The sequence below is a fragment of the Dethiosulfovibrio faecalis genome (assembly GCF_021568795.1).
Lineage (GTDB): Bacteria > Synergistota > Synergistia > Synergistales > Dethiosulfovibrionaceae > Dethiosulfovibrio > Dethiosulfovibrio faecalis.
In genome coordinates, this window is the sequence record NZ_JAKGUE010000001.1 from 1 (window position 1) to 55,691 (window position 55,691).

Annotated in this window: 68 protein-coding genes, 2 tRNA genes, 1 other RNA gene, 1 pseudogene and 1 riboswitch (1 of these 73 running past the window's edge); of the genes and pseudogenes, 59 read left to right on the forward strand and 13 right to left on the reverse strand. The window is 54.1% G+C overall.

Annotation, left to right across the window (positions count from 1 at the left end; genetic code table 11):
* Positions 1-695 precede the first annotated feature (695 nt).
* From L2W58_RS00005 to L2W58_RS00025, 5 genes are all read right to left on the reverse strand, one after another.
* Positions 696-2,651, reverse strand: coding sequence for a hypothetical protein (locus tag L2W58_RS00005; RefSeq protein ID WP_236100881.1), 1,956 nt, complete (start codon positions 2,649-2,651; stop codon positions 696-698).
* Positions 2,638-2,814 (reverse strand): ImmA/IrrE family metallo-endopeptidase, encoded by a 177-nt coding sequence (locus tag L2W58_RS00010; RefSeq protein WP_236100882.1) that lies wholly within the window; start codon positions 2,812-2,814, stop codon positions 2,638-2,640. The genes L2W58_RS00005 and L2W58_RS00010 overlap by 14 nt, the downstream gene beginning before the upstream one ends.
* Before the next feature lie 25 nt (positions 2,815-2,839).
* Complete coding sequence (locus L2W58_RS00015) at positions 2,840-4,336, reverse strand: SNIPE associated domain-containing protein (protein WP_236100883.1); 1,497 nt, start codon at positions 4,334-4,336, stop codon at positions 2,840-2,842.
* 82 nt (positions 4,337-4,418) lie between these two features.
* Complete coding sequence (locus tag L2W58_RS00020) at positions 4,419-4,880, reverse strand: ImmA/IrrE family metallo-endopeptidase (RefSeq protein ID WP_236100884.1); 462 nt, start codon at positions 4,878-4,880, stop codon at positions 4,419-4,421.
* A 49-nt stretch (positions 4,881-4,929) separates the two neighbouring features.
* Positions 4,930-5,565: a helix-turn-helix domain-containing protein gene (locus tag L2W58_RS00025; protein WP_236100886.1), complete on the reverse strand. Its 636-nt coding sequence runs from the start codon at positions 5,563-5,565 to the stop codon at positions 4,930-4,932.
* A gap of 159 nt (positions 5,566-5,724) precedes the next feature.
* Between L2W58_RS00025 and L2W58_RS00030 the strand changes: the two are divergent.
* The 16 genes and pseudogenes from L2W58_RS00030 to L2W58_RS00105 all read left to right on the forward strand — a co-directional run.
* Positions 5,725-5,907, forward strand: a pseudogene (locus tag L2W58_RS00030) (helix-turn-helix domain-containing protein); the annotation flags it as partial.
* Between the two features lie 138 nt (positions 5,908-6,045).
* Positions 6,046-6,183 (forward strand): hypothetical protein, encoded by a 138-nt coding sequence (locus L2W58_RS00035; RefSeq protein WP_236101349.1) that lies wholly within the window; start codon positions 6,046-6,048, stop codon positions 6,181-6,183.
* Entirely contained in the window at positions 6,170-6,730 is a 561-nt protein-coding gene (locus L2W58_RS00040) for a hypothetical protein (protein WP_236100887.1), read from the forward strand. The genes L2W58_RS00035 and L2W58_RS00040 overlap by 14 nt, the downstream gene beginning before the upstream one ends.
* A gap of 175 nt (positions 6,731-6,905) precedes the next feature.
* A complete protein-coding gene (locus L2W58_RS00045; protein ID WP_236100889.1) occupies positions 6,906-7,160 on the forward strand; it encodes a hypothetical protein in 255 nt (84 codons plus the stop codon).
* A complete protein-coding gene (locus tag L2W58_RS00050; RefSeq protein WP_236100891.1) occupies positions 7,161-7,457 on the forward strand; it encodes a helix-turn-helix domain-containing protein in 297 nt (98 codons plus the stop codon). It abuts the gene before it with no gap.
* Positions 7,458-7,469: 12 nt separating this feature from the next.
* Positions 7,470-7,796, forward strand: a complete 327-nt coding sequence (locus L2W58_RS00055) for a hypothetical protein (RefSeq protein ID WP_236100892.1) — start codon at positions 7,470-7,472, stop codon at positions 7,794-7,796.
* Positions 7,797-7,988, forward strand: a complete 192-nt coding sequence (locus tag L2W58_RS00060) for a hypothetical protein (RefSeq protein ID WP_236100893.1) — start codon at positions 7,797-7,799, stop codon at positions 7,986-7,988.
* A gap of 2 nt (positions 7,989-7,990) precedes the next feature.
* The gene (locus L2W58_RS00065; protein ID WP_236100894.1) at positions 7,991-8,239 is read left to right on the forward strand and encodes a hypothetical protein; all 249 of its coding nucleotides are present in this window, start codon (positions 7,991-7,993) and stop codon (positions 8,237-8,239) included.
* Positions 8,239-8,463: a hypothetical protein gene (locus L2W58_RS00070; protein WP_236100895.1), complete on the forward strand. Its 225-nt coding sequence runs from the start codon at positions 8,239-8,241 to the stop codon at positions 8,461-8,463. Before L2W58_RS00065 ends, L2W58_RS00070 begins: the two co-directional genes overlap by 1 nt.
* 81 nt (positions 8,464-8,544) lie before the next feature.
* Entirely contained in the window at positions 8,545-8,832 is a 288-nt protein-coding gene (locus L2W58_RS00075) for a hypothetical protein (protein WP_236100896.1), read from the forward strand.
* Positions 8,833-8,836: 4 nt separating this feature from the next.
* Entirely contained in the window at positions 8,837-9,703 is an 867-nt protein-coding gene (locus L2W58_RS00080; RefSeq protein WP_236100897.1) for a helix-turn-helix domain-containing protein, read from the forward strand.
* Positions 9,700-10,134: a hypothetical protein gene (locus tag L2W58_RS00085; RefSeq protein ID WP_236100898.1), complete on the forward strand. Its 435-nt coding sequence runs from the start codon at positions 9,700-9,702 to the stop codon at positions 10,132-10,134. Before L2W58_RS00080 ends, L2W58_RS00085 begins: the two co-directional genes overlap by 4 nt.
* Before the next feature lie 22 nt (positions 10,135-10,156).
* On the forward strand, positions 10,157-10,381 hold the full coding sequence (locus L2W58_RS00090) for a hypothetical protein (protein WP_236100899.1): 225 nt from the start codon (positions 10,157-10,159) through the stop codon (positions 10,379-10,381).
* Positions 10,382-10,399: 18 nt separating this feature from the next.
* Positions 10,400-11,110 (forward strand): DUF2786 domain-containing protein, encoded by a 711-nt coding sequence (locus tag L2W58_RS00095; RefSeq protein ID WP_236100901.1) that lies wholly within the window; start codon positions 10,400-10,402, stop codon positions 11,108-11,110.
* Positions 11,110-11,277, forward strand: coding sequence for a hypothetical protein (locus tag L2W58_RS00100; protein ID WP_236100902.1), 168 nt, complete (start codon positions 11,110-11,112; stop codon positions 11,275-11,277). Before L2W58_RS00095 ends, L2W58_RS00100 begins: the two co-directional genes overlap by 1 nt.
* A 16-nt stretch (positions 11,278-11,293) precedes the next feature.
* Positions 11,294-11,794 (forward strand): hypothetical protein, encoded by a 501-nt coding sequence (locus L2W58_RS00105; RefSeq protein WP_005659056.1) that lies wholly within the window; start codon positions 11,294-11,296, stop codon positions 11,792-11,794.
* A 168-nt stretch (positions 11,795-11,962) separates the two neighbouring features.
* Here the strand turns inward: L2W58_RS00105 and L2W58_RS00110 are convergent, their stop codons facing one another.
* Positions 11,963-12,235: a type II toxin-antitoxin system RelE/ParE family toxin gene (locus tag L2W58_RS00110; RefSeq protein ID WP_236100904.1), complete on the reverse strand. Its 273-nt coding sequence runs from the start codon at positions 12,233-12,235 to the stop codon at positions 11,963-11,965.
* Complete coding sequence (locus tag L2W58_RS00115; protein WP_236100906.1) at positions 12,235-12,495, reverse strand: type II toxin-antitoxin system RelB/DinJ family antitoxin; 261 nt, start codon at positions 12,493-12,495, stop codon at positions 12,235-12,237. Before L2W58_RS00115 ends, L2W58_RS00110 begins: the two co-directional genes overlap by 1 nt.
* Positions 12,496-12,661: 166 nt before the next feature.
* On the opposite strand from L2W58_RS00115, the gene L2W58_RS00120 reads away from it, so the two are divergent.
* From L2W58_RS00120 to L2W58_RS00185, 14 genes are all read left to right on the forward strand, one after another.
* Entirely contained in the window at positions 12,662-12,862 is a 201-nt protein-coding gene (locus tag L2W58_RS00120; RefSeq protein WP_236100907.1) for a hypothetical protein, read from the forward strand.
* A gap of 13 nt (positions 12,863-12,875) precedes the next feature.
* Positions 12,876-13,538 carry a tyrosine-type recombinase/integrase gene (locus L2W58_RS00125; protein WP_236100909.1) on the forward strand — a complete coding sequence of 221 codons (663 nt, stop codon included), beginning with the start codon at positions 12,876-12,878 and terminating at the stop codon, positions 13,536-13,538.
* A gap of 573 nt (positions 13,539-14,111) precedes the next feature.
* Positions 14,112-14,642, forward strand: coding sequence for a hypothetical protein (locus tag L2W58_RS00130; RefSeq protein WP_236100910.1), 531 nt, complete (start codon positions 14,112-14,114; stop codon positions 14,640-14,642).
* A 2-nt stretch (positions 14,643-14,644) separates the two neighbouring features.
* Entirely contained in the window at positions 14,645-16,519 is a 1,875-nt protein-coding gene (locus L2W58_RS00135) for a terminase gpA endonuclease subunit (protein WP_236101332.1), read from the forward strand.
* A 4-nt stretch (positions 16,520-16,523) separates the two neighbouring features.
* Positions 16,524-16,715 carry a hypothetical protein gene (locus L2W58_RS00140; protein WP_236100912.1) on the forward strand — a complete coding sequence of 64 codons (192 nt, stop codon included), beginning with the start codon at positions 16,524-16,526 and terminating at the stop codon, positions 16,713-16,715.
* Positions 16,699-18,249, forward strand: coding sequence for a phage portal protein (locus L2W58_RS00145; RefSeq protein ID WP_236100913.1), 1,551 nt, complete (start codon positions 16,699-16,701; stop codon positions 18,247-18,249). The genes L2W58_RS00140 and L2W58_RS00145 overlap by 17 nt, the downstream gene beginning before the upstream one ends.
* A gap of 4 nt (positions 18,250-18,253) precedes the next feature.
* The gene (locus L2W58_RS00150; protein WP_236100914.1) at positions 18,254-20,308 is read left to right on the forward strand and encodes a prohead protease/major capsid protein fusion protein; all 2,055 of its coding nucleotides are present in this window, start codon (positions 18,254-18,256) and stop codon (positions 20,306-20,308) included.
* A gap of 34 nt (positions 20,309-20,342) precedes the next feature.
* Positions 20,343-20,666, forward strand: coding sequence for a DUF2190 family protein (locus tag L2W58_RS00155; RefSeq protein ID WP_005659043.1), 324 nt, complete (start codon positions 20,343-20,345; stop codon positions 20,664-20,666).
* Positions 20,666-20,983, forward strand: a complete 318-nt coding sequence (locus L2W58_RS00160; RefSeq protein ID WP_005659042.1) for a head-tail joining protein — start codon at positions 20,666-20,668, stop codon at positions 20,981-20,983. The genes L2W58_RS00155 and L2W58_RS00160 overlap by 1 nt, the downstream gene beginning before the upstream one ends.
* A gap of 15 nt (positions 20,984-20,998) precedes the next feature.
* Entirely contained in the window at positions 20,999-21,637 is a 639-nt protein-coding gene (locus tag L2W58_RS00165) for a hypothetical protein (protein ID WP_236100916.1), read from the forward strand.
* 4 nt (positions 21,638-21,641) lie between these two features.
* Positions 21,642-22,079, forward strand: coding sequence for a hypothetical protein (locus L2W58_RS00170; RefSeq protein WP_236100918.1), 438 nt, complete (start codon positions 21,642-21,644; stop codon positions 22,077-22,079).
* 16 nt (positions 22,080-22,095) lie between these two features.
* Positions 22,096-22,866: a hypothetical protein gene (locus tag L2W58_RS00175; protein ID WP_236100920.1), complete on the forward strand. Its 771-nt coding sequence runs from the start codon at positions 22,096-22,098 to the stop codon at positions 22,864-22,866.
* Positions 22,866-23,423 (forward strand): hypothetical protein, encoded by a 558-nt coding sequence (locus L2W58_RS00180; protein WP_236101333.1) that lies wholly within the window; start codon positions 22,866-22,868, stop codon positions 23,421-23,423. The genes L2W58_RS00175 and L2W58_RS00180 overlap by 1 nt, the downstream gene beginning before the upstream one ends.
* Before the next feature lie 247 nt (positions 23,424-23,670).
* On the forward strand, positions 23,671-24,123 hold the full coding sequence (locus L2W58_RS00185) for a hypothetical protein (RefSeq protein ID WP_236100921.1): 453 nt from the start codon (positions 23,671-23,673) through the stop codon (positions 24,121-24,123).
* A 94-nt stretch (positions 24,124-24,217) separates the two neighbouring features.
* Here the strand turns inward: L2W58_RS00185 and L2W58_RS00190 are convergent, their stop codons facing one another.
* Positions 24,218-24,391: a hypothetical protein gene (locus L2W58_RS00190; RefSeq protein ID WP_236100923.1), complete on the reverse strand. Its 174-nt coding sequence runs from the start codon at positions 24,389-24,391 to the stop codon at positions 24,218-24,220.
* Between the two features lie 537 nt (positions 24,392-24,928).
* Here L2W58_RS00190 and L2W58_RS00195 point away from each other — a divergent pair.
* The 13 genes from L2W58_RS00195 (at position 24,929) to L2W58_RS00255 (ending at position 39,443) form a co-directional block, all read left to right on the forward strand.
* Complete coding sequence (locus tag L2W58_RS00195) at positions 24,929-25,903, forward strand: BRO-N domain-containing protein (protein WP_236100925.1); 975 nt, start codon at positions 24,929-24,931, stop codon at positions 25,901-25,903.
* 71 nt (positions 25,904-25,974) lie between these two features.
* Positions 25,975-28,602 (forward strand): phage tail tape measure protein, encoded by a 2,628-nt coding sequence (locus L2W58_RS00200; protein WP_236100926.1) that lies wholly within the window; start codon positions 25,975-25,977, stop codon positions 28,600-28,602.
* Between the two features lie 13 nt (positions 28,603-28,615).
* A complete protein-coding gene (locus tag L2W58_RS00205; RefSeq protein WP_236100927.1) occupies positions 28,616-28,978 on the forward strand; it encodes a hypothetical protein in 363 nt (120 codons plus the stop codon).
* Positions 28,979-28,981: 3 nt separating this feature from the next.
* Positions 28,982-29,758 carry a hypothetical protein gene (locus L2W58_RS00210; protein ID WP_236100929.1) on the forward strand — a complete coding sequence of 259 codons (777 nt, stop codon included), beginning with the start codon at positions 28,982-28,984 and terminating at the stop codon, positions 29,756-29,758.
* Positions 29,758-32,232, forward strand: coding sequence for a hypothetical protein (locus L2W58_RS00215; protein WP_236100930.1), 2,475 nt, complete (start codon positions 29,758-29,760; stop codon positions 32,230-32,232). Before L2W58_RS00210 ends, L2W58_RS00215 begins: the two co-directional genes overlap by 1 nt.
* A complete protein-coding gene (locus L2W58_RS00220; RefSeq protein WP_236100931.1) occupies positions 32,229-35,048 on the forward strand; it encodes a hypothetical protein in 2,820 nt (939 codons plus the stop codon). The genes L2W58_RS00215 and L2W58_RS00220 overlap by 4 nt, the downstream gene beginning before the upstream one ends.
* Complete coding sequence (locus tag L2W58_RS00225) at positions 35,018-36,076, forward strand: hypothetical protein (RefSeq protein ID WP_236100932.1); 1,059 nt, start codon at positions 35,018-35,020, stop codon at positions 36,074-36,076. The genes L2W58_RS00220 and L2W58_RS00225 overlap by 31 nt, the downstream gene beginning before the upstream one ends.
* 60 nt (positions 36,077-36,136) lie before the next feature.
* Complete coding sequence (locus tag L2W58_RS00230; protein WP_420827979.1) at positions 36,137-37,393, forward strand: hypothetical protein; 1,257 nt, start codon at positions 36,137-36,139, stop codon at positions 37,391-37,393.
* 82 nt (positions 37,394-37,475) lie between these two features.
* The gene (locus L2W58_RS00235) at positions 37,476-37,805 is read left to right on the forward strand and encodes a hypothetical protein (protein ID WP_236100934.1); all 330 of its coding nucleotides are present in this window, start codon (positions 37,476-37,478) and stop codon (positions 37,803-37,805) included.
* On the forward strand, positions 37,805-37,990 hold the full coding sequence (locus L2W58_RS00240; RefSeq protein ID WP_236100935.1) for a hypothetical protein: 186 nt from the start codon (positions 37,805-37,807) through the stop codon (positions 37,988-37,990). Before L2W58_RS00235 ends, L2W58_RS00240 begins: the two co-directional genes overlap by 1 nt.
* A gap of 73 nt (positions 37,991-38,063) precedes the next feature.
* Positions 38,064-38,516 carry a hypothetical protein gene (locus tag L2W58_RS00245; RefSeq protein ID WP_236100936.1) on the forward strand — a complete coding sequence of 151 codons (453 nt, stop codon included), beginning with the start codon at positions 38,064-38,066 and terminating at the stop codon, positions 38,514-38,516.
* Positions 38,513-39,115 (forward strand): glycoside hydrolase family 108 protein, encoded by a 603-nt coding sequence (locus L2W58_RS00250; RefSeq protein ID WP_236100937.1) that lies wholly within the window; start codon positions 38,513-38,515, stop codon positions 39,113-39,115. Before L2W58_RS00245 ends, L2W58_RS00250 begins: the two co-directional genes overlap by 4 nt.
* Before the next feature lie 13 nt (positions 39,116-39,128).
* Positions 39,129-39,443 carry a phage holin family protein gene (locus tag L2W58_RS00255; protein ID WP_236100938.1) on the forward strand — a complete coding sequence of 105 codons (315 nt, stop codon included), beginning with the start codon at positions 39,129-39,131 and terminating at the stop codon, positions 39,441-39,443.
* Between the two features lie 72 nt (positions 39,444-39,515).
* Here L2W58_RS00255 and L2W58_RS00260 read toward each other — a convergent pair whose 3' ends face one another.
* From L2W58_RS00260 to L2W58_RS00275, 4 genes are all read right to left on the reverse strand, one after another.
* The gene (locus L2W58_RS00260; RefSeq protein ID WP_236100940.1) at positions 39,516-40,649 is read right to left on the reverse strand and encodes a tyrosine-type recombinase/integrase; all 1,134 of its coding nucleotides are present in this window, start codon (positions 40,647-40,649) and stop codon (positions 39,516-39,518) included.
* Positions 40,650-40,877: 228 nt separating this feature from the next.
* Positions 40,878-40,968 (reverse strand) — tRNA-Ser (locus L2W58_RS00265).
* A 55-nt stretch (positions 40,969-41,023) separates the two neighbouring features.
* Positions 41,024-41,494, reverse strand: coding sequence for a tRNA adenosine(34) deaminase TadA (gene tadA, locus L2W58_RS00270; protein WP_236100941.1), 471 nt, complete (start codon positions 41,492-41,494; stop codon positions 41,024-41,026).
* A 14-nt stretch (positions 41,495-41,508) separates the two neighbouring features.
* A complete protein-coding gene (locus L2W58_RS00275; RefSeq protein WP_236100942.1) occupies positions 41,509-42,591 on the reverse strand; it encodes an outer membrane protein assembly factor BamB family protein in 1,083 nt (360 codons plus the stop codon).
* An 87-nt stretch (positions 42,592-42,678) separates the two neighbouring features.
* Between L2W58_RS00275 and L2W58_RS00280 the strand changes: the two genes are divergently transcribed.
* The 14 genes from L2W58_RS00280 (at position 42,679) to ffs (ending at position 53,704) form a co-directional block, all read left to right on the forward strand.
* Positions 42,679-43,695, forward strand: a complete 1,017-nt coding sequence (locus L2W58_RS00280; RefSeq protein WP_236100943.1) for a hypothetical protein — start codon at positions 42,679-42,681, stop codon at positions 43,693-43,695.
* Entirely contained in the window at positions 43,682-44,389 is a 708-nt protein-coding gene (locus tag L2W58_RS00285) for a PDZ domain-containing protein (protein WP_236100945.1), read from the forward strand. Before L2W58_RS00280 ends, L2W58_RS00285 begins: the two co-directional genes overlap by 14 nt.
* The gene (locus L2W58_RS00290) at positions 44,389-45,087 is read left to right on the forward strand and encodes a hypothetical protein (RefSeq protein ID WP_236100946.1); all 699 of its coding nucleotides are present in this window, start codon (positions 44,389-44,391) and stop codon (positions 45,085-45,087) included. The genes L2W58_RS00285 and L2W58_RS00290 overlap by 1 nt, the downstream gene beginning before the upstream one ends.
* 12 nt (positions 45,088-45,099) lie before the next feature.
* Positions 45,100-45,456, forward strand: a complete 357-nt coding sequence (locus tag L2W58_RS00295) for a hypothetical protein (protein ID WP_236100948.1) — start codon at positions 45,100-45,102, stop codon at positions 45,454-45,456.
* A gap of 98 nt (positions 45,457-45,554) precedes the next feature.
* The gene (locus L2W58_RS00300; RefSeq protein WP_236100949.1) at positions 45,555-46,583 is read left to right on the forward strand and encodes a GGDEF domain-containing response regulator; all 1,029 of its coding nucleotides are present in this window, start codon (positions 45,555-45,557) and stop codon (positions 46,581-46,583) included.
* Between the two features lie 36 nt (positions 46,584-46,619).
* Positions 46,620-46,707: transfer RNA gene (locus L2W58_RS00305), tRNA-Ser, on the forward strand.
* 118 nt (positions 46,708-46,825) lie between these two features.
* Positions 46,826-47,908: an FtsH protease activity modulator HflK gene (gene hflK / locus L2W58_RS00310; protein WP_236100951.1), complete on the forward strand. Its 1,083-nt coding sequence runs from the start codon at positions 46,826-46,828 to the stop codon at positions 47,906-47,908.
* 12 nt (positions 47,909-47,920) lie between these two features.
* Positions 47,921-48,778: a protease modulator HflC gene (gene hflC / locus L2W58_RS00315; RefSeq protein ID WP_236100952.1), complete on the forward strand. Its 858-nt coding sequence runs from the start codon at positions 47,921-47,923 to the stop codon at positions 48,776-48,778.
* Between the two features lie 20 nt (positions 48,779-48,798).
* Positions 48,799-48,936, forward strand: a riboswitch (cobalamin riboswitch).
* A gap of 176 nt (positions 48,937-49,112) precedes the next feature.
* Positions 49,113-49,913: a sirohydrochlorin cobaltochelatase gene (locus tag L2W58_RS00320; RefSeq protein ID WP_236100953.1), complete on the forward strand. Its 801-nt coding sequence runs from the start codon at positions 49,113-49,115 to the stop codon at positions 49,911-49,913.
* Positions 49,914-50,006: 93 nt separating this feature from the next.
* Complete coding sequence (locus L2W58_RS00325) at positions 50,007-50,996, forward strand: FecCD family ABC transporter permease (protein ID WP_236100954.1); 990 nt, start codon at positions 50,007-50,009, stop codon at positions 50,994-50,996.
* Positions 50,993-51,760: an ABC transporter ATP-binding protein gene (locus tag L2W58_RS00330; protein WP_236100955.1), complete on the forward strand. Its 768-nt coding sequence runs from the start codon at positions 50,993-50,995 to the stop codon at positions 51,758-51,760. The genes L2W58_RS00325 and L2W58_RS00330 overlap by 4 nt, the downstream gene beginning before the upstream one ends.
* On the forward strand, positions 51,739-52,641 hold the full coding sequence (locus L2W58_RS00335) for an ABC transporter substrate-binding protein (RefSeq protein WP_236100956.1): 903 nt from the start codon (positions 51,739-51,741) through the stop codon (positions 52,639-52,641). The genes L2W58_RS00330 and L2W58_RS00335 overlap by 22 nt, the downstream gene beginning before the upstream one ends.
* Positions 52,642-52,674: 33 nt before the next feature.
* Complete coding sequence (locus tag L2W58_RS00340) at positions 52,675-53,553, forward strand: hypothetical protein (protein ID WP_236100957.1); 879 nt, start codon at positions 52,675-52,677, stop codon at positions 53,551-53,553.
* A 52-nt stretch (positions 53,554-53,605) separates the two neighbouring features.
* Positions 53,606-53,704, forward strand: an RNA gene (gene ffs, locus L2W58_RS00345) — signal recognition particle sRNA small type.
* A gap of 15 nt (positions 53,705-53,719) precedes the next feature.
* Here the strand turns inward: ffs and L2W58_RS00350 are convergent.
* A complete protein-coding gene (locus L2W58_RS00350; RefSeq protein WP_236100958.1) occupies positions 53,720-54,013 on the reverse strand; it encodes a metal-sensitive transcriptional regulator in 294 nt (97 codons plus the stop codon).
* Positions 54,014-54,266: 253 nt separating this feature from the next.
* Between L2W58_RS00350 and rpsB the strand changes: the two genes are divergently transcribed.
* Both rpsB and tsf read left to right on the forward strand, forming a co-directional pair.
* Positions 54,267-55,064: a 30S ribosomal protein S2 gene (gene rpsB / locus L2W58_RS00355; RefSeq protein ID WP_236100959.1), complete on the forward strand. Its 798-nt coding sequence runs from the start codon at positions 54,267-54,269 to the stop codon at positions 55,062-55,064.
* A 60-nt stretch (positions 55,065-55,124) separates the two neighbouring features.
* Positions 55,125-55,691, forward strand: partial view of a translation elongation factor Ts gene (gene tsf / locus L2W58_RS00360; RefSeq protein ID WP_236100961.1) — the 5' portion only. The gene runs 27 nt beyond the window's last position; 567 of the gene's 594 nt are visible here — the first part of the coding sequence; the start codon lies at positions 55,125-55,127; its stop codon lies beyond the right edge, outside the window.

Below are 55,691 nucleotides of genomic sequence, written 5' to 3' on the forward strand. Positions count from 1 at the left end.
CATTATGTCCCCCTCTTTCTGAGACCTATGATACAGCAGCCTGTTCTTGACCTTAACCTAGCAACTTACTCGGTGGTCCATTTTTCCGGGTCCACTATACCCTTCCCAAAAAAGGAAGGGCTCTTTGATATATTTAGTTAAAAAGTGGCGGAGGAGGTGTCTGTAGAACCGAATAAAAAGAAATCAGCTATTGCAAGGCTTTGCAGGTTTAACATAAACGAAGAGGTACGGTGATCGTTACGGTTTTTTCTCCGCTTGTCCTTTTCCTTCGGAGCATTACCCCCTGAAATGCGGCTTTTCGAAACTGATCCGTAAAACGGTTTGTAGCCCCTCCAGAACGCACTTTCGATGTAAAAGGCAATCTCCCCCCAGGTAGAGAAAGAAATGCCTCTGATGGCCGTCCTGAAGGCCAGAGACGAAGAAAAGAAACAGGCACGCATTCGATACAACATCTGGCGAGCCGAAAGAAATAAGGCTTTACGAAAACTCATTTCTAAGGTGATCTGAAAGTCTTTTTAGAACTCATTTTCAATGTTAAGCGCATGGAATTGCTTAACAAAGAAAGAAAAAACTCCTTTTTGGAGATCAACTATCATGGATATTGGGTTAATGGGCAAGAATGTCATTCGAACGGATTTATACGATAATATTTAGCTATAAAAATTGTAAATTGACTAAAGTTATTTTTTTGTTTTTTAGATCTCTATCTTTTGATTTCTTTTTAATATTTTTGCCCTGTAGTTTTGTTTGATTTTTTTAGGATAAAATAAAAAAAGTTTTTTTAAATCTATCTTGAATAACTTGACGCAATAACGAGCGCAATAAGCTAGCATTGCGATAATTCCTGGGAGAATGTAACTGTTTATCTTGTTTATGCAAAAAAGAATGTCTAGTATTTTTTTGTAAAATGTAACTGTTGTTAAAATCAACAGTACTAAAATAGGTATAATTAGCTTTAGAATGAGACCTATAGTAGCTTCTCTTTTTGCCTCTTTTTTCTCTTGTTCTCTTATAAAATTCATCATGGCTTTGTTTTTATATTTATATGGATTTACGACTTCATCTTTTTTTAGTACTTCGTCAGTTATTAGGTCCTCTTGTCCTGCAGAAACATCATTTAAACGCTCAAGAGTTTCGTAAGTTTTTAGTAGCCCGTATGATTCTTCGGTAATCAAGCCTTTTGATTGCAGGTTTTGTGCTTGTTCGAATACTTTTTTGATGAATTTATCATCAGGTTTTGTAATAGAAGAAGCAAGGGCCAAGATTTGTTCTTGGGGAAGATGGGGTTTTTCTAGTGGTATTTTTACCCAAGCTATGTTGATTAAGTCAAAATACGTTATTGCAGGTGGTATCGATTTTTCTGACTTTTGTTCTATGTCTATTTGATAAATTTTTGCTGCTTTTACTAGTGCATGATTTTGAGTAACGAAGATGCATTTACATTCAGATATTTTGTCTCTGTATGTGTCTTTTCTTTCTGAAAAAATGCATCTAATAGAGTTTATGTCATTTAGTAAGGCTTTTGGGTTTTTGTATTTTATAAATCTTTCAATTATTTCTTGTAATTCAGGCTCATTTATCTGGTATTTTGTATCTTTGTAACTTGGAGTTTGTACTATGCCCATGTAGTTTGATAGTGTTGTGGTTAGTTCCTTTGATTTTAAAATTAAATCAGATTTCTCTAGCTTTTGTTTTTTTGCTTCCCAGATAATACTTCCTTCAGCCTTAGGGTTATTGATATTTTTAGCGGCTGTCTCTATAGTAATTTGAGCCTCTTCGATGGAATGAGAAAAGCATTTTATGTTGCCGTTTAATTTTTTTATTAAACTAAAAAGAGTTTTCATGGATTCTTCTTCTAATGACCCCTCTAGTCCTATTGTTTTAAAAAGCAATGGCGTATCTACGTAAAAAGTAACATTTTTAAAGTTATTTTTTACGTTTTCCTTGTTTAGATCGTTGCAAAACATACTATTTGCAAAAATATTAGCTGTAACTAGTAAGGAAAAATATTCGAATAGTTCAATGTTGTGCAGGAGTTTATTTTTAATAAAAGAGCTTACTATTTTTATTTTTATATTCTTTTCATCTTTTACATCTGGAAGTATCGTTGTATTTGTGGAGTCTGAAATCAAACCCATGCAGGGAACTGAAAATTTTGATATGAATAGTATTAGAGCGTCAAGGGCTTCCTGTTTTGTTAGTGTTATTAGTGTGTTTGAGCTTGTTTTTGTGAACTCATGAAGTTCTGTTGTAAGTTGTTTTATTTTTATAGTGTTATTGCCTATCTCTTTTTTGAGATCGTGATCTGGGAATTGAATTAAAAAAACATATTTTTTGTTTTTTCGTTTTATTTTTTTTGATTTTATCATTCCCGAAATAGAGAGCTTTACCACTGGAGGAGGAATAAGTAGGGAGAATTTTTTATTTATTGCTTCAGAAGCTTCGTTCTCATCAAAAGGGACATTATAATCATCTATGCTATTTGTTATGAGTTCTCCTATATATTCGTATGAATTGAGCCCCTTGTCAATTTGAGTTTTTAAAATAGCTAGACTGACAAGCGAATTATCAAGGTCATTCATGTCTAAGGTCATCTCCGTTCTTTGTCTATACTTTCTTTTTGTCCCCTCTATTATCCTATCTCCTTGCATCCTCCAGCCGTATCTGCATAGCCAGAGGGCTGACTCCGAATATCTGCGCCAGTTGCTTTGTGTCGTGCTTGTAGTGGATCGATTGAAGAGCCGTCTTGGACATAAGGAGTTCCGCCGCGAAGACGTTGGCCGCCTGTTCCGTTCTTGGCCCCCACGATTTCACAGGGGTCGATGCCTTGCCTTTTTTCCTAATCCGCTGCGACAGCTTCCTCTTCTGTTTCTGCGCCTCCTTCCTCTAGCTCTTCAATCTCATCGTCGTTCAGGTCGATGAAGTCCTCCAGGGTCAGCTCCCGATTCAGCCAATCCTCTTTTGCTTGTGGATCTTCCTTTATCAGGCGGTCGATGGCCTGGCTTTCCTGATACTCTTTGGCCTCTGCCGCTATAGTCCACTTCGTCTCTACGCCTATCTCGTCAACTTGCCTGCGGATCTCCTGAAGAGAGGCTCTAAAGAACTCCTTGCGCCGGTTGACCTTATTGACCTGGGCCAGCGCGAAATGACGGTGTAGGGCATTCTCGAGTGAGGGAGCATCCTCGCTCCAGATCATGGCGTGTACATCGAACTCGAAGGGTACGCTTGCGTCGCCTAACTCCTTGATGCGGTCGAGGGGCTCCAAACGTCGAGTCATACCGATCTTGTAAACGTCCTCTCCGAAGGATCCGATATTGGAAATAACATAGACATGGCCGCGTTTAGTCTGCTGTGCCATGGAGATTGCCCTTTGGTTTCTCTCCTCCGCCTCCTTTACCTTTTGTTCCATCTCGGCAAGGCGATCTTCGTACATGGCCTTCTGTTCCTCGCTGGCATCCTCGTATTCCTTGCGAACCTTCGCCATAGCTTCCTGAAGGATTTTCTCTTCTTTTTTGGCTTCCTTGATTGCCTTTTCTATCTCCCTTTGCGCTCGTGCCTCTTCACGCATCTGGGTTTTTATCTGGCGTTGTTCCTCTTTTTCCTGGGCGCGTAACTCCATGACTACGACCATGAGACGTAACTCCTCCAGGCGCAGCGCCAAGTAGTTTTCATCGATATGGGAACTGGAAAATTTTGAGCCGTTGTAGTTCAGCAGGTTATAGACATCTATGATCTCCTGGTGGAGCTTGCCATAGTTGTCCTGCTTGACTCTGGTGAGGATGGATTCCACCTTGCCGTTGAACGCCTCCGTTATCAAATTGATAGCGGCGTCTTTTTTATCCTGGTCTTTCAAAGTGGATTTGGCCGAGCGACGGTCTTTTACGGCCCTACGGATAGCCTTACGGATGTCTTTCAGTCCTTCGGCGGTCTTCTTGTACCCGTATTCTTCCGCCAGCTCGTCTACGAGGGAACTTCGGGGAATAATGTATCTGTCCCCATAGCCTTCGATATGGTTCTTGATGGCTGTGAGGGTGTTTTTATAAGATTTTATCTCGCGCTGAACCTCCAGGCTTTTTTCTTTAAGCCTGGAAAGTTCTTCGTTGACATCGCGAATTGGACGGTACTTAATAAGAGTCTGATTCTCTTCGTAAAGTTTGACGTTTTCAGACAGGACTTTCTTTCGCTCTTCCTGACCTTCCTTGTATTCCTTGATGTGTTGAGCTTGGATGATTTTCAATGTTTCAATGGTCTTATTGGCCTTCTCAAGTTTTTGGTTGGCCTCCTTGAAACTTGATTGGAAGGTGATAGTTCCTAAAAAGAAGATAAGCAGTAACACGATATAAAAGATAGTCACCGGCAATACACGCCCTTTCTACGTGCAATGCCCCTCCAGGGGAACCCCATTCCCCCTATTGTTTCTACCTCCCAATTTCCTCCAGCCGTATCTGCATAGCCAGAGGGCTGACTCCGAATATCTGCGCCAGTTGCTTTGTGTCGTGCTTGTAGTGGATCGATTGAAGAGCTGTCTTGGGCATTAGGAGTTCTGCCGCGAAGACGTTGGCCGCCTGTTCCTCTCGAGGAAGCCATGATTCCGGAGAGTCCAGGGAAAAGGCGGCTGGGTGGCCGAGGACATAGTGTCCCAGTTCGTGAGCCACGGTGAAGCGGCGGCGTTCGTAGGGTAGGGCGGTGGAGACAAGGATAATCTTTCGGTCTCCGTGGATGAAGAGGGTGCCGTCGATGTGTCTGGCTTTACTGTGGCAGATTTCGATCCCCAGCTTCCGACAGAGCTTGCTCAGCCGAATGGGGATCATCCGTTCCATTCCGTATTTGCCTAGCAGGGTTCGGGCCATGACCCGGATCCTGGTTCCGTTGTTTGTCATTCAATCCTCCTGCGCTTGGTCTTTGGAATTTGCCTCTATCGCCTCCCTATCAGTACTCATCCGTATGGTCCTCCAGCGTGATCTTGCCCAGTGCCGCTTTGAAGAGCGTTGCCAGGAACTCCCGGTCTTCCGGGGCCAGCCTGGTGACGTTCTTGGCCACGTGGCGGAACTTCAGGACTATGTCCGGATCCTCCGCCGCCAGCATCTTCATCAGAGTTTCGAGGTCTTCCTCGCTCTGTCCCTTCTTTTTCTCCGTCTCCTGCTGTGTTTCTCCGTCCCGGGCCGAAAGGTACCTTCCGTAGGCTTTGATGAGCTTCTGCTTGAGGACGCTATCCGCCCGATCCTCATATTTTTCCATCAGCTCGAGGTCCTCCGCCGGGAGATCTATCAATGCGGCGGCCTCGTCAAGTGAGAGCCCGGTTTCCTGCCTCATAGGGGCCAGTATGCCGCTGGGAACCTGCCTATCGGCTTTCTGTGGCGATGGATCGTTGGTTTCACCCATGAAGTAACCCGTCGGAACTCCGAGAGCTCTTGCTATAAAAGAGGCTTGGATTATGTCGGGTACAGTTAAGCCTTTCTCCCACCTTTGCACGGTAGACCTAGATGCATTGCATTTTTCTGCAAGCTCTTCTTGGGACATACCGCATTTTTGGCGCATACCTTTGATTCGTTCATTAACCTTCACGATATATCCACCCTTTCCCCATTGCATTGTCGCAAATATGATGCAACGACTCAAGGCCCAATAGAGACGCCTTGGGGCTTCTTTTTTGAATCAAATGAGTCTCAAGACCTATTTACAGCTTCATATATGATGCGGTAAGGTGTTTGTAGATCGGAGGTGATGCTTTTGCTGGGGGTGGAAATAAAAAACAGGAGGCTTTCTCAGGGATATTCGCAAAAGAATTTGGCTAAAAATCTAGGCATTAGTCGAGCAACGCTTCAAAGGTGGGAATCTGGAACAACGGAACCGACAGCTTCTCAGGTTCTCTCGATGGCGGAGTTTTTAGAGGTTTCTTGCGATGAAATTTTGGGTTTTAGGACCTATCCAAGACATCGAAAATCATTGCAAGAGATCGATATTCAATCAATCCAGGGTCTCTTTTGTAACCTTGTCCGAACCATCGGAGAGCTGTGCGAGCGATGCGATTCTCCTGAGGAGGTTATGGATCTCCTGCTGGACGTAGGCGAGGACGGTCGAATCAACCACCCGAAGAACGAGGCGTTTATAGATCTCCTGGAAGCCCTGGTCCCCCTGGCCGGGGAGGTGTTGAAGGCGGTGAAAAGCGATGAGTTGGCTTAATGCGATTCTGTTTTATCGTCGGGCGATCGACAAATTCACGATGGAAATCGAACCGTGGCCACTTGTGTTCGATGCTCCCGAAGAGTGGTCCAGACGCCCGTCGAAACCGGCTCCGGCCATCGAAATACAGACCGGTAAGACTAGGCCGTTCCCTCTAGCCATTCGACAGGATCCGGACGAGCTTTTAGCGATCGAGTCGTATGACTACGATGCTTCAAACGAAGATTTTATGGCATATGCGAAATCTCGTCTGGGAAAAACTCGGTTTAACGATTCCCGAAATTGGTTCGGAAAAGCCGTGAGGTCGGTTTCTTTGACGAAAAGGGAGTTCATGGAGTCGAAGGCCTGTGTGTTTCGCAAAATCTATTTGCAGGGACGCAGACGTATCGCAAGAGGTGGAAAGATCCGCAAACTGAAACTCCGGCATGTACAGATTATCCCGGATTCCAGAAGGTTGGAAAGCTGGGAGATCATTCAAATAACCAGGGGGCATTTGCAGGATGTATGGGAGCTGTGGAGAAGGGAAGTGCGCCGTGGCTTGTGTTGAACTAACTGGCCTAGCCACGGTCAAGTATTCGATTGCGGTCTGGCAGAGGACTTCGAGTTTGGGTGGTATGTACGAAGTTTTTTAGCCACGGCGCAAGTGTAAGTTAGCATATTCTAAGATTTTGTGCATGGTTTTTCTTCCCCCAATAGGGGGGCTCATGGGAAGGAGTGAGGCCATGAAGCGGCTGAGGCCGGTAAATAGATCCTATCGCAATGGTTCGGTTGTCAGGGTGCGTAACAAGTGGGTGGCTATGTCCGACATCGACACGGCCAAGGCGGTAGTCGAGGTCGCCAGAGGGATGCCGGAGGATGCCACGATCTACGATCTGTACGACGAAACCCGAGATCGAGGGATCCATTCGGATGAGCCTGTGGAATGGGGGCTAGATGATATGGATGTCCGCTGGTGGCGGGAGAGGAGGCGAGGATAAGTGGACGTTGTTGCGATGGAAACTATCTTGACGGAGCTCCAGGAAACACGGCGAGAGCTCAATGAGACTCGCCAGGAGGTTCAAGAGACCAGACGTCTTTTGGAGAAATACCACAACCCTAATCGATGGATATCGGTTAAAGAGGCGGCTGAAATAGCTGATGTTTCGGAGAGACAGATTTTTCGTTGTGTAAAAAGCGGAGAGGTCTTTTCGAGGAAGTTCGGAGGAAGCCGAAGGATATCGTTTGCCAGTCTTGTAGCCTACACGGCTGAAAGGGCTGCGAAAGCTACTGCATAAGGAGGGGAAATCGTGTCAAAGAAAAAACCGGTGTTGATTTCTGCCTACTCGAAACAGCGGCAGATGATGGTCAGCGACCGTAAAAAGGCCATGGAGGAGGCTAGAGAGAACCGCATCAGGGCGGCGATGAACTGCCCGGTGGTGTGTCGTATGTCGGCATCGCAGGAGCTTCAGGATCTTAGGGATCGTTTGGAACTGGAACGGGCCGAGCTGGATTATGCGGCCAGGTTGGTCGAGAGATACAAGGACTCGTCGGCCAGGAACCGTTATCGCAGAACGGAGCTACAGGTGGCCACTCTGGAACGTCGAGTGAGATCCGCGGAAAGGGCGGTGTATTGAATGAGGTTGATGAAGGCGGTTGAGAGGTTGAAGAGGCATAGGAGAAAGACTCGCTGGTATCGGGTGAACATGCAGAACTACGCCAGGCGGACCCTGGACATGATTGCCGCCGAGGGGCCGGAGGGAGATCTTAGAAGCCGTATCACCTTAGGTCAGGTCGAGGTTTTACGTGCCATGGCGGGGAGGTCGTAATCGTGCCGTTTTACGGAAAGTTGTTGCGGGAACTCCGTCGTCAGGAGCAGGACGCTCTGAGGCAGGAGCGTGACGCACTGAAACGAGAGATCTCCATGGCCAGAGAGCTTATCGTCGTTCAGGACATAGCCTTCGAGCGTCAGCAAAAGAAGCTGGAACGGGCGATAGATGAAAACCTGTCCCTGAAAGAGGACCTGGCCGAGATCGAGTCTCGCCTGGGTGGGATAGTCGGCGGCGAGGAGGCGGTTTGATGCCTATGCCTGTGCGGCGTTGTGCCAAGTGTGGGTCGATCATCGGGAAAATCATGTACCTGGGACCTAGATGCACCGATATTTGCGAGGTGTGCGGCAACAGGCTGAGAGATGGATTCGATGTGGGCAAGGACGTGGCGGGACAGATTTACCTGGGGGACGTGTCGGAGGGTAAAAAAAGAACCCGCTCGGCGGCAACCGAACGGGCGTGTGTAAGCAGATAGCTGATCTACATACATTACAAGGCAGGGAGGTACGAACTCCCTGCCTCCAAGTATATCACATACGGAGAGGACGTGATCTTTATGGAAAGCACCACCACCACGCAATCGAAGCCGATCCGTCCGGAAAAGAAGGTCCGCCGGGTAGCTCGGAAGGAGCATCGCTGCGACTGGTGCGGAGGGGTTATCTATCCGGACGAGAAGTATGTATTTCTGGAGTTCTTCGTAGAGGAGCGAGACAGATTCGTCGATCGAAAGTATCACGAGGATTGTTTCGAAGCCATGGAGCACGACCCGGCGGTAAAGTCCGGCAGGCATCGTCGCAGAGGCCAGATCAGAGGCTGCACCGTCGAGGAGAGCTACAGGGGGTGACCATGTGGAGCGCAACATAGTAATAGACAACCGAAAGTTCTGGTTCGCCAGGGTGGACATCTCCGTACTGCTGGACGAAGGAATAGACGCCTATGCCAAAGCCACCTACGCCGTACTGTGCGCCTACGCCGGTTCCGACAGGGAGTGTTTTCCAAGTGCGGAGACATTGGCCAAAAAGGTGAAGTGCAGTAGAGACCGACTCTTCAAGAGTCTCAGGATACTGGTGGAGTTCGGGGTGTTGGAGAAGGTGACCCAGTCCAACAAATCATTCCAGACGGTCAACAAATACATCCTAACGGGAGGCTCCGATTCCACTCAGGCAGTCCGCCAAACGGACACCGAGAGTCCGTCAGAAAGACTCCCGCAGTCCGTCTCACGTACCCCCGGTGTACGCCAGGCGGACCCCCGGTGTCCGTCAGACGTACACAGAACTAGAGACATAGAACTAGAACCAAAGAACGATAAAGACATAGTGGGCAAGTCCGCCGAAGACACGGCGGGACTTCCCCTCGACCCCGTGCCCGGGGAGGAAGTCGTACCCCAACCGGTTGAGACTCCGCCTCCCTGTCCCTACAGGGCCATAGCCGATCTCTGGGACGAGGTGATGGTCCCTATGGGCAAGCGAGGCGTCAGGATCCTCTCGGAGACCAGACAGAATACCCTGAGATCCCGATGGAGGACCAAAGGAGACCCCGGAGCCCCTCCATGGCCATGGGCCGACCTGAAAACCTGGCGGGACTACTTCCTCTACGTCTCCCAGAGCAAGTTTCTGGTGGACGGCAGATTCTGCGACTTCGACTGGGTGATAAAGAAATCCAACTGGATCAAGATCCGGGAGGGCAAATATCACCAGGAAGGAGACTGCCGATGATCCGTCAGGCCTGCGGTCCCGATCTCGTCGGTGACCTGAGGGAAATGCTGGCCCGTAGGGGCATAGCCGTCAGGGAACGCTCCGAGGAAGAGCGGTGGAACCGGGTCATGGCCTACGTACGCAAAAGGCTGAACTACATAGGCCCCATAACCCGGGAACTCTTCCCTGAAGAACTCTGCGACTACGAAACCCTGGTCGACTGGGGGGAGCACTGCGACAGCTGTAGCAACCCGGCGAAATGCCCCCACTACGGTTACAGGGGCGAGATCCGGATGAGGAAATACTGGAAAGGCAAACACTACGCCTCGGGCGTGTTCGTGCCCGAATACTACGGCGGGAAATGCGGTGCATATCTGGATGCCAAGAAGGAAAAGGAGCGGGACAAGAAAGACGCCCCGTCGGGATCTCCCTCCGGAGGCTTCCGGTGGTGAGAGGAAAGGATGGCGGTGTAGAATGAACTTCACCGAACGAGAGCTCTGGGAAATAGAGGACAAGCTGGAGAGCGCCCTTAACTCCAGGGCGACGGCTAGATACATAGTGGATTGCGTCAGAGAACGGGATGAAATGGAAGACGCTCTTGACGTGATGTATTCCGAGATTCGGGATATAAAGGACTCGCTTCGTAGGATAGATTTTGAGATCCCCTCCCGTCCCAGGGAAAGCACTGTATTCCGATAGATCGAAAGGGAAACGACCATGAACGACAGGATAAAGGAACGGATAAGAAAGCTACTCAAGATAGCCGAGGACTCGCCCTATCCCGCCGAGGTGGAAACCGCCCTGCTGAAGGCTCAGGAACTAATGGCGCTCAACGGCCTGGAGAATGGCGACATCGATCCCTCCGAGCGGGGAGACGTGGTGGAGAAGGACATCGACCTGGGGGGCAGAGTGGAAAGCTGGAAGGGGTATCTGTCCATAGTGTTGGCGGAAAACTTCCGGTGCATGGCCTACAGGTCCAGAAGAGTAAGGCATGGCGATAACGGGGCTCCTGCCGTTTTCTATAGCGTCGTCGTGATCCTGGGAAGGGGCGAAGACGTGAAGATAGTCTTCGATGCCTTCTGTAAATGCGTCACGGCGGTAAGCAGATTCGCCATGGAATACAGAAAGAGAACCGAGGAGCGGTGGCGTACAGTCAGGAACAGCTACTTCATGGGATTTGTCCGAGGGCTGGAAGACCAATTCGAGGAACAGAGAAAGAAAAACCCCGAATGGGGGCTGGTGCTGGTGAGAGATCCCGAGGTCGAATCGGCCTACGAAGCCCTGGGATTGAAAAACGGCGGAGCCAGCCGAACCGTCCTACGGGGACAAAACGCCTATGCGGACGGTTACGCCAGAGGCAAGGGCTTCTCCCTAGAAGACGACCCTTCTTTGAGGGAGGCTGCCAGCCTGAAAATAGCGGCCACGTAATGATCCCCGGAGTTTATGATACCGAAGACCCCGACGAGGTGGTGGCCTGTAGGGCTCCGTGGAGACACAACGAATACGGAATGGGGTGCTCCTGGCGGCCTGAGGGCTGTCGGGAGTGCCGCTATGCGGTGACCAGGAGGAATAAAGAAGAACTGGAACGCAAATAGAGAAGGGGGCTTCGGTGTGGATCAGGTGGAACGGTTGGCCAGGGCGATAGACATCCTGGTCGAATACTATCCTTGCGCTTTCAGTGTTTTGCTTGGCGAGGCCGAGCCCCCGACCGACGACGAATGGATAGAGATAATGACCCGCCGGAGGCTCTATGTCTCCGGAGCGGCGGAGGACCCGGGCGTCAGGATAGACAGGGACCCGGATCACGACGGGATACTGAACCAGACGATAGCGCTGGACGAGGTCCGGGGGGTGATAGAGAAAGCGGGCTGGCCGGCCATAGTGGAATCGGCCAGAGCCATAAAGACCTTCTTTGCCGAGGACTGGGAGATCTTCTGTCTTCACGTCCGTTTCGTAACAGGCAAGACCAGGTTGGGCGGGAAGTCCCCGTTACAGAGAGTGGCCGACAGGGTCGGAATGTCACCCGGCACCGTGACCAGGAAGAGGCAGGAGATCCCGATGATGATAGCCCGGGATGCCCTGAAGGGGTTTCAGATAGCTCTGAAATGGTGACGTTATGACGACGTTATGACGATGATAGTTGTTACTATATCGTTGCTATAACGTGGATGATAAATTTGAAAACGGCCTTATACTGATAGTGTGCCACAACAAGAGAGCAGCCCGGGAGTGCAGGCCCGGGATTTCCCGATATAGCCCCGACGCCCCAGCGCCGGGGCATTATCTTTTGAGGATGTCCGAGTGGGTACCGGTTCTGATCAGTGAAATGGCTTGTTGATCGACTTTGTATATCAGGATCCAATCGGGTTCTATGTGAAGCGAGCGATGGCTGCCCCAGTTTCCTAGCATGGGGTGATCATTGTATTGTTCGGGAAGTTCCTTACCTGAGACTAGGATTTGGAGTGCCTTCTTCAGCTTGTCCGTGTCTTTGCCCCGTTTTACCTGTAGTTTTACGTCCCGTTTGAACTGACTTGATCGTTTCAGCTTCGGCATCAGATACCGAGATCTTCATACAGGTCGTCGAGAGACTGAAACTCTTCTCCTTCTCCGGAAGCGACCTCGGCCATAGCCTGCCTGGTCTTGGCGTTGGGGATCTCTACCGGAAATGGAAGTCGTCCGCTCGTTCCGATCTGTACCAGCGTCATCCTGACGGCGTCGGATATGGATAGCCCCATCTGAGAGAGGACTTCCGATGCTTTCTGTTTGGTTTCGCTGTCTATGCGAACTCTGATAGAACTATCACAGGCGGTCATATTTATCGCCTCCTTGTAGCCACATTGTATCAACGTCTTGGAGGATGATCAATTAAGTCTTTCTTCGGATCTGGCGATTATGCCGAGGGCCCGAAGTCTCGTATGCCATCTCTTTCTTGGAGGTGGCCTTTTTTTATGTCTTGCGAAAGACAGGAGGGGGTTGGACATGTACGTTATCTGGTGTCGTAAAGAGGGACGGGGCGGGTTGCGTGTCGGTGTCTCCGACGCCAGATCTCCCATTCCCTACATGGCCGATCCCATCACCATCGTCGAACCCTGCGACGTGCGCCTCATGCGGCGCTGGCTCAGGCGTAGGGCGAAGAAGGGATGGAGCCTGGAGCGGTTGAGAAGGTCTTGCGAGGGATGAGGAGGGAGCGGGATTGAAATACACGAGTCCCTTCCGAGGCAGGAGGCAGATCAACCGGATGAAGCGGGCCATTCTGGAAAGGCCGGGGAGATTCAGCCGGGAGGCGGCTTTGAGGGATTACGCCCTTTTCGTCTTCGGGATCAATTCGGCCCTCCGGATCGGAGATCTGCTCGACCTCAAGGTGGACGACGTCCTGGCCGGTAGAAGCTGTCGTCTCAGGATAGAGGAGGAAATACGGCTTCGGGAGGGAAAGACCGGTAACATCCGGACGTTCCCCCTCGTAGACAAAAGCCGGGAGGCCCTAAAGGACTATCTGCGCTACAGGAAGGATCTCAGGGGCTTGGCTAGAGACGAGCCCCTATGGGCCGCCGTCCGCCGAAAGGGAGAGGATATGCGGGCCATATCGAGGATGCAGGTCTACCGGATGCTGAACGATGCGGCGGTACGAGCCAACGAGGCATCGCCTCCGGCGGAGCGGATCAACCTTCGAACCACGTCCATCGGCTGTCACTCCATGAGGAAGACCCTGGGGTACATGCTCTATTACGAGGGTGATTCGGTGCCTCTGGCGGATATCCAGACCATGTACGGCCACTCGTCGGAGAAGGTTACTCTGCGTTATCTGGGCATCACGAAAGAGATAACGGACGGCCACTACAGGGCCTTGAATCTGTGATTGATTTGGATTCATAATGCCACATTTTAAATCAATCATGGAATCGAGCTCGTCTTGTTTGGTCCTTGATCGGGCCGTAGGGGTTAAACATCGGGGTTTTCGGGGCTCATTAGCGCCGAATCGAAGAAAAGAATCCGGTGTTTGCAAGGCTTCCCGGCGTCGGAGGGTTAATAATGAGATGGTCTGAAACGGTCGTTTTTAATCATTTTTCGACTATCTTCGAGAAAAAGCCCGTTTCCGAGTTTAATAATCTTCCGCTCGAAGGCTATCCAAGCCGGTAGTGGGGCGGTTTTCCGAAAGAGGTTGTTCTACGTTACTCCCTATCATTGAGTTACGCTGTAGAGAATCCCGAAGAGGTCGATTTCGCCCGATTCGACAAGCCGTGAGCCCGGTAGTCGCAAAGGGAAAACGTTACGGGTCCTTCCTGGGGGGTGGGGGCCTCAGGGGTCGGTTGCACCGATGGAAAAATCTCGATTAAAATACGAAATTGGGGTTAAGGGTTAAGCATCAAATATCAATAAGCATAGAACATTAAACGCCGAAATGGGGTGGAAACTAGAGTTTACTTAGGGGGTGATCCGCCTGGCGAAACCCAACATCAAGGTCGAGGGCGACAGGATAATGCTCTCCACCAAAAGATGCGCCGCCTTTTTCGGGGTGACCTCCAAGACGATGTCGGAGTGGAAGAGATCCGGCTGTCCTCAGGCCGGTAGAGGGTGGTGGGATCCGGAGGAGGTTTATAGGTGGCGGTGCGGACTGGAGAGCGACAGCCCCGACAACGACGGTAACTGGCAGGCGGTAAAGCTGAAAGCCGAAGCCGAATATCGCAAGGCGAAGGCGGCTCAGGAGGAGATCCGTCTTAAGGTTCTGGAGGGGCGGTACATTCCGTTCGAGCAGGTTCAGGATGCCTGGGCCGATCGTCTGGTGATCTGCCGGACCAACATGTTCGGCTGGGTCAATACTCTGCCTCCTCTGCTGGAGGGCATGTCTCGGACGGAGATGGAGAAGATTCTGGGAGAGGAGATCCGGATTCTCTGGGAGGGGTATTCGAGAGACGGCCCCTTCACACCGGCGGGCAAGAAGGAAAAGGAGGTGGTTCGTTGATCGTGCCTTGGACATCCGCGGAACTTGCGGCCTGCAAGCCTCCGGAAAGAATGACCGTGAGCGAGTGGGCGGACCGTTATCGGATCCTGACTCCCAGGCTTGCCGCCAAGCCCGGACCGTGGAGGACTTCCTACATGCCCTATCTCAAGGGGATCATGGATGCCTGGAACGAGCCGGGAGTGGAGGAGATCGTTCTGTGCAAGGGAGCTCAGGCGGGGGCGTCGGAGGCGGCGAACAACTGTCTGGGTTACACGGCCTGTCAGGATCCCGGGGCGGCTCTGGTGGTGTATCCCACCGAGGATATCGCGGAATGGGCCAGCGAAAACCGGCTTCAGGACATGATAAAAACCAGCAACGTATTCAATGGGATCTTTCGGGAGAGGGAGTCGGATCGTCTGGAGCTTCAGTTTCGGGGAATGTATATAGCTCTCACCGGAGCGAACAGCCCCGCCGCTCTCTCCGCCATGCCTATGAGATACATAATCTTCGACGAGATCGACAAGTATCCGAGGTATTCGGGCCGGGAGGCTAATCCGCTGAAGCTGGGGAAGGAGAGGACCAAGACTTTTCCCAACCGAAAGCTGATGTACATATCCACTCCGACCCTGGAGACCGGGAACATCTGGCGGCTTTTGCAGAGGTGCGACGTCGTCTATCGGTACGAGGTTCCCTGTCCTCGTTGCGGAGAGCTCCTCTCCTTCTCCTTCAAGGATGTGTCGTGGCCCGAGGATCTCACGGAAGCCCTCAGGAAGGAGGACGATCCCACCGCCAGACAGAAGATAATTCGCCAGGTGGAGGATCGGGCGTGGTATCGCTGCCCTCACTGTGAAGGAAGGATAGAGGATCGGGACAAGTCTTTTATGCTTGGCGAAGGCAGATGGGTTTCGGAAGGAGCCGAGCCGGGGAAGATCCGTCGGATAGGTTTCCACTGGAACTCGATATATTCTCCTCAGATTTCGTTCGGTGCCGTGGCTTCGGAGTTCCTTCGGTCGAAAGACAGTCCGGAGGATCTTATGAACTTCATAAACTCCTGGCTGGCCGAGCCCTTCAGGGAGTCGGTGGCCAAGGCGGAGCCGGAGAAGGTTCTGGAGGCTTCCGGAAATTATTCCCGAGGAGAGGTGCCGGACGAGGCGGTGGCCATTACCGCCGGAGTGGACGTTCAGAAGTCGGAGGCCTATTACGTGGTGCGTGCCTGGGGTCCCGGGCTTACGTCCTGGCTTATCGAGTATGGCCGGTTCGACACCTGGAACGAAACGGACCTTCAGGACGGTCTGAGGGCCCATATAGTGGAGCCGGTCTATCGTTTCGGCGACGGTCGTCTGTGTCAGATCGGCTACTGCCTTGTCGACTGCGGCTACAGGACCGACGAGGTTTACGACGCCTGCGTGGTGTACGGCGATGTTCTGGGTCCGGTCAAGGGGGCCTCTCGCAGGATGGACGGTTATTACCGCCGTCACGTGGTGGACCGCAAGGGCCGGAAAGACGGCCTCACCATGCTGGAGGCGAATACGTCTCTGCTGAAGGATTTCATTTTCGGACGTATGACGAAGGAGCCCGGGACTAGAGGGTCGTGGTCGCTTTTCAGGGACTGCCCGAGAGGATACGCCGAGCAGATAGCGTCGGAGCACAAGGTGATGGTGACGGATGCCAGGACAGGTTCCAGTCATCACGAGTGGAAGAAGATCTCCGGACACGCCGCCAACCACCTTCTGGACTGCGAGGTTTATGCGACTCTGGCGGCCAGAATGCTCAACCTGCACTACATGCCGACGGAGGAGGAGCGGGAGGCCATGAGGCCGTCGTCTTCTTCCGTGGATTCCGCCGAAGGTGCGGGATGGCTGAAGGGCGGCGGTTCGGGATGGTGGAAAGGGAGGTGATCTAATGACCCTGACGGAAGAACTGGCCATGTACGAAAAAGCCGAGGCCGAGATACTGGAGGGGGGACAGGCCTTCGAGGATAACGGATTGAAGATAGACAGACCCACTCTGTCCCATATACAGAAACGGATAAAGGAGCTTCGGGGCATGCTGGCCATGGAAGAGGGAGGAGGTCCTCATGTCGTGGTTTGGTAAGGCGGGTTACGTGCTGGACCGGGCCGTGGGACTGGTGGCTCCCGGAGCCGGTGCCAGACGTATGGACGACAGGGCCAAGATGGAGGCCCGATGGGAGAAACGCAACTACGACGCCGCCAGGATAGACCGCTACGGAAGCGGTTGGGTGGCGGTGAATAAAAGGCCGGACGAAACCGACCGAGTCTACAGGGATAGGATAAGGGCCAGGGCGAGAGACCTCGAACGAAACAACGGAATTGCTCAGAGCGTTCTGCTTGCCATGGAGCGTCACGTCGTAGGCACGGGGCTACGGCCTCAGGCTAAAATCCTCGATGCCGACGGAACGGAGAACGAAAAGCTGAACCGGGAGATAGAGGCCCTGTGGGAGGTGTGGGCGAAGCCGAAGAACTGCGACATAACCGGCCACGACGGGTTTTACGGTCTTCAGCGGATGATGGTCCGCCGGATGGTTACGGATGGAGAGATATACCCGATTCTCACGGCTCCGGAGGACGGATTCATTCCGTTGCAGATACAGATGATGGAGGCCGACGCCCTTGCGACCTGGATGCCCCGGGCGAAGGATAAGCGGATAGTTTCGGGAGTGGAGGTCAACGAGTACTGGCGTCCTCTGGCCTATTGGTTCTACAGGGACGACATGGAGACGTCCTCTTTCGGCAGAACCACCGAGGCGGTGAGAGTGGATGCCGGGCGGGTGTTGCCGATGTTCGTAAAGACCAGACCTCAGGCGGTGAGGGGCATAAGCCAGTTCGCCCATGTCATGGGCAATATCAGAGACTCGGGAGAGTACATGGATGCCGAGCTGATGGCGGCCAGGATAGCGGCGTGCTTCGCCGCCTTCATAAAGACGGGAAGCGGGAACACTCCGTCGATAGGAAGGAACGCCACGGTCCAGGACGCCCTGGGCAGGGATAAGAACGTCACCAGACTCGAGCCGGGAATAGTGAATACCCTTCCGGACGGGGCGGATGTGGAGTTCGCCAACCCGACCCACCCGAATACCGGTGCCTCTGATTTCGTGGCTTTGCAGCAGAGACTGATAGGGGCGGGAACAGGGCAGAGCTACGAGGTGGTGAGCAGGGACGTCAGTCGAACGAACTACAGCTCGGCCAGGGCCGCATCCCTCGAGGACGAGGAAGGATACAAGGTGCTGAGGCAGTTCATGGTCGAGAGGGTCCTCGAGCCTCTATGGGAGGCCTTCGTCTGTGCCTGCGTTCTGTCCGGAAAGCTGAACATACGGGATTATTTTCAGCGTCCCGATGTGTATAACCGGTGCCGGTGGGTTCCTCCCGGAAGGCAGTGGGTGGATCCACTCAAAGAGGTATCGGCTATCACGAAGGAGATGGAGGCCGGAATAACAACCCTTCAGGATGTATGTGCCTCCAAGGGCAAGGATTGGAGGGAGGTGTTGGAGCAGATATCGCGAGAGAGGGAGTATATGACGTCCCTTAATCTCGGAGGTCTTGCCGGATCTTCCGGGATAGGGCAGGAGGCTCTTTCGTTGATGGCTCTGGATAACGGGAAAGGAGAGTGATTGCGTGACCGGTTTTAGAGGTGAGAGGGCTGGAACCTGCTACAGGGATGTCCCTGTAGACGGGACCTACTACAGGGAGATAGCCGGAGTTGAAACCAAGGGCACTGAGAGCTCCAGAACGGTGGAGCTCTCTTTTTCGTCCGAGTCTCCGGTTTCTCGCTGGGGAGAGGTGGAATATCTATCCCACGATCAGGGTGCCGTCGATTTGAAACGATTGGAGGAAATGGGAGTCCTGCTCTGGAATCACAAATCCGACGTTCCAATCGGTTCGATAGAGAAGGTCTGGATAGATGAATCTTCCAGGAAGGGGCGGGCGCTAGTCCGGTTCGACGACGACGAGGAAAGCGACAGGATCTACAGAAAGGTTCTGGCCGGATCTCTCAAGAGCGTATCGGTGGGCTACAGGGTGGAGAACTGGGAAAAGGTTCCGGCCGGTGGTACGTCCAGCAACGGTCGTTTTGCCGGGCCCTGTTACGTGGGTACCAGATGGGAAGGACTGGAGATTTCCATCGTGTCGGTTCCCGCCGATCCGTCGGTGGGAGTAAACAGAAATACTGAAGGAGGAGATGACGACGTGAGAAGAGATCTACCTTTACCTGAGCCTGAGAACGGGGTAGGAAACAACGGGGCGGCTGCGAATCCGGAAAAAACTCTCCCCGAGGGGGAGGCGGGGGGACGGTCCGCCGACGGCGGGAATCAGAACAGATCCACAAACGACATCCCCCCTTCTCATAGGAATTTCCCCGTAGGAGGAGCTCCAGATAGCAATGTGCTTCAGATCCTCAGGGCCGAGCGGGAGAGGGTGGCGGAGATCCAGGAGATGGGAAGATCCTTCGATATCGATCTTGGCGAATTCATCCGTTCCGGTGCGGAACTCGACACGGTGAGAGCCGAGGTCATGAAAAAGCTCAAGGAGACGCGGCAGGCAATCTCCGTTCCCGGCAGGGTGACGGAGGACGAGAAGGAGAAGTTCCGTTCCGCTGCCAGAGATGCGCTCTTGATCCGCGGCGGTCTGCCCGTAGAGGAACCTGCCGCTGGCTCCATGGATCTGAGAGGCTACAGGCTGGAGAGAATGGCCGAGGAATGCCTGACCCGGATGGGCGAGCGGGTCGGGGGAAATCCCATGGAGATGATAGGCCGCGCCCTGACCACCTCGGACCTTCCCGTCATCCTGGGAAGCGTTGCGAACGTCTCTCTTATGGAAGGGTGGGGCGTTCAGGAGGAGAGCTATCTTAAGTGGATGGACGACTCCGGCGTCGTGACCGATTTCAAGGAACACACCGGGGCGAGGGCCGGAGAGGTGGACGATCTGCTTCCTCTGCCGGAATCCGGAGAGTACAAGAGCGGATCCATGGGCGAGGAGTCGGAGGCCTGGAAGATAGGGACCTTCGGTCGTACGTTCTCCATATCCAGACAGTCGATCGTAAACGACGCTCTGGGCGTACTGACCGATATTCCCCGGAAGATGGGCGAGGCCGCCAGGCGCAAGGTGGCCGACGTGGGCTACCAGGCTTTTCTGGATAACCCCAAGATGGGCGACAAGAAGGATCTTTTCTGTACCCATCACGGAAACCTTCAGCCTGCGGCGGCTTTCAGCTTCACCGATTTCGAGGCCACTTTGACGGCGCTAAGCCTCATGGTGCAGGCCATGAAGCGGCAGACGGACCTTTCCGGAAAGAGGCGGCTGAACATCATTCCCAAGTTCCTGGTGGTGCCGGTGGCTCTGGAGCTTGCGGCCAGGAGGTTCCTCAAACAGACCGAAACTCCTCTGTCGGTGGACACCGCGGCGAACAAAGCCAACGGAGGAGGAGCAAACCCCTACGCCGGAGCCTTCGAGCTCGTGTCCGATCCCAGATTGGACGACGTGAGCGAGACCGCTTTCTACATGGCCGCCGAGAAGGGCAAGACGGTAAAGCTGTTCTTCCTGAACGGGATCAAGGAACCCTATCTGGAACAGCAGCAGGGATGGAACGTGGACGGAACGAGCTACAAGGTGCGAATAGACGTGGGGGCCAAGGCCATGGACTGGCGCGGTTTCCAGAAGAACCCCGGGGCGTAGGCTTCGGGGTTTTCTTTCGAAGGAGGCGATTCGTGTGAGAACTTACGTGGAGATAGGCGGCAGGATGGATTACACGCCGACCGAGGATGTGTCCGTAGACGATGTGGTCGTTTTGGGGGGAAGGATCGGAGTGGCTACTACCGATATACCGGCTGGGAAGATGGGAGTTCTGGCCGTGGTGGGGGTGTTCCGGCTGCCCGCCGTGACGGGGACGGCCTTCGCTCCCGGAGAGGCTCTTTACTGGGATGCCTCTGCCGGAAGCCTGACCAGGGACGGTACGGGCGACAAACCCCTGGCGGGGTACGCCTGGACTCCGAAGGCGGCTTCGGCGAACTTCGGAGAGGTGAAAATCGACTGATGGGATCTTTTCGGGATCACCTGACATCTACGGTGGAAGCCCTTTTCAAAGGTGATTGGGCCGACACGGTGGTCTATAACGGTAGCGAGATCCGGGCGATCATCCGTAAGGGCAGGACCGGAACCGACGGAACGGGCTTCGGGTCGGACGGTTCCTCCACGGAAGGAACTTTGAGGATAAGACTTTCCGATGTGGATCCCTGCGAAGGAGACGAGGTCGTCGAGGCCGACGGAAAGGTCTGGTCGGTGGTTAGAGAGATCTCCCGTTCCATGACGACGGCTCTGTTGGAGATCCGGACGGATCGGTCGTTTCTGTAATGGGGAGGTGATCCTGTGTCCGTCACAGTTTCCTGGAAGGATATGGCCACTCCATGGGTGGAGGACGTTATCAGGGAGTTTCCCGAATTTCGCCGGAGGGCCTTGAAGTCTGTCGGGTGGATGATGCAGAAGGAGATAAAAAAAGGCATAGAGAGCGGAGCTCCCGGAGGAAGACGCTACGCTCCTCTGTCCGGCGTAGCCCGCGGCGTCAAGGCGAAGTCGAAACTCAGGGTCATGAAAAAAAAGAAGGTAAGAAGCGGACCTCTCGGCAAGCTTCGAAAGGCCGTGGGCTATCAGTATAAAGACGACGGCTCCCTGACCGTGGGGTGGCTCTCGAAAAGCGCCGTGTATCTGGGGTCTATGCAGGAAAAGGGACGGCGTCTTCCGGTTACCGAAAAGATGCGGCGGTTCTGGTGGTCTGGAGCCAGAGCCAAAAAATGGCCCAAGGTGCTGAAAAAAGGCGTACGTCTTCGGAAAGAGACGAGGGAGATAATCCTCCCCGCCAGGCCGACCATAGGTCCTATGAGGGAGGTTCTGGTTCCCAGAATTCCGGGATATTTCGTGAAGAAGATCGACGGCTACATGGAGGACGATATGAAGAGGTCCACGAAAAAGAGCAAGAGAAAATACAGAGTCTACGGAAGCTGGTGGTGACGAGGTGAGATTGACTCAGGTAATGATGGAGATAAGAGACTCCATAGCCCGGTCCGAAGAGGTCCGGGCTTTCTGTTTGGACCGTTTCGGCAGAGAGCCGACCGTGATGGCCGGATATAACGCCCGGCGTCCTCCCGGAAACGACGAGCTTCCTACGATCGTGGTCGCTCCCGACAGGAGTGATTTCGATGGAGTCGGTCGTGGAGAGCACAAGATAGATCTCATGTGGGCGGTGTTGAACGACGGAGGAGAGGAGCGGGACGGCAACAAGATAACGTTCCCCGGCTTTCTGCAGGTGGACGAACTGGGTGAGCTGGTGCTGTCCTCCCTGGAGGTGGTGGGGAGCGAGTACAGAATAACCTACACCGGATACGATCTTTTCAGCTCCGATCAGTCTCCCGCCTTCGTGGGGGAGATGGAGCTGACGGTTACGGAATGGTGAGAGAGGGGCGATAGGAATGGCGAACGTAAGGAATTCCAACGATATAGTTCTGGGATCCGGCCGCATGTTCCTCGACGGCGAGGATGTCGGTCAGCTGAAGGACGATCTGACCTTCGAGCACGGAAAGGAGATGTACGAGCTGAAAGCCGGGTTCCCGGCGACGGTGGTCCTTTCTGCTCTGGTCAGTGAGGAGCTGACCCTGAGCTTCAATCTGCTGGAGACGAACCTGGATATGGTCTGCCGTCTGATGCCGGAATACGATCCGGTAACAGAAAACGCCGGAACCGCCACCGTCGCCGACGAGCTTGTGACGCTGTTCGATTCCGTCCATACCATGCTCGGCAAGGGCAGGGTGGAGGGGGACGCCACGGTAACCACCGTGGACGGCACGGCTTTGACCGAGGGAGTGGACTATTATCTGGACCGGTTGAACGGAACCATCTACAGAGTGCCCGACTCCGCCAAGATAGCCGACGGCGACGACGTCAAGGCGTGCTACACGTATAAAACCTACGAAAGCAAAGGGTTCGGCGTCGGCGGCGGAACCTCGACGGACAAGACTTTCCGGGTCGATTTCTATCACAAGCGCAGAGACGGAAAGTATCGTCACGTCCGGATATGGAAGGGCAAGGTGAAGGGTAACTTCTCCATGGCGTTCAAGGAGGCTTCCGAGTCGCCTCTGGCCGTGGAGGTTACGGCCATAGCGGACAGCACGAAACCGGCGGGGCGTCAGCTTATGACGGTTATGGATGTGCCGGCGGAGGCGGTTCCCGGAGGGGGCTGGTGATGCGCCATTTCCCCGAGCCTGCCCGGTTGGTCGTTACCATAGGCGGGCGGCCTCATAAACTGCGGTATCTGACGAGGGCGGACGTTTCCGCCCTCGTCGTGTCCATAAGGGAGCTGTGCGACGGCGAGATTCCCGAAGACGGCAGAGAGGCCATGGATGCCTTGCTTGCAGAACGGAGGGTTCTGGACCCTATATTGATGGATGCCTTCCCTACGGCGGATTCCATTCCGGCGGAGGATGCCGATGTGAAGTCCGGTCTATTGGCCATAGTCTGGGAGGTCAACAAGGTGCCGGATATATTGGAGGATCTCAAGACCCACGGCGAGGACGGAGCGGACGACTCGGAGGGGGATCCTCTGGCATGGCCGAAGTTCTGCCTTCATATGAGGCGTAACTTCGGAATAGACGAGGAGACCATGTTCCATCGCTGGACCTACTGGCAGTTCGTGGGCTTTATCGAGGCCGCACAGGAAATCCTGGACCCCGACGAAGAGCGGGGCAAGGGAAAGCGACGGACGATAGAGGACCTGGTAAAGGATGGGGTTGCGGGGATGTAGGGGTGGAATGTTGTCGATGCTACGACACTATCGTATAATTAGTAGGCATCGGAAGGGAGGAGAGTTCCATGAAGAGAAAAGCATGTTTCAGCCGAAGTGTCGTTTTACTCGCTGCGGAGCGTGTCCGCTCTGGAGCTTGTCCTGTGTCTTGCCCTACTGTGAGAACGGAAAAAACGCAGGAGGAGATCGACAGAGCTTTTAGAGCTGCGTCCAAGGCGTTGGATCGCTCGGAAAGTCGATAGGCTGCATGTCTCGCAAGCAGTTCAATTTCATCTACGATAAGCTTGTAAAGGACGAGAACGATATTCTCGGCCATATCGCTTACTCGATATATAAAAACCAAAAACGTGAGGAAATAGCGAAGATAAAGTCGAAAAACGGAGGTGCCGACGTTACTGACGAGGACTTGGCTCCGTTTGTAGACCTATCTCAAAGCAACTCCCAGGTTGGGTTTTATAAGGATAGAGCAACGGCGCTTGCTCAACTATTTCTTGATGAGGTCGTAGGACAAGAGCTGGAAGAGGCGAAACGAAAACAAGAGGCGGATTTCATCCGTAACCACAAGGCACATGGTTTTATATACGGTGTTTTGCAGGGGTTTGTCGCCTCGGTGTTGTTCGTGCTTGTCGGGCTCGTTTTCCTAATTTATACCGGTGGAGCGGCCGTGGTTGGCAGAGCTCTAATTGAAATAGCGAAATGAAAGGTCCCTCAGATGAGGGGCCTTTTTTGTTGAGGGTAATATCTATCTCCCTGGGCTTTGTAGAAGGAAAACATCGTGAAGGTTTCTCTTGGCTTTAAAGATGGCGAAGGGATTCTCTTTTACGAGTATATTTGGTGTCTTCAGGGGAGTCGTTGGGAACCTTCGGGAGGCACATCACGTCGAAGTTTTGCATCTGGTTTTCGGAAAAGCTCCCCGCTTCGTACAGGTCACGAGCTGTTTCGTGCATTTCTTCAAGAATACGGCTCATTGTGATGGACCTCCTTTGTTAGAACAATCCAATTTGACGGGATAAGCCCCTTTGAAAGTGTGGCATTGCTAAACGTATAAACATGTGATACTCTCTTTGTGGAGGTGATAATTTGGGAAAGCGAAAATCATTTACCACGACGATTGACTCCGATATCCAGAAGCAATTCAAGTTGGCGTGCGTCGAGCGGGATGAAAAAATGAACGATGTTTTGGAACGATTCATGGTTTACTACATTGAGGAGAAGAAAAAACCCGAATAACCGATCATCTTGGCGGAGACGGTTACTCGGGCCCAACAGCAAGGGGCAAAGCCCTCACATGGGTTAATTGTACCATGTAGATGGCTCCCTGTCCCTATGGACGTAAGGGGGCTTTTTTTATGCTCGAAATTAAGGAAAAAGCAGGAAGTAAGAATGTTCAAGGCCGGGAATTGATAAAAAGGGCTGTAGATGACGTTTTTTCGTATAGATCGTCGGGGTTGCGTGATCTGCCTGAAAACGTCGATAAGAGAACTTTTTATGGCTGGGTCGTGTATGTGGCATGGCTTTACGTAAATCGGATGGAGGTACAGGGGCGTTCCGTCGATCTATCGGAAACCGTCGCCGTGATGGAAAGAAACGACGAGAAAGGCGAGATAAGGTCCGTTTTCGATTTTTTTCGTGCCGCAGAGAGCCGAAGGGAGGCAGAAGAGATGATAGACGTGTTGGAGGTTAATCCCGTAGCTGGTGATTCTGATTTGAGGTTATTCGAGTTCGAGCGGAAGCCCGTAAGGATTGTCTTTATAGACGGTAATCCTTGGTGGGTGGCTAAGGATGTGTGTGAGGTTTTGGAGATTTCGCGAGTAGATAGCGCTCTGAGGGCTTTGGACGCAGACGAAAAGGGTACTCAAATTTTGAGCACCCCCGGAGGAGACCAGGCAATGTCTGTTATTTCCGAATCCGGTCTCTACACGCTGATCATGCGGTCGAACAAGCCAGAGGCCAAACGATTCAAACGCTGGGTTACCCACGAGCTTCTGCCGACCATACGAAAAACCGGGAGCTACGCTCTTCCCGGCGTCGATCCATCCAAGAACGGCAGAAAGGAAGAGCTTGCGGAGAAACGTCTCGCCATCATGGAGCGAAACGCCAACTGTCGAATGGCCAAGATGATCCTGAAGGGCATGGACGCCTTCAGGGACGTCATGACCAAAGAGTCCAAGACCGTCTTTATGGCCAAGTACGGCGAGCTGGTTACAGACGCCGATCTGACCCGTCTGCTTCCCAGATCCGCCGAGCCGATGTACTCGGCCACCGATATAGGGAAGGAGTGTGGAGTATCCGCCCAGGTGGTGGGGAAGGTGTCCAAGTCCCATCATCTGAAGAGCCCGGCGGGGGAGGACGGAGAATACGGCTACTGGATAAGAAGCAAGTCCCGCTATTCCAGCAAGGAGGTCAACACCTTCGTGTACAACGAAAGAGGCAGGGAGTGGTTTATGGATCACTTCGGTATAACTGCCATGGTGGAGTAGAGGTTGACCAATCCTGATTAAAGTCGTCCCTCAGGGGCGGCTTTTTTTTATTTCTCTCCGGAGGTGATCTTTTGTCCAAGCGGGACGTACAGATAAACGTAGGGGCTCGTGTAGATCAGGCCGTGAGCGCCTTCGACAGATTGCAGAAAACCCTCTATCTGAACGGTCACCGCCTGGAGACCTACGGCCAGTCGGTAGGGAAGGTCTTCGATCCGGCTATGAAGGGGCTGGTGGCGGCAGGCCTTGCGGCCAAAGCCGCCGCCGCGGGAACCGGATTGGCCGCTTTCTCGGTGGCTCAGGACCTCGAGGAGGCCATGGCGGTCGTCGTCCAGAAAACCGGAGAAGGCGAAGAGGCCCTGAAAGAATACGAGGACATCGTCAGAAGGCTTTTCAGGGAAAACCCGGTGTCCGGATACGGAGAGGTGGCCCAGGCTCTGGCGGCTGTTCGGGTGGCGACCGGGGCCGCCGGTGAGGCTCTGGAGAAACTGACCCAGCAGTATCTGTCCCTGTCGGACGTCACCGGAGTGGATCTCAACAACGCGGTTCGTCTGGGTTCCAGGCTCTTCGGAGACTGGTCCATCTCGACGGATAAACAGACCGAGGCGCTGGATGCGCTGTTCGTTGCGTCCAGATCGACGGGGGCTTCCATAGAAAACCTGGCGGAGAAGGCCGTTACCTATGGAACCAAGTTCAGGCAGCTGGGTTTCTCCCTGGAGGAGGCTCTCGGGTTGTTGGGCAAGTGGGAAAAGGAAGGGGTCAGCACCGAAAAGGCCCTCTCCGGTCTTGGCCAGGCGATAACCAACATGACCCGAAGCGGTGTCCGGAATCTGGTTCAGGGATGGAAGGACCTTACGAATAGCATAAAGAACGCCACCACCGAAGGAGATGCCATAAACAAGGCCGTGAAATACTTCGGCGCCGATGCAGGTCCGGACATGGCGGCGGCTATCAGGGAGAACCGCTTCGAGCTTGGAGCGTTGGTGGATGTCTTGTCGAAGGCCGAGGGAGCGATCGAAACGGCCGACGAGGAAACATCTACGTTGATAGAGTCTCTTCAATCACTTAGGAATACCGCGAAAGACAAGCTCCTTGAGCCGTTGGGAGACGAGGTGTCTCGATATGTCGCCCACGTTGCCGAACTGCTGGAGGTTCTCGTCGAATGGGCGGACGAGAACCAGGTGCTTAAGGGTTCGGTTGATGCCTTCTTCGAAGGATTGGGGTTAGGCAATATACAAGTGGAAGAGTTCAAAGAGGCGTTGCAGAAGGTCGATGTCGCCTCCTTCACCGATCAGTGCGAGACCTTCGGCAGAATGCTGAAGGCTATCTATCGATCGTTTAAGACCATAGCCGACATGATCCCCTGGGAGCTCCTGATAGAACACGCCGACAGCCTGACCAAGATCATAATATACGGGTGGGCCTCCGGTAAGGTTTTGTCCATAGCCGGAGGAGTTCTAAGCCTTGCGGGATCTTTTGGCGATTTGGCCGACATGATGGAGAAGTTCAACAAGGTGGCGGCTTTTATCGAGGGTACTTTCATCGCTAAGTGGCTTATAAAAAGCGGGGCGGCATTATCGGAGACGATCGATAAGTTGGGAGACAGTGGACGACTGTCCCGCTGGGCCAAGGACTTTCGCAACGAGATGCGGGCGTTGATCAAGTACAAGGGAGCTTTGTTCTACGAGCTTAAACTCGCTCTTGGCGGTGCCGGGGCGAATATAGGCCTGGATATGGGGCTTGAGGATCTGGAAAGGTTCGAAGAGGCCTTGAAGGGAGATAAAGAGGCCCTCGAAAGTCTGCCTGAACCGATTCAGGAATGGATAGAGAAGAACAAAAAGACGAGTGTATCGCTGAAGGAAACCTCCAAGGCCGTCGAGGATTTGGACGATAAGATCAAAAACGTATCGGATGATATGAAAAAGCTTGAAGAGGAGCCGTTGTCTCTTACGAGTCTATTCGATGATGAAGAGCTTTTTGATAACCCCGACGATCTCCTAGCCAGGTGGGTTAGCGATAAGCCGATCAGAAAGATAGATTTAGCCATCTCGGACCTTAAGAAGCGTGTAGTGGAGATAAAAGCCGGCGGCAAAGAGGCGATGGAAACATTGGGAGTCTCCGCCGAAGAGGCCGGTGCCGTGATGAGAGACTCCATATTGAAGGCGGTAGAGGAGATAAAGAAGTCTCTCGCCGACGAGGATCCCTATATGGCCACCGCCTTCGTATCCGCCATGGAGAAGATGGGAACGGAGGGAGGAGACGCTCTTATGGCCTCCATAGCCGGGGCCATGGGCAAGGGGCAGGATTCCATCGTAAAGATTCTGACCGGGGCCATTCAGGACGGCTTTATAAAAGGTCCCGCTCTGACGGAGGCCATGAAGCTCATTCAGAAGAGGACGGACGAGCTCGTCAAAAAAACCGGAGATCGGATAGAAAAAGAATATGCCGGTATGAAATTCAGCTCCGCCTTGATGGGAGATCTGAAAGCCTACCACGCCAAGCTGGAGCTTTCAAACCTGGGGGTTCAAAGCAGAATGCCGAATTTCTCCGGCAAGGGCGGATTCGGCGGAACGGTCAACAAGGTTTCCGCCCCTATATCGATACAGATAGGCACGGTCAACGTAAAACGTCCGGAGGATGCGGACAAGACCGGTCGGGAGATCGGCCGGGGGATAGTCAAGTCCTTCGATCTGGGGTACTGAGGAGGGTGGTCCCATGAGCTACGACCCGGTGGCCAACTACGAACTTACGGACATAGAGGAGATCCCCCACGGCGAGATGGTGGTCACAGCCTCGGGGGAGACTGTTTTCGTCCGTCGCCCCGGCGGCAGGGTCCGTTTCAGGGCCACCTTCCAGGGGCATTTCACCTCTCACCCTGCGGGGTTTTTCACGGTAGGGGAGGTCTTCTCCCACCAGGGAATAGAGTACGTGGTGGAGCAGATAAAGCTGTCGGGGCTTCACCGGATAAAGGCAGTCGACGGGGAGTTTTTCGACGGTCGGTCCTACGAGATACAGGCTTTGTCCACCAGGGCCTACGATGGAAGCCTGGCTATAGACGAACCTATGGCGGGGGAGTAGCCCATGGATAGCGTATCCTGCTGGGCAAGTCTGCATCTTTGCGGCGGGGAACCGCCTCTCTGCCTGGCTGTCAGCCTGAACGGAGAGCCCGAGACGGCGGTAGCCAACGTTACGAGGCAGGAGACCCACGATGCTTTGACCCTGGAGGTGGAGCCTCACACCCCTATGACGTATATAGAGGCTCTCCGCGTGGGGACGAATCAACTGACTCGCCCGGATATCAGGTTCTCCGCACTCACCAACGCGGGGAAGCTGACCAGATTGGACGTGTCCTTTAGGGGGCTGCGATCCGAGGACATGCAGGTTTTTCGTCCCTTCGGCTGGCTATGGTGGCCCGTGGAGGCGGATGCCAGCGTATCGCCTCGGTGGGTAGTGGACCGTCCGGTATTCGGAGAGACCGGACGACTCTGCGATTGGGAGGACCTTTTCGTCTCTGGGGCCATGAGATGGACCTCGGAACTCTCCGCCGTCCTTTCCAGAGGCGAGGCGGCGTCGGTGGATCTCTCGGGCGTTCCCGCCTGGGTATCGGGGCTTCCGGCGTCGGCCCACATGATAAGGCCCCGGGCGGATGTGAACGGCGTGGCCCGGACTACCAGAGAGATTCCGGTGTCGATACATCCATCTGGCGGAGTGGTCTACGGATGGGTCGGATACCTGCCGATGTGGTCGGTTTTCCTGCCGGTCGAGGGATCCTCCGGCGGAGATCCCATGATAGCGGTGACATCGAGGACCAGGCGGTCGGACGTCGCCGAGGCGGAAGTCGTATTGGAGGTGAAGTAGTGCGGGAAATACAGGCCCCGGCCCTGCCGGATGGATATGTGGAGTTTTCCTATAGAAGAGAATTACGGGCCCTCATAGGGACATGGCAGGGAAAGGTACTGTTGCCTGCGGGGAGTCCTCCGGAGCTTGGTGAATCTTGGACGGTCCCGGGGATCATGGAAAACGGGTTGGTTTCCCGGGCGGATAAACTGGGGGACGCCGAGGACGGACGGGTGTTGTGGTCCCTCTCCGGCTATGATGCGGGGTTCCGGCTCATGAAAAGCCCTTTGCTGCCTCACCAGATAAAAGGGTCCACCCTGGGAGATGTCTTGTCCGAGCTGGCGGAGGGGTGCGGGTTGAAAGCGGACGTGACTCTGGACAGAGACGTCCCGGTGGACGCCCGACACCTGGTTTCGGGCCAGACGGCGGCGAACGCCGTTTTGGACCTCTCCACCCTCGGGGGGGCCGTAGCCTACATGGTTCAGGACGGAACCCTGAAAATAGCTCCGCCCCGGCCTTGTAAAACCTATCCCTGCAAGGGCTTGGGGCTGGACGACGTACAGGCCCGGGATCTGGATCTAGACGGGTACGCCTCCGGCGTGGTGGTTATCCTGGGACGCCGGGGAGACGCATCCGGTTCGGGGTACGGCGACGGAGATGGATGGAGCGGATCCGGGGGCGGGTATTCCGGGACGACCCCTCCCGGTTCATTGAAGCGGATCACGAAGTGGGGGACCACCGCCTTGCCGGGTGGAACCCTGTCTTGGAGATATAACCTCTTGTCGCCTATAAACGTGGTCGAATCATACGAGGCGACTTTGTTTCTTCCCGGAGCCGGTATCAGAAAAAGCATAGTGTCGAACTACTCCTATGACGTGGAGTCCTCCGTGGTAAGAGTAGGCGACCAGGAACAGCGGCTGTGGAGATTCTGCCTCGTCGAGGCCGGAAGCATCGAGGACACCGCCGTCGATGCGGTCTATTACGATCATGCCACGGGCGGGTTAGCCACCGAGACGGTCGAGCACGTCATGGAATACCAGGTGAGACGATCCTACGACATGGATAAAACCCACATCTTGAAGGAAGTAGTGGAGATCGACTCGTATGATCCCGACAGGCGAAGAAACGACGTCCCCTACACTCACAAGACCGAACGGGCCTGGACGTGGGACGACGATCACGGATACAGAGGGCTCACCGAGAGGGAATGGAGCTATGAGGAGAGAGACGTCGGAGAGGCGGACCTGGTGACGGGATCGGACGGGAACCCTCTTACCTGGGTGGGGAGCGACGGCCAGACCAGGTACATACAGCTTCCGGCCTATCAGACCACCACGATGATAAAGAGGGAGCGGCAGAGACAGATAGACGAGGTTTTCGACGACGACGGTAAATGCGTCACCCGGATAGAGAGGACGACCGACGACAACGGACTGGCGGATATGTTGGAGAGAGGGCTTTTCGGCGACCTTTACGACCCTGAAAACTCCAGGGCCGGGGAGGCCCTGGCTCAGATGAAAACGCTACTGCAAGACGGCTCCATGAGGATAATTCAGGTTCCAGGAGGATCCTCCATCTCGGAGGAGGTCGGAACGCTGTCTCAGCCCGGAAGGAGATACAGGAAAAAGACGTCGGGCGAGGACGGTGGAAACCGCTATATCGACGGGATCTGGTCGGAAGAGACCTGCCCGTTTTTGTGTAGCGACGGAACCTGCGGGGTCGTAGAGTCTCCCTCGGCGGTCTCCGCTCCCGGGACGTCGAGGCCGAAGCCTTCGGGATGGGACGGAAGCGGCGTCGAGACGGTAGACGGTCCGGTCCACTCGACGGAAGACTCCGAATCGGATTCGGAGGATTACATCGAAGGTGATCCCTGCGGCTATCTGGAGGACGGAAAAACTCCGGGGTACGAGAGGTGTCCCAGGTACAAGGCTTTCCGCCATCTGGCGGGGTCGACCTCCGGAACCTCTCCGGTGTCTCCTGTGGTCGGGATGTCCGGAGGCGGGAGTATATGGACTGAGAAGGAGCTGTACATAGACGAGCATCTCTCGGAGGATCGAGCCAGGTCGATAGCCCAGACCATCGCAGACAACATCCTGTCGGTCAAGAAGGTAAGCAGGGGGATAGTGGAGACGGTCACGGTACCTCTGGACATGAGGGTCCATCCGGACGGAGGAGTGATGGCGGTGGAACACAGTTTCGACAGGCTACGGACCTCCATATCCTTCCGGCCTTCGGATACCACTCCGCCGGAGTATCTGATGTTGCTCAACTCCGGATCCACCGCCGCCAACGTCTACGCCAGGGAGAGTATCGGCAAGGGCCGGAGCGCCTTCGGGCGGGTGGTTGACGTCCGGCCGGACAGGGCTCTGGTCATACTGGGCGGTCGTCCGGTCAGCTGTACCTCCTCCATACGGATCAAGAGAGGAGACAACGCCCTTGTGTTCCTTCCTCCCGGGAGCGTCTCCAGCGGCGTGATTCAGGCGGTGATGAAATGACGAAAGCGAGAGTCTACACGGGGCCGGTCGGGCGGTTGTCCGGCCATGTACTGGGCAGGGTTCCCTTCGCCGTGCCGGAGACGGTTAAAATCCGTCTCCTCGATAGGGAGGCCGGGAAGCCGGACGAAACCGGAGAATTGATCGAGGTATCGGGGGATGGGCGGATCTGGCTTTTCGAGAGCGGTGTATATATATGGAATCGAGAAGAGGGGGTAGGCGAGGGCCTGTCCCCTCTTTCTTTATGCGATGAGGCGGTCCTGTCGGGGTACGACTGGGCTCTGGTCTCCGGCGGCCTGGTCGTGGACGGGGCTTTCGTCTCCGTGGAGATGCCCTGCCCGATGCCCGACGCCGCTAACTCCGGCTGGTGGGTGGACCGGTGCGACGATAGCGACACGGCTCCGTTCGTTCCATCTCTCTCCTCTGTTGAGTCGGCTTTTTTCGGCCGGTGGTGCTATACGCCTTTGAGTTTGGCCTACTGCTGGGAGCGGGAGGAGTACCGCAAACTTCGAGAGGCGGCAGACAACTCCAAAGGTCTGGAACGGGCGGCTCTTGCCGTCAGGCTGGAGGAAGTGGAGCGGTTCGAGATCGGAGATATTGCCGGTCCCTCCGGGGTCTACGGCGTAACCTGGTACGATTGCGACCCCGCCGCGGAAACCGAGATGGCAGAGCCTTCCTTCGGCGGGCTGTGGCTGGACGGTGGCGTCTTGTATGGGGCTGGGAGCAAGTCGGCTGGGAGGGCCTTGCTGGTGCCTACTTCCTTCGACTCCGACGGCACCTGTCTGGGGTTGTCGGTGGTCCATAGCGGAGAGCTCCAGGGGCAAGAACCGGGACAGGTTATCCCGGTACGAGGCGGAGCTGTCCATGTAGCGGGGGGAGAGGGGGATCCTCGAGGCCGGTTGTTGCCGGTCCGCGGTCCTTATGCCCTACATCTATGGGGGGAGGAAACGAGGCTATATGAGATCGAGGAGGGCTTTCTATCTCCCCGATGGGGTTATCTGGCCCTCCCCGGGGTTCTTTCTCTGGACGGGAAAGTCTCTCTCTGGTGGTCTTGCGGAGAGATCCCTTCGAAACTGGGAGGGGCGGCAAAGACCATGGAGCGATGGTGTTTCCCCGGAGAAGCAGAACCGGTCGATGCGGCGGGGCCTCTTCTGATCGCCGAGGCCCCCTGCGGGGCTGTTATCACGGATATGCGTACCATGCGGCGGCACATAGTCCCGGAGGTGGGAGATATCCGGGCTTCGGAGGAACTTAGCCTCGTCCGGTCCCATTCGGCTAACGAGAAGGTCTGCCTTGAAAGTAGCTCCCCGGTGGAGACGGTAGGCGAGGGAGGAGAGCGTTTTTCCCAGGACGTGAAGCCGGAAGACCTCTGCATCCCCTGGCTGGGCAGGGCGGGGGAGCCTCTGGAAATAGGCTGGTGGGAATGGCCGGATCTGGGAGTTCGGGGAAGCCCTCCGAACCTGGAAGGCTTGGGCGATAGCGACGGTTCAAACGACTTTCATGACGGAACTCACAGGGACAACCGAAAGGGTATGTCGATAACTTCCGACGGCCTGATCTACCTGACCGGGGACAACTACGAAGACGAGGCCCTCGATGTGATGGCATGGAAGTACGACGGTGAACGCTGGGAGAGAAACCGGGTTTCATGGCCCTGTGCCGAGCGGCTGGTGGCTCCGTATGGACAGGGGAACTACCAAGTTCACCACTTCCCCGGGGCCGACTGGAGTCTGTTCCACGCCCCGGTAGGAAGGATACGGTACCAGAAATTACTGGAGACCACGGACTGGTCTTTCCTGTCCGTCTTGACCGGATTGGGCGGAGGCTTCGCTCTCCACAACGCTCTCATGGTGCAGGAGGCTTTCAACAAGTATCTGGAGGACTCCTTCGGAAATGCGATGCTGGTCTACACGATTCCGAACCAACGGCTGTACGTCGGAGATCCCCTGTTCCGGGAGTGGAAAGAGGTGGACGTCGGACGTGGCTACTTCTGGACTTTCGCCGGATGGGCTACGGTCAGAGACGAGCCTATGGCTGTCTTTTCCAAATTGAAAGAGGCCACCGGCAACGACCCCAAGCCGGAAGTCTGGGGGGTCTGTCGGAGCGGGGCGCGCCGGATCGACCCGGAGGAGGCGGGAGAGGTAGGAGAAAAGGCCGCCGGATTGGTCCCCTCCACCTACTGGGCTCGTTGGGGAACCTGGCCGGGAGGAAGCGGAGGTATCCAGGAAGACATAGACTCCATTCTCGGGAACCAGCCCTGTCTGTATCCTCTTCCGGAGCCGACGGGGAACCCCGAGGCGGCGCTGGCGGAGAACATGGTGGAGAGGATGGATCTGTGGAGAGAGAAAGCCCAGGACATAAACCGCCCGGCGGTCGTGATGGGGCAGACCTACGATCATCAGATACTTTCTGCGGCGGCCATAGACCCCACCGTCCCTCTGGTAGATGCGAGGCTGGAGGTCGACGAGGACGGAGCGGCCTGGGTGATGCTACGACACTGGACGGGAGTCTGGCTGTCGGTGAGATGCGATACACGGTTGTCGCCGTATGTCTTGGAACAGCCGACCGAGTGGGAGCTGGTAAGTCTGGGACCCCGGGAGGACGGGGCGATAGTGGCTCTGTTCGGTTGCGGTAAGTGTTCCCTCTCCGTCGGAGATTACGACTCGATGCTGGCTTTGTTCGGATTCGGCAAGTGGTGGACGAGGATGGCTCTCCATTCCTGGTACGCCCGGTTTTTCCCGGTGGTAATAAGACAGTCTCCGGAGGAACTGGACCGGATGGCCCGGCTATGGAAAGAGGAAGAGAAAAGGGAGGAATAGATATGCCGATAATGCAGTTGAGAACGAGCGACGATGCGTATCCACTGAGCCGGTTGGACTTCGGGGCCATAGACACCGGGACGACCAGCGTACAGATAGGGTTTCGTCTATGGAACGACAGGCCGACTCAGGTGTCCGGCGAGTTGCTGGGGACCGCCGATGGAGCGAGGGTCAGTTTCGCCACCCAGTTCAAGCCGCTGGTGAATCATCCGGAGGCTCCAGTGGCGGTCAAGGTGGACGGCTCACCTGCGACGGGGGTCTCTGTGGACCACGAGAACGGTCTGATTGTCTTTTCGACTCCTCCGGCCGACGGGAAGGTGATTACCTGCGATTATGCCTACTCCGTAGGGTCCACCGACGCCAACGCCGTAATAGTCACCATGGAGCAGGTGGCTGGATTTGCCGGAGACGGGGTGACTAGATCCTTTCCCCTCCCGTCCAGATGTCTGACGCCGTTGAAGTTATTGGTGGGAGGGGTGGAGATACCGGAGGGGACCGGCTTCGAGATCCGAGACGACGGCGAGAGCCTGTACATAATGGAGCCTCCGGAAGCCAACGAGTCCGTGCTGTTCTCCTACGTGGACCCCGTCTGTCAGGGGGGGTATTACGAGACGAGGAGCTCCGGTCTTGATAACCCCTACGATCAGAGCAATATGGCCGACGATGCGGAGGCCGCTTTTTTCAAGCTGGGCGGGGCCTTCTCCGTGGAGAACCGTCTGGTTGGAACTGGAGACGGGAGTAAAAAGATATTCGACACCGGCACGCCTTTGATACGGGGAGTCTCGAAGGTGCTGGTAGGGGGGCAGGAGGTGACGGACTACGCCCTCAACAACGTAAAGGGAACGGTGACGTTCGGGGCCGCTCCGGCCGTGGATTCGGAGATCCGTATGGATTACTCCTACGAAAGGGGGCACGCCATAGGCAATATACGACAGTGGAGCGGAAGACGGTGTTTTCTAAGGGCGTCTCTGCCCTACGATGCGCCGAACTCGGTACTGACGGCCCGGTTCAGGGTCATTTCTCAATAGGGAGGTAATGTAATGGCGGTAAAAAGAGTCGATACTCTGGGGTGTCATCCCCTGGTGCTCATGAAGAAATTGGCGGCCATAGACGGTTTGGAGATACTCAAGGAGGAAAAGCACGTCCACGACGGGGTGGAATACCCCTACCGCATCGTGGCGAAGGTGAAAGACGGGCTGTACGTGGAGGCGAAAGACCCTCTATACGAACAAGCAACGGCTCCGGAAAAATTGCCCCAAAAGATAGACTCGGATGAAGTGACGACGGAGTTTTTGCAATTGGAATGCTCCCAGTCGACGCTGACAAGCCCCAATGTTTCAAATAGATATATCGTAATTCCTTCGGAGCAATCGCTTGTTATGGAGGCTTACGGGGCTAGTTTCCTGGTTGGCAGTCCAGCGGGACCGACCTCTACTCGTAAATGTACAGTTGCGACTTGCGTCGAAAGTAGTCCAAAAGATTCGGGGATATATTCCTTTGGTGCCCCTGTATTGTCGTTTCCAAGCGGGGCGAAGATCTCCGGCAAGGATAATGTAGAGGAAGCTCCTTTTAGCATCTCTTTCACGGGGAACGACTGGGCTTATTTTGAGAACGATGATGGAACTGTTGACGGGTATCTCAAAGGGATACAGTTAAATCACACCGATGCTAGCGGGGCTGGGTGGAGTGGTTTTGGCGTCTGCCTCAACGTAGAGGCCCTTCACGATCTCGAATGGGAACCCGTTTATTCAAAGGGCTACGGAACTCGAAAGGTGCTTTTCTTGGGCTCTCAAAGGAACTGTTCCGTTTTAGTCGTCTCCGGGACAGTCTTCAGGGTTAGTAGCTCGGTTTCTCCCGAGGGGGATTTAGTCTTTCCCTCTACTTGGCAAACTCTCCCATGCGTTCCTACAGTGATGACAAACCAGGGAGGGCTTTTCTTTTGCTATAACTCTGCTGAAATTCGCTCGGGCGTGATCGCGGCAATCACACTGGACACATCAAAAGGCAATGGCCTTGAGGGATCTTTCCCTGCTATCTATGACTCAGGGGTTTTGTGCGGGGTTCATGCTGTGGGAGGAGAAAGGCTCCATGTACAAGGATCTCCCAGCAACCCGTCAGGCACGGTCGCAATGCAGGTCTTTGTGCCGGAGGTTCCTATCCCCACGGATTCCGTCAGCGGCGGACCGGTAGTTACGGACCTGTTTGCCTACAGCTCTCAGGAAATCAGGGGAGCGTTGCCCGGACTATTGGGGGTTCCGGAGGCTCTTTCCGTCGGGTCCGTGGGGTGGCTGGACGGCAAGAGGTATCGGGTCCATCTTCCCGGACGTATGCTCCAGATAGGGTAGAGCCATGCCTACGTACAAAAACGAAAAGTCCTACCCGATATCTTTCGGGCGGCATTACTGGGTACCCGGCGAGGAAAAACGGGTGCCCTTTTTCATTCCCGCCGAGGAGATCGGACTTACCGTCGTCTCCGACGATCCTAAGCCTCGCTCTCAGGTGCTGTATTCCGGAGAGGTGACCGTCCCGCCCGGAGAGACCGTGACATTGCCGGTCCCCTATTGCAGAAAGCTCTCTCTCCAGGCGGCCACCGAGGGGGACGACGTTGCGGAGATCCATCTGGGGGAAAGATCTATAAAGCTGGATGGGAAATACGGGCTCGACCTCGACCGCTTGGCCTGGGGAAGGCTGGGCGAGATCTCCCTGTCTTCCTCGGCGGGGGCAACCGTGAATCTTCTCGTTATGGAGGTGTCTTGATGGGACGTTTCACAAAACAGCTGGACGTAGACCTCTCTCCGGTGTTGTCGGGAATGGGTGGTTTGTCTTCGAAGATGGACCGGATATGGGATCAGATAAAGACGCCTGGCGCTCCTCCGAAGAGCAACGTCGTCATGGTGGGAGCTTTGAGGTTGGGTATGGAATTGGAGACGCCGGAGGCGTAGCGAACGGCATAAAGTTTCGGGGAAGCTCGGCGTGGGCTTCCCTTTTTTTGTTCCGAAAAGAGGAGGAATCCCGATGAGAGAGAACGTCGAAAAGATCAAGGAAGCTCTGAGTACTCTGGTGGCCGACGCTAAGTATCTGAAAGAGCGGATGAACGAACTGTCCGAGTGGAACAGTCTCAAGAAGGTAAGGGAGAACCTATCGAATGTGGTCGACTTCGTTGGGCGTATAGTCGTGTTCGCCGAGTTGGCCACCTCGCAGGTGAAGGACGAGATCTCGGGGCTTCAGTCGAAGGACAAGAGAGACGCCGTCGTGGAATACCTGGATGGCTTGATAGTCCTTCCCTGGTTTCTGGAGCCCTTCGACGGCCCCATCATCCGAGGACTGGTGGACTATGCCGTGGACAAGCTGAACGAGCGCCTCGGTCACGACTGGGGGCTGGACAGGATAGAGGAGCTGGCGACCCATGGCAGGGACATATTGGATATAGCGGGCCCTTTGCCCTGGGAGGCGAGGGGGACGAAGTGACGGACAGGTTCTCTGAAGTCCTCTCCGTGGTCCTGGGATTCGAGGGCGGATATGCGGACGATCCGGACGATAGGGGAGGACGGACCAATTACGGCATAACGGAAGATACCCTTAGATCCGCCTATGAGAGAAAGATAGTCTCCCATAACGACATAAGATCTCTATCGAAGGCCGACGCCGCCCTGATCTACTGGTCCGACTACTGGGAACCTATAGGAGCCGATGGGATGCCGGAACCGCTGGATCTCGTCATGTTCGACTGTGCCGTGAACCACGGCGTGGGAGGGGCCGTAAAGCTTCTACAGGAGGGGCTCAACTCGATATTGAAAGACACAGTCCTCGCAGTCGATGGAGCGATAGGTCCGAGGACCAGGGCGGCACTGGCGACTCTGAGGAAAGAGGACGCCAGGCTGACGAACGGAAGCGGCGACGTGAAGCCTTATTCCCTCCTTCGCTATCTCTGCCTTGAGGTTTTGATGAACCGTACGAGGCTGTACGATCGCCTAGCGGATAGGAATATGTCGCAACGTAAGTTCCTGCGAGGGTGGATTCACAACAGGGTAGTGAAGCTGGGGAAATCGGCGGGACTGGAGGATTGAAGGAGGCCTGACTTTGCTTGATGACATCATGGAGACGTTGCGTCATATCCTGGCTCTTCTTTTGCCGCCCGCCTTGATGGCCATGGGAGGGTCGGCGGTTAAATATGGCCGCCTTCACCGGTCCGAGTCCTTCTCCTGGAGAGATTTTATGGTCGGGATGGCAACGGCCGGTTTTGCCGGAGTGGTTATGCACTGTCTTTGCCGCGGCCTGGGACTGAACATCTGGATCACTTCGGCTGTGGTGGCCATGTCCGGATATAGCGCAGGTCAGCTGTTGGATTACGGACAGGAACTGCTTCTGAAGTGGCTGGAGCGTAAGGCGAGATAACAACACGCCCTCTCGGGGATCTCCTCGGGAGGGCTATATATAATGTAAGAACTTTTTATCCCGTCGATTATTCTATGGTCTAATCTCTTCTCTTTGTTCGTCTAGCCAGTCTGCCCACCATTGCATAAGCTCACGTCGTTGAGGCAGATATTCGGCGTGGTTGTAGGCGGCTCGTACGGCGTTCTTGGGGACGTGTGCGAGCTGCCTTTCTATGACGTCCGGTGGCCAGCCATGCTCGTTGGCGATTGTCGAGAACATCGAACGGAATCCGTGACCGGTCATCTCCTCTTGAGTGTATCCTAATCTGCGTAAAGCAGCTAAAACGGTGGCGTCGGACATCGGCTTGACCGTAGACCTTATCGATGGAAAAAGATACTGGGATTTGCCGGAGATCTCCTTGAGCTTATTGAGGACCTCTACTGTTTGACGTGATAAGGGGACCCAGTGAACTCGTTTCATCTTCATCTTTTCAGCCGGTATTTTCCAGGTGGCGTCGTCGAATTCAATCCATTCTGCCTTCCTCAATTCGCCAGGTCGGGCAAATGTGTATGCCTGGAATAAGAGTGCGTACTTGATCTGTCCAACCAATCCGGCATCGATATCTCTCATGAGTTGCCCAATCCGGGCGGGGTCGGTGATGGTGGCCATGTGGGTAGTCTTGACCGGTTGCAGGGCTCCCTTGAGGTCGGCGGCGACATCTCTGTCGCACCTTCCTGTTGCCACTCCGTATCTAAGGATCTGCCCACACATCTGGCGAGTTCGTCTGGCGGTTTCTATAGTTCCTCTGGCCTCTATTTTCCTGATAACTTGCAGCAACTCTGGAGCTGTAAGGGATCGGACGATTTTATCCCCTATATGGGGAATTAGCAGGGTGTCTATTTTATAGACCAGAGTCTCTATATATCGAGGCGCTTTCGTCGGTCTCATACGGACCGCAAGCCATTCGTGGGCCAGTTTTGCGAAGGTTGTGTCTGTGGGGGATGTTGAAGACGATTTGATCTCATCTCTTATCTGACGAGCTTTCATGAGGGAGACCCCAGGATATTCTCCTAAGGTCTTTTTGCTCTCTTTTCCGTTCTTCCAGATCCTAAGTTTCCATACCTTTCTACCTGTAGGACGAATCTCCAGAGACAGGCCCCTTTCGTCCACCAGCCGGATAACCTTATCGCCCGGTTTTGTTTTGCGTATTTCAACGTCAGTGATCACTACGGTTTGCCTCCTTTGTAGAGACAGAGACGAGGTACGGTGATGATTGCTGTTTTTCGGCAGGGGTACGGTAATAGGTACGGTTTTGTTTGTCCTTTACCGTCATCGCTTGTCAATTTTGCCTCGTATCTCCAGTTGGAGTATAGCAAAAAACCCCTGGAATTCCAGGGGTTTGAGGTGTTTTTGTCGTAGGCTGTCACTGGTCGACAGAATGATTAAATTTTGAAGTGGCGGAGGAGGTGGGATTTGAACCCACGGAGGAGCAGAGCCCCTCACTTGATTTCGAGTCAAGCGCCTTCGACCGCTCGGCCACTCCTCCTCGACAGGAAGCAATTATACCTATCGGAATCCCTTTTTGCAAGGGGAGCTAGTTTTTAGGGGCTTCCTAGAGAAGTATCGTTGGTTTTCCTTTTTTTATTTCGACATTCGACGAAGAAGTCCTGTAGCATCTTTCTGCATCTGTTCTCTTCGATTCCTTTTATGACCTCGCACCTGTGGTTCAACCTGGTGTCCCTGGTTATGTCGTACAGGGTTCCGCTTGCTCCAGCTTTTGGATCGGTGCAACCGTAAACCACCTTGGCTATCCTCGACTGAACGATAGCTCCGGCACACATCGGGCAGGGTTCGAGAGTTACGTATATCTCGCATCCCGAGAGGTTCCAGCTTCCTCTTGCTTTCGCTGCCTCCCTTATGGCGACTATCTCCGCATGGGATGTGGGATCGTGGTCGATCCTTCTCAAGTTTCTGCCTCTCCCGATTACCTCGTCTTTGTAAACGACCACGGCACCTACGGGAATGTCTCCCTCAGAGGCGGCTTTTTTCGCCTCTTCTATGGCTAAATCCATAAAATTTTTGTTCCTCATCGCCCTTCCTTTATCGAGTAGACCGATCCGTCCATGGTACCTATGAAAATACTTCCTTTGGAGATCACGGGAGTGGAGACCAGGTTCGATCCTAGATCTATTGACCAATACTCCTCACCGGTGTTCCCGTTAAGACAGTGAAGTTTGCCGCTTTGTTCTGGGACATATAACCTGTCTTGCGAGGCCATCGGAGAAGCGGCGATTCCTCCCTCCATCTTGATGGACCACAGGGAGGCCCCATTTTCGGTTCCTACGCAGTAAAGGGTTCCGGATGACGTCCCTAGATAGGCCCGTTTTTCCGATAAAACTATGTCTGTGGTAGCTGCTCCGTCGGCTTTGAAGCTCCACAGGGGGGTAACTCCCTTTACCCTTATGGCGTGCAGTACCCCATCCCATCCGCAGTAGTAGACTACCCCGTTGGAGTAGGCAGGAGTGGCATCGATAGGTCCGCCTGAAGATCCGCCCCATGTTCTTTTTCCCGAATCCAGGCTTAAAGCATGAAATATGCCAGCGTGGTCGCCTACGTAGACAAAGGGAGGAGCTATCAGCGGGGAGGACAGAATTTCTCTGGAGGCCTTGAACCTCCATCTCTCCTCTCCCGTTTGAGTGTCCATTCGAACTACTTTTCCCTCTAGATTGGCCGCTATAAGAGCGTTTTCATGTAGTGCTAAAGAGGAGTTTATTCCTCCTGATCCCAGCTTATCCGGAGCGTCTGCTAGATTTTTGCTCCAGTAGGTGGTGCCGTTTACGATCGATAGACAGTACACTACACCCGCTCCGGATCCCACGTAAAGCCTGTCTTTCATGACTGCCGGTGTTCCGTAAAGCAGTACGTCGAAAGCCCTCTGCCATTGAAGTTTGCCGGTTTCTCCGTCCAGGCAATAGAGGTTGCCGCTTCCGTCGGAGAAGAATAGTCTTTCTCCGTCCGTCGCCATATCTCCTGTTATTCCGTGGAGCGCTTTATAGTGCCAGGATATGTTTTGCGATAGGTCCCTGTCGGCAATAGGCGTTTCGGCCCATGCAAGAGACGCCGATAGGATCATAAACGAGCTGTAAAAAAGTGCGAAAAACCCCTTCATCTAGATCACCTCTTCAACTTTTTTGGGCTACAATATCACTATATCATTGCCGAGACATTTATGTATGTAATAGGGGAGGTGGCGTCCATGTCGGAAAGGGTCTCGAAAAACGAAAATCAGGAAAACGAAGCGGTCGATGAAGGAGGCAGGATAAAGACGTTCTTCTCTAGGCTGAATTCGATAATCCTATCTCCCTTCAGGGTGATTCTATCGGCTAAAAGCAGGGGCTCCGTGTTCGTCCTTGCCATGGTGGTGTCGACTTTGGGTGGTGTGGGGTGGATATTATACGACAGCTGGAGAGAGAAAGACTCCCTGCCTGTCGGATGTGTGGATCAGAATGCTATGATGGCCGTAGGTGGTCTGGAAAAGGATGAGCCTTTCCTGGTCTACGTATCTGAGAGGCGAAGGTTGGAGGATGTCTCCGCCGATTTCTACTCCCTTTTCCCCGGATACCCGGTGGACTCCATGGCCGTCGTCTTCTCTCCCGACCGAGAAAGGGAAGTCGGATTTTCCTCCGCCGTTTTCTGTCTGGATTGGCTCGAACTGGGAAGCGATGTCAGAAAAAAACTGGTGGAAATACAGAGAGGGAGGTCGAAGGATCCCTCTTTTCTGTTTGGAGAAAATCCTGTAGGAATCTCTCCCGACGGAGAAATCGACAATATTCCGGTTTTTAAGGCGGTTTTCTCGTCTCGAGAGATGCTGTTCGTATCCTTCGGTAACGCTCTGTTGCTTTCCAGAGATAGGGATTCCATGATCGATTCCTTGAAAGCCTTAATTCATGCTATGACCAGACTATCCTGGGACGAGGGAGGGCGGATAGTCCGTTCTTTTGTCGAAGGCGACAGACGGTACAGATTGTATCTTTACTCGTCTTCGAAGGATCTCTACAGCGTCCTACCCAGAAGAGCTCATCAGAGTCTGTCGGTGGATCTATTGCTGGATATGGCTATGGAACAGGTGGCTTCCTCACGTTACTCCGATGAGATACTGTCGTGGCTTATTCGAAAGGAGGGTGCCGGTATCGATGATATTACCTTTGCTACGGATCCGATTCTTTATCCTAGCCTTTCTCGTGTCGATTTTGCCCTGCGTGGCGATAGCTGAGGGAGGGGTGCTGTCTGGAATTTCGTTTTCTACGATAAACGGAACCGTGATGGTCGAGGACGTAGAATCTCGGAGTGCCGCAGAAGATGGCGGAATTATTGTTGGAGATCGGATCGTCTCCGTCGACGGTCAAGATACCTCGTTGGCGGAAGAAATGGATTCGTACGTGGAGGAAAAACTGGCCGAGGGATGTTCGGTTATAGTGGAGGTAGAGGGATCGGGAAAGCGAAGACTGGTTTGGATTCGCCTGCCCAAAATGTCCAGGTCTGACTCTCGGTTTTTGGATGTCTATGCCCATATCAGAGAACACTGGAACAATATGGTCTCCGTTTGGGACTCTGCTTGTTCCCTCTATTACGATGTTGCGTCTGGGTCTGAGGACGAGGATCTTTTTAGGTCGTCGGTCTTGAAGGATACAGGAGAGATTCAACGCTTGAGGACCGTTTTGATAGATACAACGATACCCTCTCTCCCTGGTCCTTTCTGGACGGAGCTTTCAAGGGCTAAGGAATTTATGGAATGGACCGCCTTTGCCATGGATGAGGCCATCCAGAACATGGCTTTGGAGGTGGGGAATAAGAACGCTGTTCGACGGAGGATGAACTCGGTCAGGTGGGGCCGTTCCGCCGTGGAGAGGCATCTTTCCCTTGCTTTTAGAGAATCCGGAGTGGTAACAGAAAGGAGCTTTTTCTGATGGTGAAAAAAATTCTCTTGTCTTTGTTGTCGGGGCTTTTAGTCTTTGTCGCATCTTCCGGCTTTGCCGTTACCTACATAGCGGAGCCCGTTCTGGTTACCCAGCCGGTCTACGATGGAATGAGTTTCTATGTCTACCGTCCTTACAATATGCCTGCCGGATGGTTTGTGACATACGATGGATATCCCGTTTCTCGAGGAAACGAGGGTAATTGGGTTTACGGCGTTCCTCAAAACGACGGGACCCTGGTCCGTACCGGCTATGTTGTCGGCTCGGTCGTTCCCTTCCAGCAGGCCAACTTGACCCCTGTTGTTACAGTTCCCGTGAACAACGGGGTCATGTCTTCCGGTTCGGGGCCTACTCCTAGATGGATGGTGGACGATAACTTCCTTGTGGTTACCGGATGGCAAAGAATGGTCGATCGCCTAGCCGTTTTACACAAGCCTAAAATCCCCTTGGCTTGGAAGGGAGATCGTCCTGAGGTCCTATATGGATGGACTGGAAAGAGCTGGTATCAGATGATCTGTAAGGACGGAGAATCGCCGGCTGAGACCCTTAAACGCCACGTATACGAATTGACCAAGATGAGCAAGCAGAGCGGTTACAGATGGAACGACAGGGATACCGCTATTTTAGCGGCCCAGGCTCCGGCGTGGGGTTTTCTCTGGATGGGTCGAATATCACCTATAAATCTCTAGGAAGTGATCTCCGTGACCCGTGGTTTTATCGCTCTGCTACTATCGTTTTTCCTGGCATCGAATGCAGATGCCGTGATGGGCAATGCTCCCGCTCTGCTGGCCCACCCCGACTACCATAACGACTATGTCGTTCCACTTCAGGTTCAAGAGGGGTATTATCTCACCAAAGACGGATATTCGGTGGTTCGAACTCCTGAAGGAGGCTGGGCCTACTTAGACGTTACCCCGACTTTTATATTCGGCGGTGAATTGGCCGTGATATGGTTTCCTGTTACCTTTATTGAACGGAAAAGTCCGGAGGTTCTCTCTCTCTCTGACGGTGGATATACAGGGGTGGAACCGTCTCACTATACCTACGAACTGCCCTGACCAGAATTTATGTAGCACAACGACCGCAACCGTTTTGTTGTATAATTCAAAATGTGCGGTTGTGTCGCCGCCGTCTCGTATATGATGGAGGTGTTGAGATGGGGTTGTTCGGTCTTAACGAAGATAGTAGCGATGTAGTCAAAATTCTGATAGCCAACGATTCCAGACTTGAAAAACGCATCCTTTTCGACGGAATAGATCGCTTTTTCCCCGATAGATCTCGTCTCATAGTAGAGAACTGTTCGAGAGGCGACAAGGCTTTGGATTACATACTCAAAGAGAATCCCGATATGGTGTTTCTCGACTGGGTCCTGCCGGGGATCGAGGGGCCCGAGATATGTCGTTCCGTAAGGGAAAAAGAGGGAGACGACGACTTCGGATACTGTTACATAGTAATGACCACTTCGATGGACGATAGAAGTTCCATCGCTCACGGTCTTTCATCCGGTGCGGATGACTTCATCACGAAGCCCTTCCATTCCGAGGATATAGAAGCGAGGATTACCGTAGGACTTCGTCTCGTGGAAGCCTATCGAAAAGTCTTGAGGCAGAAGGAAGCTATAGATAGGATGTCCAGAACGGACGAGTTGACAGGTATCCTCAACAGACGTTACGTTTTGTCCTGTTTAGAGAAGAGCCTTGATAGGGCTCAGAGAGAAAACCGTCCTCTTTCTATCTGCCTATGCGACGTGGATTTTTTCAAGCATATCAACGACACCTACGGGCATCAGGCAGGAGATTTCGTCCTGAGAAAACTGGGCTATTTTATGGAAACTTTCTTGGAGAAGCGCGGCGTAGCCGGCAGGTACGGCGGCGACGAGTTTCTGTTCGTTTTTCCCGAAGCGGATGAGGCGGAGGCCAAGGAGATAGCGTGTTCTCTGTACGAGAGGATAAGCTCTGCAAAGTTCGTTTTTAACGGCAAGGAGCTTCCGATCTCCCTTTCCTGCGGTTTTTCCTTCGTTCAGTCGCCTTTGGAACACGGGATGTGGAATTCCTCCAACCTGATAAAGATGGCGGACGACGCCCTTTACGAGGCCAAACGCAGAGGCAAAAACAGGATCTGCCTATATAGCGACGAAGGGATGGAGGAAATTTCCTCCGAACGAAGCTATCAGGATCTTGCCTGATGGGATAAAACGTGTTAGAATTCCTCTCGTTGATCTGGAGGGGTGTCCGAGTGGTCGAAGGTGCTTGCTTGGAGAGCAGGTGTACCGCAAGGTACCGTGGGTTCGAATCCCACCCTCTCCGCCAGATGATTGAGCCGTCGTGCCTTGCACGACGGCTTTTTTTTATTCTCAGGGCTTGATCTGTTGTATGATTGTTCTGGTTCGAGTATGTGCTTTAGAGATCTTTTGAGAGGAGGTTCGTTGTGGATTTTAGATCGATTTTATCGCTGGCGGTCTTGGTCGCTTTGTTGCTGTTTCTTAAGTTCGTAAAGGATAAATCCTCGTCTGGGGAGGATATCTCCCGGCATCTCGCCTTTCTTAATCGGCTGCGGTCATGGGGGAAGAAGGTCGTTTTGTCGGTCTTACTTGCTTTGATCGTCTTGGTTGGAGCTCTGGACGGGATATACATCGTTCCGTCCGGTTCTCAGGGAGTGCTTTTCCGTCTGGGAGAGGTAAAGTACGTCGCGGACCAGGGGCCTCATGTGAAGATCCCCTTCGTCGACGTAGTGGAGATAGTCAACACCGAGAACATCCGTCGTTTCGAGTACGGCTACAGGACGGTAAGCGTAGGTCCTCCCGCCAGGTACAGAGATGTACCCGACGAATCGAAGATGTTGACCAGGGACAACAAGATCATAGAGATCGATTGGGTACTTCAGTATCAGATATCCGATCCGGTCGACTACGTAACCCATATCCCCGAGAACCAGAACATGAGGGAGAGGATGATAAGGGATATAGCCGAATCCTTCATGAGGGAGGTCATAGGAGCGAGGATCCTGGACGATGTCCTGACGAAGGAGAAGCAGGCGATCCAGACCGAGGTCAGGAAGGGGCTTCAGGACAAGATGAACGCTCTCTCCACAGGAATTTTCGTTTCTTCCATCTCCTTGCAGGACGTTATTCCCCCTCAGGCAGTTCAAAAAGCCTTCAACGCGGTCAACTCGGCCAGAGCGGAGAAGGAGAGGATGATACTTGAGGCCGAGCGCTACGCTAAGGAAATAGCCTCTGAGGTGGCAGGAGACGTCGAGAGGATCCTGAACGAGGCCAACGCCTACGCCTTTAGAAGGGTGGCTTTGGCAGAGGGAGATGTCGCTAGGCTCAGTGCTTTGAACGAAGCCTACAGGGTCGATCCCGATCTGGTAAAGTTGAACCTCTGGATGGAGACTATGACCGACGTGTGGAAGGAAATCAATCCCCTGTTTCTTCGGTCCTCCGAGGCCCTGAAGTTTCTGCCTTTGGACCGGTTTATCGAGTCTTCCGAAAGAGACGTCAAGGGCGATTGAGGAGGTGGAGGGATGACTAAACAGCTCAAAACAGTGTCTATCGTCGGGGTGATGCTATTTTTTATGTTACTCCTGTACGGTTCCTTTTACGTGGTTCGTCAGGACGAGCAGGTAGTGATACTCAGACTGGGAGAGATCGTCTCGACCAGGCGAGATCCCGGCATAGCCTTTAAGGTCCCTGTCATCGATACGGTAGTGAAATACACTAAAAGGCTTATAGAGTACGATGCCCATCCGGTTTCGGTGGTGATGGCCGACAAAAAAAATCTCATATTCGACTCCATCGCGGTTTTCCAGATAACCGATCCGGCCACCTTCAGAAAGAGGGTCCGAACCATATCCGCTGTCCAACAGAGGCTGGACGACTCGGTGTATGCCGCCGTCAGAGCCGTGGCAGGGCAGGTTACCTTCGACGAGATCCTTTATCTCAAGAGGGAGGAAGCGGAGGCTCAGGCTCTCAGGATCGCGGCGGAGGAGAGCGAGAAATACGGTGTCACCATAAGGACCGTGGAGTTCAAGAGACTGTTTCTCCCACAGGAGAACGAGGAGGCCGTCTATCGTTCGATGGAGGCGGGGAGAAACAGGATGTCCGCCCAGTTGAGGTCGGAGGGGAAGGCCGAGGCCATGAAGCTGCGTTCAGCAGCGGACAGAAATAGGGTGGAGGTCTTGGCCTCCGCCATGAAAGAGGCCGAACAGATCAAGGGAGAGGGCGACATGAAGGCTCAGAAGCTGTTAAGCGACGCCAATCGTGCCGTCAAGGGCCTTTATCCCTTTATGAAAAAATTGGAGTTTTATAAAAAGGTCCTGCCGGGCAGAAACGTCATAGTCGAGAGCGAAGAGGGTATCTTCAAGGGTATGGACCGCCCCTGACGTATTGTAGTTTCATCTTTTGTGATATACTCGGTCGAGAAAAATAGAATATCCGACATCTTTAGATCAGGGAATCCGGTTAGACTCCGGAGCGGCCCCGCCACTGTAAGTTCGAATTTCGAACGAGCCAGAATGCTGTTCTCGAGATGACGATGTGTCTCTGCGCGGGCGGATTTCACATGATGTCTATGGAGGCCCCGTGGCGATTTCGCTTCGGGGTCTCTTTGGTCATAATATATCGGGAAAGGTGATGTGTTTGTTGAAAAAGTTGGTCTCGGTTTTGTTGTTGTTTTCTGCGATCTTTGTCGCTGGTGTCGCGTGGGGAGATGATTCGGTGAGCAAGAAAGGCGTGTTGATGGTATCTTTCGGAACGACCGTTCCGTCCGGTCAGAGGGCGATAGATAACCTTTTTGCGACCCTCAAGTCGGCCTGTCCCGACAAGGAGGTTCGACTGGCCTATACGTCCAACATAATCAGGCGTAAATTGGCTAAAGAGGAGAATAAGACGATCGATAGCCCAATGATCGCTCTGTCCAAGATGAGGGACGAGGGATTCACCGACGTCGTGGTGGTGTCCACCCACATCATCCCTGGGGAGGAGTATGGAGACCTGGAGGAGATCGTCAGGGCCTTCCAGTCGGTCAGGGGAAAGTACGGCTTCGATCGTCTGGTGCTGAGCGAACCTTTGCTGTATCATGAGGAAGACTTCGAGGCTATGGCCGGTTTCCTCGACAGGACCTACGGCGATAAAGTCGACGAGGACAGAGTCGTGGTCCTGATGGGACACGGTACCCCCGATTTTGCCAACGCCGCATACGGGCATCTCCAGGCTGTTCTGGAGTCGTCGCTTCCTGGTTTCATCGTGGGAACCGTCGAGGGGGCTCCTACTCTGGACGACGTCCTGCTTCGTCTGAAGGCTAAGGGAGCTCGTAAGGCGACCTTGGCTCCCTTGATGATAGTCGCCGGAGACCATGCTACCAACGATATGGCCGGTCCTGAGGATGATTCCTGGGTCACCGTGATCAAAGGCGAAGGGTATCGAGTCTCCTCCGTCCTGAAAGGTCTGGGCGAATACGACGAGATCGGTGCCATGCTGGTCCGGAAGTACCGGGCCGCTGCCGGAGATGGCTTTTAAGGGCAACTTGGATCGATTTTAGTCTCTGCGTCCGAAGCCTGTTTCAGGTTTCGGACGCCTGTTTTTTATCTACTGGTAAGGGGAGGGACCGTCTTGAGGATTACCGATCGCATAAGGCAGGATAGGAAGAGGGCTTTTCTATGTGGGTCCCTTCTTTCGGTCGCTTTGATCGCTTTGTTCTTCTGGCGTATAACCTCTGGAGATGTCGACCTGTCTCTTTCGGATGTGGCAGGGGCCCTTCTGGGGTGGGGATCGAACGACCAGGCCCATGTAATCGTCAGGGTGGTGAGGCTTCCCAGGATAATGGCCTCCATGGGGGCCGGGGCCTCTCTAGCTGTATCGGGAGTAGTTCTGCAAGCCCTTCTCGCCAACCCTCTGGCTGAACCCTACACTCTAGGAATAGCTTCAGGCGCGGCTTTCGGGGCGTCTTTGGCGATATTGTCAGGTTGGGTCGTTACGATATCGGCCTTTGCCGGAGCCCTCGTAGCCCTAGCTTTGGTCATGGCCATTTCCTGGCGTTCAGGCGGATCCACGGGACACACCGTCCTGGCCGGGATAGTGGTGGGGTCCTCTTTGTCCGCCGGGGTGACCTTGGCGAAAGCCCTGGCCGGAGATAAGGTGGCTGGGATAGTCTTCTGGCTCATGGGAGGGTTCTCCGGGGCCTCCTGGGGAAGCGTCTTTTGGGTCTGGTTCGGTGTCTTGATCGTATCTTCGTCTTTATTCTTCTCCTCCGATCTGGACGCGCTTTCCCTGGGAGGAAACAACGGAGCCGTGCTGGGAGTCGACGAGAGGGTGCTGAGGCCTTTGTTGGCGGTTGCCGCGGCTTTCTCTGCCGCCTCTGTGGTCTCGTTTTTCGGGGTGATCGGCTTCGTCGGCCTCGTCGTTCCTCATCTCGTAAGAATCTCCATAGGCGCCTCTCACAGAGTTCTTCTTCCCCTGTCGATGTTGACCGGGGCTCTTCTTCTTTCTGGAGCGGATGGAATCGTCAGGGAGCTGGGAGAGCTGCCGGTCGGTGTCCTGACCTCCCTGGTAGGAGGTCCTTTTTTCTGCTGGATCCTTATAAGAGAGAGGGGAAGAGGATGACTTCACTGGTTCTGGACGATATCTCCGCCCTGTATCCAAGTGGCGGTGGCGTGGCCTCCATCTCGGCCGAGGCCAAGGGCGGAGAGATAACCGTTTTGATAGGTCCTAACGGAAGCGGCAAAAGCACTCTATTGAAGGCTATAGCGGGGTTGATAGACTATGACGGTTCGATCAGGCTGAACGGAGTCGACCTGGAAAGCATGGGCCGAAGGTCGAGGGCCGCTCTCTTCGCCGTGGTCGATCAGATCCCCTCCATGAACTATCCCTTTTCCGTGACCGAGGTTTTGGCTATGGGGCGCCTACCTCACGGCAGGGACGAGCCTAGAAAAAACTCGACACTGAGGAGCGTCCGTAGAGCGGCAATCGCCATGGACCTGTCGGATCTATGGGATCGACCGGTTACGGAGCTTTCTGGAGGGGAGAGACAGAGGGTGGCCATAGCGAGAGCTATCGTTCAGGATAGCCCGGTTATGCTGATGGACGAGCCATCCTCCGCTCTGGACCCAGGTCACGTGTCCTCTCTCTTCTCGTCCCTCAGGGGGATGGCGAATCGGGGTCATGCCGTTATCGTCACGGTTCACGACGTCAATCTGGCGGCCATGTTCGCCGATAAGGTCTGGCTTATGGACGAAGGTCGTCTGGTGAAATACGGGAATCCGGAGGACATCCTCTCTCGGGAGAGGCTGTCTCAGGTCTACGGAGTCAATTTTTATCGATACGACGGAGAAAGGGGGAGGTCTCTTTGGTTTTTCGAGCTGGATTGATGGCTTTCTATCTGTTCTTCGCGGGGATTGCCTTTGCCCAGGGGAGGATAGTCGTTCACGACGACCTGGGGAACTCTGTATGTCTCTCCGGTCCCGCCACGAAGGTGGTCTCTCTCTATGCCGGACATAGCGAGACACTGTTGGCCATGGGCTATGGGGATCGGCTGGTGGCGGTGTCTCAAAGCGACGATGGAGAGCTTTTCCCAGGGATACCCAGGCTGTCTCGTAACTTCGATCCCGAATCGATCATAGCGCTGAACCCAGACCTGATCCTATCGAGACCTATGCTGGAGGGTACCCACGGTCGAGCGCTCGACGTCCTTAGACGGACCGGTATTCCCGTGGTGAACCTGGATCCTCCGGTGTGGACGTCACTGTTCGATTACGTCAGGACCATAGGAGAGCTCTTCGGCGATAGAGACGACGTCCAGGTGGATCTTCTGGCCCGTTCCATCGAGCGACTTTCCATAATGGCGGAGACCCGCAGGGCAGGCGGGAAAAAACCGGTTTTCTTTTTGGAGACCGGCGAAAAAGGCATAAGGACCTGTTCTCCCGACAGCTGGGCCGCCGGAATTCTCGAATTGGCCGGAGGGGTAAACGGAGCGTCCGATGCTTCTCCCCTGAGAGAGGGGAGTCCCTTGGCCCCTTACGGAATGGAGCGATTGATCGGTATAACTCCGACCTTGGATGTCTACATAGTCCAGCAGGGTGCCATGAACGACGTGACGGAAAAATCCGTGTACGAAAGGCCCTGGATAGAGATATTGAGGGGAAAGAGGATCCTCTTTATGGACGAGAGAGACCTGAGCCGTCCGTCGGTCTACAGGATGGAGTCCTCCGTTAAACGGTTGACGGATTTCTTTTTTCCCGAGGATCTTTAGGCTGTGATGGATTGGGGACTATGGGGTGACTTCATGAGAGGGGAAGCCATCCTGACCGTGAACGTCCTGATAGGCCTGTTCTTCGGGTGGCTCCTGGTGCGCTTCGGGGTCTCTGACAGGCTTTTGGCCCGTATAGGACCGAAAATCGCGAGATGGGGAATCCACCCGGACATAGTGACGGCTCTGGCCTTGAGCCTGGGGTCGTCAAGGGTAGCGGCCGGAATGCTGGCCTCTGCGGCGGAGCAGGGAAGGCTTGAGGAAAGAGATTTGGTATGGGGAGTTCAGCTCATCTCCTTTCCAGGATATCTGAGACGTTGGTCTACGTCCACTCTGGGGATGTCCATAGGATTGGCCGGTCTCTCCGGTGGAATATACGCTTTGTCCCTTTTGCTCAGAAGCGCCGTCCGATTCTGTTTTTTTCTTGGACTTGTGTTGAGACACGGTCGGTCGGTCGACCTGGAGGAGGTCAACTGGCAAGGCAGCGGGAAGGTCCCCTCTCTGTGGGGAATGCTATGCAGGACGTTGCCGTGGGGATGGTTTTTTTTCGCCCTGGCATTCTGGGGGATGCCCTTTTTGGAGCCGATGTTCAGGGAATGGGGCAGGGGGCTGTCCATGTCTCCCTTGGGCTGGTCCGTAGCCTTGGCGGGAATGGCCCATAACTCCGCCGCCTTGGCCGCCGCTGGAGCAGCCGTCTCCGGAGGCCATATCTCCTCTGCGGAGGCCGTTTTAGCCCTTCTTGTGGGAAACTCTTTGGGAAGTCTGTCCAGGATAGGGAGGCAGAATCTGGCTTTTTGGTCCGGCCTCTTTCCGAGAAAGACAGTGTTTAAACTCTTGGGGTGGTATCTTGGAACTCTGGTGCCTCTCATGGCCCTTTGGATTTTAGCGGCCGTGTTGTTTTGTCGAGTTGTATGATTTACCCAGTTCTGATACAATGGCCTCCGTCATCGAAAAGCTCCCTACAGGGGGCCCAGTCCCGTGCGGCGAGAGCCCGTGAACCCCGTCAGGTCCGGAAGGAAGCAGCGGTAAGCGGTGTCCCTTGGGTGCCACGGATCCCTGGGTCTCCTGTAGGGAGCTTTCTCTATTTTATCGGCGCTATGTCCACCAGTGCCTCTATAAGTTTCTGGAGCCTCTTCACGTCGACGTCGTTTTCGGATAGACCGTCGGTCATGCAGATGGAAATGTAGTTCTTGAGTATCTCCAGACAGGCGTTTTGAAGCGCCTTTCTTGCGGCGGAAAGCTGTAGCAGAACGTCGCAACAATCCTTTTCCTCTATTATCATCCTCTGGATTCCCCTGAGCTGTCCCTCGACCCTTCGAAGTCGATTGAGCATGGCCTTTCTCTCCGGAGAGAGATCGTCCAGTTGTTCTATCAAAGACTGTGTCACTGTGCTACCCCTTCCCTTTTTGAGGATACTCTATCCGAGTCTCTCACGATTCAAAAAACCTCGGTCATGGTAATATGAAGCTTCTTGATGGTCAAGTCCGACTATGCTATACTTTCCGATGGCCCATATTTATATGGGGCGCATTCCACACATCGGGTCGGAGGTCGGGGTGGTGCCTTTTTGGTTCCCGTTCTCGTAGCCCGGTGGAGGATAAAACCACATTCATTAAGGAGGAAACACCATGTCCGTAGTCAGCATGAAGCAGCTTCTCGAGTGCGGTGTCCATTTCGGTCACCAGACCCGCCGCTGGAATCCCAAGATGAAGCCGTTTATCTTCACCGAGAGAAACGGCGTCTACATCATCGACCTTCAGAAGACCGTCAAGGGACTTGAGAAGTCCTATTCTTTCCTGAGAGAGGTCTCCAAGGAAGGCGGCAGCGTTCTTTTCGTAGGGACCAAGCGCCAGGCTCAGGACACCATCAGAGAAGAGGCCATCCGCTGTGGCCAGCACTACATCAACCAGCGTTGGCTCGGTGGCTTGCTCACCAACTTCCAGACCATCCGTAAAAGGGTTCTCAAGATGGTCGAGCTCGATCGCATGGAGTCTGACGGCTCCTGGAACGATCTTACCAAAAAAGAGGTGGTCCTGCTCAAAAAGCAGAAGGCCAAACTTGAGAAGTACCTTCTCGGCATAAAGAACATGAAGGTCCTTCCCGATGCACTCTTCATTATCGATCCTCGTCGTGAGGACATAGCAGTCAAAGAGGCCAGGAAGATTGGTATACCGGTCATCTCCATAGTCGATACGAACTGCGATCCCGAGGTCATCGACTATCCCATCCCCGGAAACGACGACGCCATAAGGGCCATCAAGCTCATCTCCGGGCTCATGGCTGACGCCGTAATAGAGGGACGTCAGGGAGTGGACGGAGCCAACGGATCCGACGATTCCGACGATGTCAGCGACAACGACATCATCGAGGTCAAGGAAAAGCTCACCGAGGCATATGGAGAAGACACCGCCGAGGGTGAAGACTAATATCAGGACGGCCGTCGATAGAGCTGTCTTCTTTTTAAAGGAATAAGGGAGGATCTGACCATGGCAATCAGCGCATCTGACGTCAAGAGTCTTAGAGAACGTACCGGTTGTGGCATGATGGACTGCAAGAACGCTCTTACCGAGTGCGACGGCAACGTTGAAAAGGCAGTTGACTATCTTAGGGAAAAGGGATTGGCTAAGGCGGCAAAGAAGGCCAGCCGTGCGGCCAAAGAGGGAAGGGTTTTCTCCTACATCCATACCACCGGTAAGATCGGTGTCCTTCTCGAGCTCGACTGCGAGACCGATTTCGTGGCTAAAACCGACGAGTTCCAGGAGCTGGGACACGAGATAGCCATGCACGTGGCCGCTGCCGCTCCGCTCTACGTTTCTCCCGAGGAAGTACCCTCGGAGGAGCTCGATCGCGAGATAGAGGTTTACCGTCAGCAGGCCCTTCAGGAGGGCAAACCGGAGAATATCCTGGACAAGATCGCCGAGGGCAGGGTCCGCAAATACTACGAGACCGTGTGTCTTATGGAACAGCCTTGGATCAGGGACGGCGACAAAAAGATCAAGGATCTCGTTATAGAGGCGGTCGCCAAGCTTGGCGAGAACATGGTGGTCCGTCGT

Bases quoted from the DNA above. Each gene is read 5' to 3' on its own strand.
- L2W58_RS00005 (WP_236100881.1), bottom strand. From the start codon at position 2,651: ATGCAAGGAGATAGGATAATAGAGGGGACAAAAAGAAAGTATAGACAA.
- L2W58_RS00020 (WP_236100884.1), bottom strand. From the start codon at position 4,880: ATGACAAACAACGGAACCAGGATCCGGGTCATGGCCCGAACCCTGCTA.
- L2W58_RS00035 (WP_236101349.1), top strand. From the start codon at position 6,046: ATGGATCTCCTGCTGGACGTAGGCGAGGACGGTCGAATCAACCACCCG.
- L2W58_RS00040 (WP_236100887.1), top strand. From the start codon at position 6,170: ATGAGTTGGCTTAATGCGATTCTGTTTTATCGTCGGGCGATCGACAAA.
- L2W58_RS00045 (WP_236100889.1), top strand. From the start codon at position 6,906: ATGAAGCGGCTGAGGCCGGTAAATAGATCCTATCGCAATGGTTCGGTT.
- L2W58_RS00060 (WP_236100893.1), top strand. From the start codon at position 7,797: ATGAGGTTGATGAAGGCGGTTGAGAGGTTGAAGAGGCATAGGAGAAAG.
- L2W58_RS00070 (WP_236100895.1), top strand. From the start codon at position 8,239: ATGCCTATGCCTGTGCGGCGTTGTGCCAAGTGTGGGTCGATCATCGGG.
- L2W58_RS00075 (WP_236100896.1), top strand. From the start codon at position 8,545: ATGGAAAGCACCACCACCACGCAATCGAAGCCGATCCGTCCGGAAAAG.
- L2W58_RS00085 (WP_236100898.1), top strand. From the start codon at position 9,700: ATGATCCGTCAGGCCTGCGGTCCCGATCTCGTCGGTGACCTGAGGGAA.
- L2W58_RS00090 (WP_236100899.1), top strand. From the start codon at position 10,157: ATGAACTTCACCGAACGAGAGCTCTGGGAAATAGAGGACAAGCTGGAG.
- L2W58_RS00095 (WP_236100901.1), top strand. From the start codon at position 10,400: ATGAACGACAGGATAAAGGAACGGATAAGAAAGCTACTCAAGATAGCC.
- L2W58_RS00100 (WP_236100902.1), top strand. From the start codon at position 11,110: ATGATCCCCGGAGTTTATGATACCGAAGACCCCGACGAGGTGGTGGCC.
- L2W58_RS00110 (WP_236100904.1), bottom strand. From the start codon at position 12,235: ATGCCGAAGCTGAAACGATCAAGTCAGTTCAAACGGGACGTAAAACTA.
- L2W58_RS00115 (WP_236100906.1), bottom strand. From the start codon at position 12,495: ATGACCGCCTGTGATAGTTCTATCAGAGTTCGCATAGACAGCGAAACC.
- L2W58_RS00120 (WP_236100907.1), top strand. From the start codon at position 12,662: ATGTACGTTATCTGGTGTCGTAAAGAGGGACGGGGCGGGTTGCGTGTC.
- L2W58_RS00140 (WP_236100912.1), top strand. From the start codon at position 16,524: ATGACCCTGACGGAAGAACTGGCCATGTACGAAAAAGCCGAGGCCGAG.
- L2W58_RS00145 (WP_236100913.1), top strand. From the start codon at position 16,699: ATGTCGTGGTTTGGTAAGGCGGGTTACGTGCTGGACCGGGCCGTGGGA.
- L2W58_RS00160 (WP_005659042.1), top strand. From the start codon at position 20,666: ATGGGATCTTTTCGGGATCACCTGACATCTACGGTGGAAGCCCTTTTC.
- L2W58_RS00175 (WP_236100920.1), top strand. From the start codon at position 22,096: ATGGCGAACGTAAGGAATTCCAACGATATAGTTCTGGGATCCGGCCGC.
- L2W58_RS00180 (WP_236101333.1), top strand. From the start codon at position 22,866: ATGCGCCATTTCCCCGAGCCTGCCCGGTTGGTCGTTACCATAGGCGGG.
- L2W58_RS00185 (WP_236100921.1), top strand. From the start codon at position 23,671: ATGTCTCGCAAGCAGTTCAATTTCATCTACGATAAGCTTGTAAAGGAC.
- L2W58_RS00190 (WP_236100923.1), bottom strand. From the start codon at position 24,391: ATGAGCCGTATTCTTGAAGAAATGCACGAAACAGCTCGTGACCTGTAC.
- L2W58_RS00205 (WP_236100927.1), top strand. From the start codon at position 28,616: ATGAGCTACGACCCGGTGGCCAACTACGAACTTACGGACATAGAGGAG.
- L2W58_RS00210 (WP_236100929.1), top strand. From the start codon at position 28,982: ATGGATAGCGTATCCTGCTGGGCAAGTCTGCATCTTTGCGGCGGGGAA.
- L2W58_RS00220 (WP_236100931.1), top strand. From the start codon at position 32,229: ATGACGAAAGCGAGAGTCTACACGGGGCCGGTCGGGCGGTTGTCCGGC.
- L2W58_RS00225 (WP_236100932.1), top strand. From the start codon at position 35,018: ATGGAAAGAGGAAGAGAAAAGGGAGGAATAGATATGCCGATAATGCAG.
- L2W58_RS00230 (WP_420827979.1), top strand. From the start codon at position 36,137: ATGAAGAAATTGGCGGCCATAGACGGTTTGGAGATACTCAAGGAGGAA.
- L2W58_RS00240 (WP_236100935.1), top strand. From the start codon at position 37,805: ATGGGACGTTTCACAAAACAGCTGGACGTAGACCTCTCTCCGGTGTTG.
- L2W58_RS00245 (WP_236100936.1), top strand. From the start codon at position 38,064: ATGAGAGAGAACGTCGAAAAGATCAAGGAAGCTCTGAGTACTCTGGTG.
- tadA (WP_236100941.1), bottom strand. From the start codon at position 41,494: ATGGATTTAGCCATAGAAGAGGCGAAAAAAGCCGCCTCTGAGGGAGAC.
- L2W58_RS00275 (WP_236100942.1), bottom strand. From the start codon at position 42,591: ATGAAGGGGTTTTTCGCACTTTTTTACAGCTCGTTTATGATCCTATCG.
- L2W58_RS00280 (WP_236100943.1), top strand. From the start codon at position 42,679: ATGTCGGAAAGGGTCTCGAAAAACGAAAATCAGGAAAACGAAGCGGTC.
- L2W58_RS00290 (WP_236100946.1), top strand. From the start codon at position 44,389: ATGGTGAAAAAAATTCTCTTGTCTTTGTTGTCGGGGCTTTTAGTCTTT.
- L2W58_RS00300 (WP_236100949.1), top strand. From the start codon at position 45,555: ATGGGGTTGTTCGGTCTTAACGAAGATAGTAGCGATGTAGTCAAAATT.
- hflC (WP_236100952.1), top strand. From the start codon at position 47,921: ATGACTAAACAGCTCAAAACAGTGTCTATCGTCGGGGTGATGCTATTT.
- L2W58_RS00330 (WP_236100955.1), top strand. From the start codon at position 50,993: ATGACTTCACTGGTTCTGGACGATATCTCCGCCCTGTATCCAAGTGGC.
- L2W58_RS00340 (WP_236100957.1), top strand. From the start codon at position 52,675: ATGAGAGGGGAAGCCATCCTGACCGTGAACGTCCTGATAGGCCTGTTC.
- rpsB (WP_236100959.1), top strand. From the start codon at position 54,267: ATGTCCGTAGTCAGCATGAAGCAGCTTCTCGAGTGCGGTGTCCATTTC.